The organism is Enterobacter sp. Lyrl_3 (assembly GCF_051948675.1).
GTDB lineage: Bacteria > Pseudomonadota > Gammaproteobacteria > Enterobacterales > Enterobacteriaceae > Enterobacter > Enterobacter cloacae.
In genome coordinates, this window is record NZ_JAYJLI010000011.1 from 1 (window position 1) to 56,508 (window position 56,508).

A 56,508-nucleotide genomic window follows, 5' to 3' on the forward strand; every position below is an offset into this window, starting at 1 on the left:
AGCCAGAACGGTAGTGATTGCAGCAGTCAGGGTAGTTTTACCATGGTCAACGTGGCCGATAGTACCAACGTTGACGTGCGGTTTTGTACGTTCAAATTTTTCTTTAGACACGGCTATATTCCTTACTATAGTGCTCTCCCCTCAGGAGAGAGCACGGGACTTAGGTTTTAATCCTGTGGATTACTTACCACGGGCTTCAATAACGGCCTGAGCAACGTTGTTAGGCGCATCATCATACTTCAGGAATTCCATGGTGTATGATGCACGACCTTTGGTCAGAGAACGCAGCTGAGTTGCATATCCGAACATTTCAGACAGCGGAACTTCAGCGTGGATCTTAACGCCAGTTACTTCGGATTCCTGACCGCGCAGCATACCGCGACGACGGCTCAAGTCACCGATAACGTCACCGGTGTTCTCTTCAGGAGTTTCTACTTCAACCTTCATGATTGGCTCAAGCAGAACTGGTTTTGCTTTCTTAAAGCCTTCTTTAAAGGCAATAGACGCAGCCAGTTTAAACGCCAGTTCAGAGGAGTCAACGTCGTGGTAAGAACCGAAGTGCAGACGGATACCCATGTCAACAACCGGATAGCCAGCCAGAGGGCCCGCTTTCAGCTGTTCCTGGATGCCTTTATCAACGGCAGGGATGTATTCGCCAGGAATTACACCACCTTTGATGTCGTTGATGAACTCGTAACCTTTCGGGTTAGAGCCCGGCTCCAGTGGGTACATGTCGATCACAACGTGACCGTACTGACCGCGACCACCAGACTGCTTAGCGTGTTTACCTTCGATATCGGTAACTTTCGCGCGAATCGCTTCGCGGTAAGCAACCTGAGGTTTACCCACGTTCGCTTCAACGTTGAACTCGCGCTTCATACGGTCAACGATGATGTCCAGGTGCAGTTCACCCATACCTGCGATGATGGTCTGGTTAGATTCTTCATCAGTCCATACGCGGAATGATGGGTCTTCTTTCGCCAGACGGCCCAGAGCCAGACCCATTTTTTCCTGGTCAGCTTTGGTTTTTGGTTCAACCGCGATGGAGATTACCGGCTCAGGGAATTCCATACGCTCCAGAATGATCGGGTGATCCGGGTCACACAGGGTGTCACCGGTGGTCACGTCTTTCAGACCGATAGCTGCAGCGATGTCGCCCGCACGAACTTCTTTGATCTCTTCACGTTTGTTAGCGTGCATCTGTACGATACGGCCAAAACGTTCACGCGCCGCTTTCACGGAGTTCAGGATGGTGTCACCGGAGTTAACCACACCAGAGTAAACGCGGAAGAAGGTCAGGTTACCCACGAATGGGTCGGTAGCAATTTTGAACGCCAGTGCAGAGAACGGCTCGTCGTCGCTTGCGTGACGCTCAGCCGGAGTATCTTTACCGTCGTCCAGGATGCCGTTGATCGCAGGAACGTCAACCGGGGATGGCAGGTAGTCAACTACCGCATCCAGCATCGCCTGAACACCTTTGTTCTTGAACGCAGAACCACAGGTTACCAGGATGATTTCGTTGTTCAGAACACGCTGACGCAGAGCTTTTTTGATCTCTTCTTCAGACAGTTCTTCACCACCCAGGTATTTCTCCATCAGCTCTTCAGAAGCTTCAGCAGCGGATTCGATCAGGTTCTGGTGCCATTCGTCAGCCAGGTCCTGCATCTCAGCCGGGATATCTTCGTATTCGAAGGTAACGCCCTGGTCTGCATCGTTCCAGTTGATGGCTTTCATTTTCACCAGGTCGATAACGCCGGTGAAGCCTTCTTCAGCACCAATTGCCAGCTGCAGCGGAACAGGGTTCGCGCCCAGACGGGTTTTGATCTGACCAACAACTTTCAGGAAGTTAGCACCCATACGGTCCATTTTGTTAACGAACGCGATGCGTGGAACTTTATATTTGTTCGCCTGACGCCATACGGTTTCAGACTGTGGCTGAACACCACCAACTGCGCAATAAACCATTACCGCGCCGTCAAGAACACGCATGGAACGTTCTACTTCGATGGTGAAGTCAACGTGCCCTGGGGTGTCGATGATGTTTACGCGATGCGGTTCGTACTGCTTAGCCATACCTGACCAGAATGCAGTAGTCGCTGCGGAGGTGATAGTAATACCACGCTCCTGCTCCTGTTCCATCCAGTCCATGGTGGCTGCGCCGTCATGAACTTCACCGATTTTATGGTTTACACCGGTGTAGAACAGAATACGTTCGGTAGTAGTGGTCTTACCGGCGTCGATGTGCGCACTGATACCGATGTTACGGTAGCGTGCGATGGGTGTTGTACGAGCCATTTGATTCCTCGTTTGTTTCTTTAGGCGTTCAGTTAAGTAACCCAGAGCGGGCAGCTTCTCTGAAGCGCCCGCCTGGTGACTAATACTCCGAAGGGATTACCAACGGTAGTGTGCGAACGCCTTGTTGGCTTCTGCCATACGGTGAACGTCTTCACGTTTCTTAACTGCAGTACCTTTGTTTTCTGCAGCATCAGAAAGTTCGTTCGCCAGACGCAGAGCCATGGATTTATCACCGCGTTTACGAGCAGCTTCAACGATCCAACGCATTGCCAGGGCATTACGACGAACCGGACGAACTTCAACTGGAACCTGATAAGTAGAACCACCAACGCGGCGGGACTTAACTTCTACAGTTGGGCGAACGTTGTCGAGAGCGACTTCGAAAGCTTCCAGTTCATTTTTACCAGAACGCTGAGCCAGGGTCTCCAGCGCGCTGTATACGATTGCTTCTGCAGTAGATTTTTTACCATCTACCATCAGGATATTTACAAATTTTGCCAGCAGTTCTGATCCGAATTTCGGATCTGGAAGAATTTTACGCTGACCAATGACGCGACGACGTGGCATGGGAATACTCCGTTGTTAATTCAGGATTGTCCAAAACTCTACGAGTTTAGTTTGACATTAAGATAAATCAGTTTGGCCTTACTTAACGGAGAACCATTAAGCCTTAGGACGCTTCACGCCGTACTTGGAGCGAGCCTGCTTACGGTCTTTAACACCTGAGCAGTCCAGCGCACCACGAACGGTGTGGTAACGAACACCCGGAAGGTCTTTAACACGACCGCCACGGATCAGGATCACGGAGTGCTCCTGCAGGTTGTGACCTTCACCACCGATGTAGGAAGTCACTTCGAAACCGTTAGTCAAACGCACACGGCATACTTTACGCAGTGCGGAGTTTGGTTTTTTAGGAGTGGTGGTATACACACGAGTACATACACCACGTTTCTGCGGGCATGCTTCCAGCGCAGGCACGTTGCTCTTTGCAACTTTGCGTGCACGTGGTTTGCGTACCAGCTGGTTAACTGTTGCCATTAAATAGCTCCTGGTTTTAGCTTTTGCTTCGTAAACACGTAATAAAACGACCTCATACAATATGAGGACGCGAAATTTTAGGGCTACGTCGAAAAGGTGTCAAGAAATATACAGCGATCTCAAATCACCAGTTCATTTGACTGGCGTGCGTCACAGTAAGATTGACGAAATCAGTATAGCCAACCACGTCAATTTTGGCTGAAATTTGACCAGAAAGACCCCGCGCATCCAGATCGTCCTTTAGCGCAGAGACAGTTATGGGGGCATTTGTAAGGATTTCAACGAAACGGCTGCCTTCCAGCGCAGCAAGTACGCCATCCTGAATCAGCAGCAGGTCATCACCTTCGCGCAGCATGCTCAGTAGCGTGTCGATATCACATTGCCACGGTGAGCGGCTCAGGGTATGGAGCATGGCAGCCTCAGAAAGTCAGAACAGTGTCATAGTGAGAGAGTTGTTCGCGCAGCGCAGCAGAAGACAGGCACGTGACATCCAGAACAAAAGGCGTCTTCTCATCTAATCCGCGAGCGGCCAGCGAGTCGGCACACACATAGAAGGTTTCAATGTCGTACAGCGGCAACACTTTAAAGGTGGCGATATAATCCCGCATCAAAATCGCCTGCGGTTGCTGGCCCGCCAGAAGCTGAAACACCCCGTCCCCTAAAAAGAAGACGCCGATCTCCTCGGTCAATGCAGATGTCGCGAGCAGCGCATCCAGCCCTTCTCGGCCCGATGCGCTACCGTGCGGGGCAGTGGTAAAAACAAACGCGATGCGTTTCATCAGAATTGCACCACTCGGTCACAGGTGAGCGCAGCCTGCGCCAGCGCGCCCAGACCACTTAGTGAAAATCCGGGATGCAGGTTGGAACCGGCTAAACCAAGACGCGCGGCTTCGGTTGTATCAGCCACACCGCGACGCAGGGCCGCTGCCACGCAGATATGCAATTCAACACCCTGCGTCTCATTTAACGCCTGCCAGGCGCGCACCAGATCAAACTCATCGCTGGCCGGCGACGTAAACTGGTTCGCGTTATAGATCCCTTCCCGATAGAAGAAGACGCTCACCAGTTCATGTCCGGCTTTTAGCAGCGCCTGGGCAAATTGCAGTGCGCTGCTGGCCTGCTGAGTGCCATACGCCGGGCCTGTCACCATTAACGCAAAACGCATTACTTATCTTGCCCCAGGAAATCACCGCTTTTGAACTGGCGAATATAGAGGTAGACCGTATGTTTGGAAATGTTCAGGCGGTCAGCCACCTGATTGATGGCGTCTTTGATATCAAAAATGCCTTTTTCATAGAGATTCAGCACGATCTGACGGTTCTTGGCGTTGTTCGATACGTTGCGATCGGCATTCACCTCTTCAATCGTGAACTCCAGCGTCTGCGTGACGAGATCCTCAACTGAAGAGGCAAAGTTAACAGAAGAGCCCACGTCTGGCGTTTCAGGCGGAATAAAGGTGCTCATGATTTGCGAGAATGGCACATCAAGGTTCATGTTGATGCACAGCAGTCCGATCACACGATGCTCGCGATTTCGAATAGCAATGGTTTCTGATTTCATCAGCACGCCGCTTTTGGCGCGAGTGAAATAGCATTTGGAGACGCTGCTGTCCGCGCCGGTCATGTCATGCAGCATACGCAATGCAAGGTCGGTAATTGGCGAACCAATTTTACGGCCAGTATGCTCACCATTAGCAATGCGGATGGCGGAACACTTCAGATCTTGCAGGGAGTGCAATACGATTTCGCAGTGGGACCCAATGAGCATCGCTAACCCGTCCACCACCGCTTCGTAGGATTTCAGAATATCGAAGTCGGTCTGGTCGAAAGGACGTTGATCCAGCAAATCAAGTTCACTGGTTTCGTTGGTTAAAAGCGACCTGGACATGAAAAAAACACTCCTTTTCAGGAGCCTGTCGTTAGGTTTTCAGGGCAGGCTCATTATCTACACGGACAACTAAATTAATACAGCGTACCTGGCACTTTCCAGTGTTAATTATATCTGCCCCACAATAAAAAAAACCGCCGCCTTAAAGGCGGCGGTTTTCATTACATTACTTCTTCGCGTCTGCGGCAGCTTTTTGATCTGCCTGCGCTTCTGGTTTCGCATCGGCTTTCGGTGCCGGTTTGATATCCAGCAGCTCTACGTCAAACACCAGCGTAGAGTTGGCAGGGATACCCGGAACGCCGGTTTTGCCATAGGCCAGATCCGGTGGGATAACCAGCTTGATCTTACCGCCTTTCTTGATGTTTTTCAGACCTTCGGTCCAGCCTGGGATCACACCATCCAGACGGAAGGAGAGCGGCTCACCGCGGGTGTAGGAGTTATCGAACTCTTTACCGTCGATCAACGTACCTTTGTAGTTCACCACGACAGTATCGCTGTCTTTCGGTGCATCACCGGTACCTTCTTTCTCAACTTTGTATACCAGACCGGTAGAAGAGGTTTTTACGCCCTTCTCTTTAGCAAAGGTATCGCGGTAGGCTTTGCCTTTCGCTTCGTTGTCTTTCGCGTCCGCTTCCATCTTCGTCTGAGCGGCACCTTTCACACGCGCTTCGAACGCCTGCAGAGTCTGTTCAATTTCCTGGTCAGACAGTTTGCTCTTATCAGCAAACGCATCCTGAACACCCGCGATCAGCTGAGCTTTGTCCAGTTTGATGCCCAGTTTCTCTTGTTCTTTCAGAGAATTTTCCATGTAACGACCCAGAGATGCGCCCAGTGCGTAGGCAGATTTCTGGTCGTCATTTTTGAACGCCGCTTTGCTGTCTGCAGTTGCAGCAGGCTTCGCAGCAGTATCAGCAGCGAAGGACAGCGGCGCGTTCAGCGCAACAGCCATCGTCGTCGCCAGCAGCGTTACTTTAAACAGTGATTTCATCCATATCTCCAGGGCCTGGGGACTCTCACCCCAGCATTAAACGTAAATGAGCTACGTACTATAAAACGTTGTGGAAGAAATCTACAGACAGACTCTCCCGATTCTCGCCACTTTTAAGACTATTTTTGTTTAAATAAGTTTCTTGCCAAAGGGATGGATACTGCACTAAGGAACAAACTCAGTTAAACTTCGCCGCCGCTGGCCCATTATGGCGAATCAGAAACAGACGAGGTGAATGATGAAGGACACAACGATTGAAGCGAGACTGGCTGAACTGGAAAGCCGCCTGGCTTTTCAGGACATCACCATCGAAGAGCTTAACCAGACCGTGACCGCGCATGAACTCGAAATGGCGAAACTGCGGGATCATATGCGCCTGCTGACGGAAAAGCTGAAGGCTACGCAGCCGTCAAACATCGCCTCACAGTCTGAAGAGACGCCACCACCTCACTATTGAGGCGAAAAAAAGCGGGATAATCCCGCTTTTTTATTTTCCGTTATACGGAATTAGTGGCAGCCACAGCCGCCGTTACCGCAACCACCTTTACCGTGGTCGTGACCATGGTCGTGGCCGTGGCCACCGCAGCAGCCGTCATGGCCGTGATCGTGGTCATGGTCGTGACCGTGCGCACCGTGAACGTGGCCATGAGCCAGCTCTTCTTCGGTTGCTTCACGGATAGCGACAACTTCTACGTTGAACTTCAGGTTCTGGCCAGCCAGCATGTGGTTGCCATCAACCACAACGTGGTCGTCTTCAACTTCAGTAATTTCAACCGGAACCGGGCCCTGGTCAGTTTCCGCCAGGAAGCGCATGCCAACCTGCAGTTCGTCAACGCCCATGAACACGTCTTTAGGAACGCGCTGAACCAGGTTGTCGTCATACTGGCCGTATGCGTCGTTCGCGCCTACAGCAACGTCAAATTTATCGCCAACTTCATGACCTTCCAGCGCGTTTTCCAGGCCGGAAATCAGGGAACCGTGACCATGCAGGTAGTCCAGCGGCGCACTCACCGGAGACTCATCAACCAACACACCGTCTTCTGTACGTACCTGATAGGCCAGGCTGACCACCAGGTCTTTTGCTACTTTCATGATATCTCCTGAGCGTGGGAAAATTGCTGGCGCAGATTGTAGCGGAAATCTGCACCCGTGTACCCTTTAGCTTAAAAAAACTCAGGGCATATCGCTAGTCCGGATGAAAAATGCCGATCACTTGCTCTTCTTTGCGTACATGATCGCGCGCTTCTTTGTCGGCCTCACGCATCTGGTGGCCGCACTTAACACACTCAACAACATCAATATTATTTTCACGCCACATTGCCAGAGTATCTTGCGCCTGGCAGGAGGGGCACTTTGCGCCCGCAATAAAGCGTTTACGTACAGCCATATTTGGTTACCCTTTATTCAAATTCGTCCCAGCCGTCCAGCTGGCGTCGTTCCTGCTGCATCTCGCGCTGGAAAATCTCCTCCAGCTCGCGACGCGCTTCCCGCACGCGGGAAATCTGCGCCGTATCCGTGTGTACGGGCATCAGCTCGCGCAGCATTCGCATATCCAGCCGTCGGAAGTGCATCTGGGCCCGCTGCGCCTGATGCGGGTGCATACCCAGCGAAATCAACGCTTTGCGCCCCAGCTCCAGCGCACTGGAAAACGTCTCACGCGAGAAGTGTTTCACACCCGCCTGCAACAGTTCGTGCGCTTCAACACGACCCCGCGCACGCGCCAGAATATGCAGATGCGGGAAATGCTGCTGGCAGAGTTCGACCAGCTTCATCGTATCTTCCGGATCGTTACAGGTTATGACGATCGACTCCGCCGCCTCCGCACCTGCGGATCGCAGCAGTTCGAGCTGCGTCGCATCGCCGTAGTAAACCTTATAACCATATTTGCGCATCAGGTTGACCGCGCTGATATCCCGCTCGAGCACCGTGATGCGCATTTTGTTCGCCATCAGCAGACGACCAATCACCTGCCCGAAGCGGCCAAACCCCACCACAATCACTTGCGGCTTATCGTCTTCCACCCACGGGGCTTCGTCTTCATCATCAGCCGGGTTTAAGCGGCGCGACAGCAGTTTATCCACCAGCTTCATCAGCAGCGGCGTGGTCATCATCGACAGCGTGACCGTCACCAGCAGAAGCGCCATCTGATCGTCTTTGAACAGTTTCTGGGACGATGCCGTAGAGAACAGCACAAACGCGAACTCTCCCCCCTGGCTTAGCACGCTGGCAAACTGCATACGTTCCGAACTGCGCAGCCCGGATATACGCGCCAGGACATACAGCACCAGCGTTTTCACCGCCACCAGCACAGCCACGCTCACAATAACCCACAGCAGATGGGTATAGAGCACACCGAGATTGAGCGCCATGCCCACCGAAATAAAGAACAGCCCTAACAGCAGCCCTTTAAAGGGTTCGATCGCAATTTCCAGTTCGTGGCGGTATTCGCTCTCGGCGAGCAGCACCCCGGCGATAAACGTACCCAGCGCCATCGACAGCCCCAGCGCGTCCATAAACAGCGCAGAGCCTAATACCAGCAGCAGCGTTGCAGCGGTAAACACCTCGCGCACGCCTGACGCGGCGATAAAGCGGAACACCGGCCGCAGCAGAAAACGTCCCCCAATTAGCATGCCCGCAAAAGCCAGCACCTTCATGGAGACTTTTGCCCAGTCAAAGTGATCGTCACCCGGCCCGGCCAACAGCGGCACCAGCGCTAACGCCGGGATCACCGCTAAATCCTGAAATAGCAGCACCGAAAAGCCCAGTTGCCCCGACTCACTGCGGTTCATGCCCTTATCCCGCATCAGCTGCAATGCCATCGCCGTTGAGGACATGGCAAGGCCAATACCGCCGATGGTCGCCGCCTGCCACGAAAAGTCAGTGAGCATCAGCAATCCGGCCAGAATGGCCGCGCTGAACAGCACCTGCGCCGCGCCAACGCCAAAGATAGAGCGCCGGAGTTGCCACAGCTTTGACGGATTAAGCTCCAGGCCAATGATGAACATCAGGAAGACCACACCCAGCTCGGAGAAATGGAGAATTTCATCGACATCGCTGATGAATCCCAGCCCCCAGGGGCCAATCGCGATCCCCGCCAGCAGATACCCGAGTACCGCGCCAATACCGAGCCGTGCGGCCAACGGTACAGCCACCACCGCGGCAAACAAAAACAGCACCCCGGCGAGGAGTAAATTCGATCCTTCCATTAACGCCCTCCTGCCGGAATCGGTGATGCCAGCCATTCTCCGTACGCTCTGGCGTGGCTCGCCAGCGCCTTCGGATCCTGACGCCGTGCCCAGTAGACAATAATCGGGCTCATCCAGTGCATACGGCACATCGCCGCCGTCAGTTCAAACGGTCGCAGGATATCGCTCATCGGATAACGGTTAAGGCCATCGTAGCGGTAGGCGCTCTCCGGCTCACCGGTGGTAATCACACTACGCCAGTACTTTCCCGCCAGTTGGTTGCCCCCCACCCCGCTGGAAAACCCCCGGCTCAGCACCCGATCCAGCCACTCTTTCAGCAGGGCCGGACAGCTATAGGTATAGAGCGGATGCTGGAACACAATCACATCATGCTGACGCAGCAATTCCTGCTCGTACGGAATATCGATAAAGAAATCAGGGTAGTGCGCGTAGAGATCGTGCACCGTCACGTTACTGAGCTGAGTAGCCGGCTTAAGCAGGACGCGGTTTGCCACCGAGTCCTGAGATTCCGGATGGGCATACAGCAGCAGCACTTTTGCTGTCTGAGACATCACTCCCCTCCCGGTTCTGTTTCTGTTTTTGTGTATCGTCGTTGTTTTGGGCTACCATGGCGGCCCGGTGCGGAAAATGGCCCACACCTTACATTATCATAATGACAAATTAACATAGTCGGAACATACGGCGCTTCTATGATTGTTTTCTCCTCGTTACAAATTCGCCGCGGCGTGCGCGTCCTGCTGGATAACGCCACCGCCACCATTAATCCAGGTCAAAAAGTGGGTCTGGTCGGCAAAAATGGCTGCGGTAAATCCACCCTGCTGGCGCTGCTGAAAAACGAGATTAGCGCGGATGGCGGTAACTTTACTTATCCGGGAAACTGGCAGCTCGCCTGGGTAAACCAGGAGACGCCCGCCCTGAGTGAGCCGGCGCTCGACTATGTTATTGATGGCGATCGTGAATACCGTAAGCTGGAAGCGGAACTGAACGCCGCCAACGAGCGCAACGATGGCCACGCCATCGCCACCGTCCACGGCAAGCTGGACGCCATCGACGCGTGGACCATTCGCTCCCGCGCCTCCAGCCTGCTCCACGGCCTGGGGTTCAGCAACGAACAGCTTGAACGTCCCGTCAGCGACTTCTCCGGTGGCTGGCGTATGCGTCTTAACCTGGCGCAGGCGCTGATCTGCCGCTCCGATTTGCTGTTGCTCGATGAACCGACCAACCACCTCGATCTCGATGCGGTCATTTGGCTGGAGAAGTGGCTCAAGAGCTATCAGGGCACTCTGATTCTGATCTCCCACGACCGCGACTTCCTCGATCCGGTGGTGGATAAAATCATTCATATCGAACAGCAAAATATGTTCGAGTACACCGGTAACTACAGCTCTTTCGAACGCCAGCGGGCGACGCGCCTCGCTCAACAGCAGGCGATGTACGAAAGCCAGCAGCAGCGCGTGGCGCATCTGCAGAGTTTTGTTGACCGCTTCAAGGCCAAAGCCTCGAAGGCAAAGCAGGCCCAGAGCCGCATCAAGATGCTGGAACGCATGGAGATGATTGCCCCGGCGCATGTGGATAACCCGTTCCACTTCAGCTTCCGCGAACCGGAGAGCCTGCCAAACCCGCTGCTGAAGATGGAAAAAGTGAGCGCCGGATACGGCGATCGCATCATCCTCGACTCCATCAAACTCAACCTGGTGCCGGGTTCGCGCATTGGTCTTCTGGGGCGTAACGGTGCCGGTAAGTCAACGCTCATCAAACTGCTGGCGGGCGAGCTTAACCCGGTAAGCGGCGAAATCGGTCTGGCGAAAGGCATCAAGCTTGGCTACTTCGCTCAGCATCAGCTGGAATTTTTACGCGCGGATGAGTCCCCTATCCAGCATCTGGCGCGCCTGGCGCCGCAGGAGATGGAGCAGAAGCTGCGCGACTACCTCGGCGGCTTTGGCTTCCAGGGTGATAAGGTCACTGAAAACACAGAGCGTTTCTCCGGCGGCGAAAAAGCGCGTCTGGTGCTGGCGCTGATCGTCTGGCAGCGCCCGAACCTGCTGCTGCTCGATGAACCGACCAACCACCTAGACCTTGACATGCGTCAGGCGTTGACCGAAGCGCTGATTGAGTTTGAGGGCGCGCTGGTTGTGGTCTCGCACGATCGTCACCTGATCCGCTCCACCACGGACGATCTCTATCTGGTGCACGACGGTAAAGTCGAGCCGTTTGACGGCGACCTGGAAGACTATCAGCAGTGGCTGACGGACGTGCAGAAGCAAGAGAACCAGCCGGAAGAGTCGGCGAAAGAGAACGCCAACAGCGCGCAGGCGCGTAAAGATCAGAAGCGTCGTGAAGCTGAACTGCGTACTCAGACTCAACCACTGCGTAAAGAGATTGCCCGTCTCGAAAAAGAGATGGAAAAGCTCAACGCCACGCTTGCCGCCGTTGAAGAGAAGCTGGGCGACAGCGAACTGTATGACCAGAGCCGTAAAGCGGAGCTGACCGACTGTCTGCAAACCCAGGCGAAGACCAAATCCAGCCTCGAAGAGTGCGAAATGGCATGGCTGGATGCCCAGGAACAGCTGGAAGCGATGCTGCAGGCTGACTGACACGCCGGGAGGGTTATGGGTTTCGATATCACGAGCGACATTACATTCCGTAAGCTCAGCATCTTCATGACGTTTATGGAGAAGGGCAATATCGCGCGTACTGCCGAAACGCTGGGTCTGAGCGGCGTCAGCGTGCATCGTGCACTGCATACTCTGGAAGAGAACGTCCGCTGTCCGCTCTTTACCCATAAGGGACGTAACCTGATTGCCCTTCCGTCCGCCTGGACGCTGCTGGAGTATTGTCAGGAGGTTATGCAGGTGATGGAGCGCGGGCTGGAAGAGTCCCGTAAAGTCGCCGGTATTGGTCAGGGACGGTTGCGCGTCGGCACGCTCTACTCGCTGACGCTGGAAACCGTGCCGCGCCTGATCATGGGCATGAAGCTGCGTCGCCCGGATCTGGAGATGGATCTGACGATGGGCTCTAACGATACGTTGCTGCATATGCTTGACGACGGTACGCTGGACGCGATCCTCATCTCGATTTCCGAAAGCAATATCGACCGCAACAGCCTTGAAGTCCTGCCCCTGTTTCATGATGACATTTTCCTGGCCGCGCCTGCCTCTGCCACGCTGAATACCAGCGGGCTGGCGGATTTACGCGATTACAAAGATCAGAAATTTGTCTCGCTGGCAGAAGGGTTTGCCACCTATGCGGGGTTCCAGGAAGCATTTCATATCGCCGGATTTGAACCGGAAATCGTCACCCGCGTGAATGACATTTTCTCAATGCTCAGCCTGGTTCAGGCGGGCGTCGGCTTTACGCTGATGCCGGGCAGGATGAAGAAGGTCTACGAAAATTCGGTGCAGTTACTGAAGCTGGCAGAACCGTACCAGATGCAGCAGCTTATCGCGATTGTGTTCGCCCGCAACCGCGAGCAGGACCCGAGCCTGCGGGCATTAGCCGCCGAAGGGCGGATGTATGCGCGCAGCCTGCAGGAAAGTGTGTGATACAAAACAAGGCAACCGAACCCGTAGGCCCGGTAAGGCGTAGCCGCCACCGGGCTAAAAATTCACGCACGAAGCCTTCCTGCCAGATGCACCGCCACATCCACACCGCTGCGCTCGAGTGATATGGTCTCCCCTTCCCACGCCGCCTGACGTGTCAGACAGGTCAGTACCCCGCCGGGCGGCATCTCGATCGCCAGCCGGGCTTCACGTTCATTCGCGGCAATCACCGCCTCCTGCCAGCGCACGGTGCGCGCCATGTTCATGGCAAGATCGTCCGCGATTTTCTCCGGCTGCCAGAGCACGCGTCCGGTGCTGCCGCTCAGGTACGCACAGCGTGGACGAGCCAGCGTGACGGACTCAAACGCCGCCGCCAGCTTTTGTGCCGGCTCCGCCAGCAGTTCACAATGGGATGGCACGCTGACTGCCAGCCTTTGCACTTTGCTCGCCCCCTTTTCCAGGGCGCGTTTTGCCACCTGCGCCATCCCTTCATCGGATCCGGCAATGACGATCTGCGTTTCGGCATTCAGGTTAGCAATATACGTTCCGCTACCCTCGATAAGCTGTTCCACCTGCGGCAGGGTTAAGCCCATGATGGCCGTCAGGCCGTAGCCGTGGGGCCAGGCCTGTTCCATCAGATCGCCACGCAGCGCCACCAGCTTAAGGGCGTCCGTAAATTCCAGCGCCCCTGCCACTACTGCCGCGGGATAAGCGCCAATCGATAAACCGCTGACGATGTCAGGCGACACGTCACGTCGCTCCAGCTCGCGCGCCCAGGACACGCCAGCAATCAGCAGAGAAAGCTGAACCGCACGGGTATGGGTTAACGAGGCGGCACTGTCCAGCGTATCAACTTCGGCACCCAGCACCTCACGCGCCTGAGCCAGTTCCGTTCCCGGCAGGTTTTGCAGCATACCTTCATGCTGCGTACCCTGCCCCGGAAAGGTAAACAGTATTTTCATCACTCCTCCCTGCGCCATGGGTCTGCCACCAGGCGTGGCCCACGGCGGGTTTTCAGCAGCGTTTTGCCATCGCGCAGCCACTCCGCCAGCGCGAATCCGCCCTCTGGCGTATCTACCTGGGTATCAGCCCGGCACAGCGCACCACTCAACTGCGACTGCCAGGCGGTAAACGCGTCGGGTGATATCGGCTGCGGGGCGCGGATCAGCAGATCAAGATCGCTGTCGGCATGGATCACCGGAATGCCGGTCGCCAGCGCATAGCCGGTGCTGCCGGTTATGCCCCATGTCCAAGGCCACGACTGCTGCGCAAGCTGTAACGCCACCTGAACCGGTGGCTGGGTGACAAACGGCGAACGCAGCAGATCGGCGGTGACGCACAGCTCTTCAGGTGACACCACGCGTAACACATTCCCGGGCTTCACCCATCCAGCCGCCCGCTGGTCGCGGCGCAGTCCGCGCACGCCAACGGGGATTCGGCCATCGTTATCAACATCACGCCGCACCACCACCGGCAGGCCGGTATGCCAGGCGGCATCCACCCAGGTTTCAGTAATACCTTCCAGCGCGTCGCGCGAGGTAAGCCAGATGAGGTCGTGGGGGCGTAATGTTGTGGTCATGATTACATTCCTGAAGTCAGCGAGATAAACAGCGGCAGCGACAGGATACACAGGACTGAGCTTAACAGCAGTACCGCTTCTGCATCCGGTGACTGCACGCCAAAGCGGTTACCAAACACGACCCCGAAGAAGCCCGCAGACAGTGCAATCATCAGAATGGCGGTGATCGCCACGGAGCCGTGCAGACCGAAGATTAAAACGATACCCCAGGCAATGGCTGGCTGGATCAGCAGCTTAGCGATGGTGGAAGTGATCACCATGGTGTTGATCTGCAGCTTACGGGCAGAGAGGATCACCCCGGTCAGGAACAGCGCCGCAGCGGTGGCGGACAGCCCCAACGGTTTAATTGCAGAGAGGACCAGTTCCGGCATTTTGATGCCGATGGCGGATAAAATCACACCCAGCAGAGGCCCCATCACGATCGGTTTTTTAATGGATCGCCACATCAGCACCGGCAGCATAGAGAGGGTTGAGCCGGAGGTATTGCCCTCAGCGCGCGCTTTTTCCCGCTCCAGGATCAGCAGACAGAACGGCGTCATCAGCACGGACCCGCAGGCAATAGAGACCGCCACAGACAGAGACGTGGTAGATCCTTCACCCAGCACGCTGCCCAGAATCGGCAGACCAAGCGCCGCATAGTTTGGCAGCGCGACGGTGAGCGTCAGCACGGCCGCATCCTGAGGGGATTTTTTAAAGACCTTCGTGGCAAGGAAATAGATGGCTGCGTAGGTGATCCACATCGCCAGAGTCAGTACCAGGATCAGCGGCGACTGCGCCACGATACCGGTCCACGGGGTTTGCACGGTCGCGCTGAACAGCGCGGCAGGCAGCGCAAAATCCATGACGAAGATATTGAGCAGGGAAACATTTTTGTTATCGACCATCTTTGCCTTACCGGCCCAGAATCCCAGCAGCATGATGACGAAAATCGGTGCGAGAGCATGAACAATTACGTAAGTCATAAATCACCTGTGATTAAAAAGAAGTAGCACTGGCGCGATGATTATTATTTTCAGGATGCAGTTTCCCGCACGGGCGTAACGGATACGCCCGTGAGGTTGTGCATCTGGCAGGTCTCTTTTTACTTACCAGCTGGCGCGCATACGTTCGCGTACGAGCGCCGAGCTGCGGCGATTGTCAGCACCCAGACGGCTTTTCAGCGTCGGATCCTGACGAGCGTCACTGATGGCCTGTTGCAGGGTGGTTTTCACCAGCGTCAGGTCGCTATCGGATGGGGCATCCGGGTTGCTGATATCCAGCAAGCTGGAGAGCAGCCCCAGCGTGGCGTAGTTGCTGATGTCATACGCCATAGGTGGAATAGTGGCGGCCAGTTTTTCCAGCGCCTCCACGCTGCGCAGGGTGATCCGCGCGGCAGACGCTTTCCCCATGGCATGGATGAGCACGCCTTTATCGTTAAAAGCAATCAGTCGGTTGGCCTGGTAACCATGCGCCAGAAACGCGCCGGACATGGCTTTACCCACAATCAGGCCAATCACCGCATGACCCGCCAGGCGCGCGTTGGCGTAGGCGGCCGCAGCGCCTGCCAGCGCCTGGTGGATACCAAACGCCTCTTCGCGACGGCCATAAGCCTGGCTTGGGACGTCGATCACCGCCACAATCGGGCGCTTAACGGCTTTATCAGCATCTGCCGCGACGGTTTTGCTGACCACTTTCGCCAGCGTCCAGCCTTCAAGCAGGCCGACTTCCCCTTTCGCCGCGCGCGGGAAGTGGTTGTTGGCATCCGGCATTACGGCGATAAAACGCACCGTTTCACCGTTCAGCTCGCCGTCTGCCGCCTGCACGGACGGGCACAGCCCCTCAATACGTTTGGCGTTCGGGGCGAGGGTTTCCAGCCAGCGTTCGCCACGGCTCATTGCGTTACTCATCATTTCACCTCCCGGGCAAAAAGCGCGTTAATCTGTTCGGCATCGGCCTGTTTGCGGGTGTCGAAATTGGTCAGGCGGTACAGGTAATCGTCGTAGTTATCGGTGCGATGTTTTGCCGGTACGCCTTTGGCGATGGCCTCGTTCATCGCGGCTTTCACCGCATTCACGCCATCGCCGACCAGCGCGTCCACCAGCCCGCTCTGATAGCGCACCTCGCCGCCGGTCATGCTCCAGATAAACGGACGGTCACGGGAGTCGTACTCTTCAATGCCCGCTTCCTGCTCAATAACCTGCGGGCCGTTTAACCCCAGACGTGCTTCGCGGGTCACAATCAGGTAGCTGCAAAGCGCCGCCGCGATGGACATGCCGCCGAAGCAGCCCACGGTCCCGGCCACAATCCCGATAACGGGCGTGTAGCGACGCAGGTCAACAATCGCCGCGTGGATATCAGCAATCGCCGCCAGGCCGAGGTTGGCTTCCTGCAGGCGTACGCCGCCGGTTTCGAGGCACAGCACCGCCTGAGTCGGAATGCCGTTACGGTTATCTTCCGCCGCCAGCTCCAGAGCTGCTGCCATTTTCGCGCCGGAGACCTCGCCCATGCTGCCGCCCTGGAACGCGCCTTCAATCGCCACGACGACCGCAGGCTGGCCGTTGATAGTCCCTTTCGCGACCACCATGCCATCATCGGCCTGCGGCACAATGCCCTGTGGCCCAAGCCACGGAGAGATAATGCCTGCAAACGGATCCAGCAGTTCGCGGTAGCTGCCCTCGTCGAGCAACGCCTGCGCACGCTGGCGCGCTTTTAATTCGATAAAGCTGCTGTCATCACGCATGGCTCACCCCTTCAAAAACCTGTTCGATACGAATGCGCGCCACGCCCGGCGTCGCGCCAAAGTCGTGGATGGTCAGTTTGCCTGCGGGCAGACTGCTGACGGTCTCCAGGCGGCTGAATAACGCCTCCCAGCGTCCCCGGCTGTTGTCGACGGAGGTGGTGATATCAATGGTTAAGGTCTGGCCCGGTTCGGCGGTGAACAGCACCTCCATATCCCCGGATCCAACTACCCCTGCCAGCGCCCGGCCGCTTAACGTGCGGCTGGCTGGCATGGTCAATGTGATTTTTTCCATAACATCCTCTTAATGCTTTGAATAGGGCGTTTCGACACGGTCAAGAAACAGCGTGGCGGCAAGCAGGTCGGCGGCACCGCCCGGTGAGGCATTGAGCGTCAGCATCTGGCGATCTAACCGCGCCAGCGCCTGCTGCCCCGCGAGCGTTGCGCATCCTCCGGCGTTCAATACCGCCCGGGCGCCGTTCTGCATGGCGTCCAGCCCCTCCATTCCAGCGCGCGACAGCACGCAGGTATCGGTGAGCGAGGTCATGATTGCCATCAACGCGTCGAGTCTGGCGTTTGTTTCGCTGCTGCCGTTGAGGCGGCTCAGGCGAAGCTGCGGCAGCGCGCGCTGCATGATGTGCGGAAACGCCTGCTGAGCCTCTTCACGCGCGCCCGGTACGCGGTAGCGGTGCGTGGCGCGTAACCCCTTACTGAACACCTTCGGTGCCGCGTCGTCCGGGAGTTTCGCCAGCTGTGCGGCGGTGTTAGCGACGGTTTGCGCGCGGGCATCGCCGCCCAGCATCGCCACCGCGCTCACCAGCAGTCCCAGCGCCCAGATTGCGCCACGGTGCGTATTCACGCCGTCGGTGGCGATCATCATCTGCCGTTCGCCTTCACGGCCAAGGCGGCCAACGGTTTGCCGTAGGGCAATATCCGCCGGACGCTGCCAGCTCTGCTGCGCCAGCGCCTGAAACGTGGAGGTCAGGCTGTGCGCAGAGCGCTCCATCAGCGCAAGCGATAAATCGTGGTGCGCGCCGTTCCCCCGACTGTCCACCAGACCGGGTTTCGGGCTTAAGCGTGCTTCGTCAATCAGACACTGCGTGGCGGTTCGCGCCAGCCATTCGGCACCGCCTTCAACCTGAATCTGGGGCAGAAGTGTCATTACCAGCTCCGGAATTTCGCAGGTGGGTTGTAGAGACCGCCGGACCACTCAACGAGGTCAGCCACGCTGCCCGCCGCCAGCAGAGAGCGGGTGGCATCGGTACGGCGAATCCCCATGTCTTCCGGGTACACGACCTTGCCGCTCTGGCGCAGTTCCGCCACGCGTCTTGCATCCACGCCCAGACCGATATCGGTGATACCGGCCACGGCCGCGACCATGGCGCGACGCTCTTCCAGATCTTTTGCCCGGTAGAGGTAGGCAATCCCCTCTTCCGTCAGCACGTGGGTGACGTCATCGCCGTAAATCATCACCGGTGCCAGCGGCATGCCGGAGGCTTTCGCCACGTCAACGGCGTCCAGTTTTTCCACGAAGGTGGGCTTCACGCCCGCCTGGAAGGTTTCCACCATCTGCACGACCAGTTTTTTACCGCGTTGCATCGGGTCGGGTTCGGTGATCATGTTCAGCCAGGCCGGAGTGGCGTGGCGACGGCCGTGTGGATCATGGCCCATGTTCGGCGCGCCGCCGAAGCCGGAGAGACGCCCGCGGGTCACCGTTGAGGAGTTGGCGTAACCATCCACCTGCAGGGTTGAGCCGATAAACATATCCACCGCGTACTGGCCCGCCAGCTGGCAGAAGGCGCGGTTGGAGCGCATGGAGCCGTCAGCACCGGTGAAGAACACGTCCGGACGGGCGCGGATGTACTCTTCCATCCCCAGTTCGCCGCCGAAGCAGTGCACGCTCTCCACCCAGCCGCTTTCAATTGCCGGGATCAGCGTCGGATGCGGGTTCAGCGTCCAGTGTTTACAGATTTTGCCCTTCAGGCCGAGCTGTTCACCGTAAGTGGGCAGCAGCAGCTCAATTGCCGCGGTGTTAAAACCGATCCCGTGGTTCAGAGACTGCACCTGATGTTCAGCGTAGATGCCTTTGATGGCCATCATCGCCATCAGGATATGTTCCTGTTTGATCAGGCGCGGGTCGCGGGTAAACAGCGGTTCGATAAAGAATGGCTTGTCGGCCACCACTACGTAGTCAATCCAGGAGCCTGGGATATCAACGCGCGGCAGGTCGCATTCGTCGTCCACCAGCTCGTTAACCTGTGCGATGACGATGCCATCGTGGAACGCGGCGGCCTCCACCAGCGCCGGGGTATCTTCGGTACTTGCCCCGGTGTAGAGATTGCCTTTGCGGTCTGCTTTAAACCCGGCGATCAGCGCCACGTTTGGTGAAAGGTCGACGTAAAGACGCGAATACAGTTCGATATAGGTATGAATAGCACCGATTTCGAGTTGACCATCCTCCAGCAGCTGGGAGATGCGCAGGCTCTGTGTGCCGGAGAAGGAGAAGTCCAGCTTACGGGCAATGCCCTTCTCAAAGATATCCAGATGTTCACTGCGGCCAACGCTTGGCATGATCATGTGCAGGTCATGCACAATTTGCGGGTTTACTTCGGCCAGCGAGCGGGAAAGAAAATCCGCCTGCTTCTGGTTGTTGCCTTCCAGAACGACCTTATCGCCTGGCGCGATCAGCTTTTCCAGCATGGCGACAAGGTCGCCGGTTGGCAGAACCTTGCCCTGCACCGGTACGGAGGCCAGACGACGCGCTTTTTCGCTGCGTCGGGTGTTCCATTGCCGGGTGGGTATTTGCCCAGATAACATTATTAACCTCCTGATTCAGCACATCATTTTGATTTGCTTAACGCTGAGTAAAGTCTGCACCCTGGCGGAAAAGGCATCAATTAAGCGTAGAGTGGAATCATTAGCCTGAGAGTAATAATCAAGGTAAATATTTGTGATCGGGATCAGTTCATGCTTCGGAAAACCAGGCTAAACGGGGTACAATTCGGAAGGTATAGTAAATTTCTGACAAGAATCAGCATCGCCCTTATGACCCAAATCATTCCCTCAGACTTCGACCTCACCGCCGAAGACAGCACTGATTTCGTGCCCATGCGCGGCGTGGCCAACTGCCACCTGCAGACCATGCTGCCGCGCCTGATCCGGCGCAAGGTGCAGTTCACTCCGCACTGGCAGCGGCTGGATTTGCCGGACGGTGATTTTCTGGATCTCGCCTGGAGCGAAGATCCCGAACAGGCGCGCCATAAACCCCGCCTGGTGGTGTTTCACGGTCTGGAAGGCAGCCTGCACAGCCCGTATGCCCATGGGTTAATCCAGGCGGCAAAAGCGCGCGGCTGGCTGGGCGTGGTGATGCATTTTCGGGGATGCAGCGGCGAGCCGAATCGTCAGAAACGCATCTATCACTCCGGCGAAACCGAAGATGGCACCTGGTTTTTGCACTGGCTGCGGAATAATTTCGGCACCGTGCCGACGGCGGCGGTGGGCTATTCGCTCGGCGGAAATATGCTGGCCTGTCTGCTGGCCAAAGAGGGAGACGCGGTACCGCTGAATGCCGCGGTGATTGTCTCTGCCCCCTTCATGCTGGAACAGTGCAGTTACCACATGGAGAAAGGCTTTTCCCGGGTCTATCAGCGCTATCTGCTCAACCTGCTAAAAGCCAATGCAGCGCGCAAGCTGAAGGCCTATCCGGATACCCTGCCAGTAAGCCTGCGACAGTTGAAAAAGGTCCGCCGCATTCGTGAGTTCGACGACCTGATCACCGCCAAAATTCATGGGTTCGCCGATGCCATTGACTACTATCGTCAGTGCAGCGCCATGCCGCTGCTCAGCAAGATCACTCAGCCGACGCTGATCATTCACGCGAAAGATGACCCGTTTATGGATCATCACTCCATCCCTGCACAGGAATTTCTGCCCGACAACGTCCACTATCAGCTGACCGAGCACGGCGGTCATGTGGGGTTTGTCGGCGGAACGCTGCGTCGCCCGAAAATGTGGCTGGAGACGCGCATTCCTGACTGGTTAACCCCTTACCTGGACGGTGCAACATGATTATCCCCTGGCAGGATCTGGCGCCCGAAACGCTCGATAATCTGATTGAAAGCTTTGTCTTGCGTGAAGGCACCGATTATGGTGAACATGAACGCTCGCTTGAGCAAAAGGTCAACGATGTTAAACGCCAGCTTAAAAGCGGCGACGTGGTGCTGGTGTGGTCTGAACTGCATGAGACGGTCAATATCATGCCCCGCAACGCGTTTCACGGCTGATCTTTCAACCTTTCCAGTCAGGGAGTTGCTATGTCTGCCAGACATCCGGTTATTGCCGTTACGGGGTCGAGTGGTGCGGGAACCACCACCACCAGCCTCGCGTTTCGCAAGATTTTCGCCCAGTTGAATCTCCGCGCGGCGGAGGTCGAAGGCGACAGCTTTCACCGCTATACGCGCCCGGAGATGGACATGGCCATCCGCAAAGCGCGTGATTTGGGCAAACACATCAGCTACTTCGGCCCGGAGGCCAATGACTTCGGCCTGCTGGAGCAAACGTTTCAGGAGTACGGCCTAAGCGGCAAAGGGCAGTCCCGCAAATATTTGCATACCTACGACGAAGCCGTTCCCTGGAATCAGGTCCCGGGCACCTTTACCCCCTGGCAGCCGCTGCCGGAACCTACCGACGTGCTGTTTTACGAAGGATTGCACGGCGGCGTGGTGACGCCGCATCACGACGTGGCGCGACATGTGGATCTGCTGGTCGGCGTGGTGCCAATCGTTAACCTGGAGTGGATCCAGAAGCTGACGCGAGACATCAGCGAGCGCGGCCATTCACGCGAGGCGGTGATGGATTCGGTCGTGCGCTCAATGGAAGATTACATCAATTATCTGACACCACAGTTTTCCCGCACCCACATCAACTTCCAGCGTGTGCCGACGGTGGACACCTCCAACCCGTTCGCGGCCAAAAGTATCCCGTCGCTGGATGAGAGCTTTGTGGTGATCCATTTCCGCAATCTCGACGGCATCGATTACCCCTGGCTGCTGGCGATGCTGCAGGGCTCGTTTATTTCTCACATGAATACGTTAGTGGTGCCCGGCGGAAAAATGGGGCTTGCGATGGAGCTGATCATGACGCCGCTGGTGCAGCGGTTGATGGAAGGGAAACAGATCGCATAATCATATTCCCTCTCCCGGTGGGAGAGGGTTAGGGTGAGGGCATCAACACGCGCGATGCCCCATCAATCACGCCTCGATCACTTCATACGAATGGGTAATTTTTACCGCTTTCTCCAGCATTAATGCCACAGAGCAGTATTTTTCCGCAGACAGATCCACCGCGCGTGAGACGGCAGCATCTTTCAGCGCTTTCCCGGTGACAACAAAATGCAGGTTAATGTGCGTGAACAGGCGTGGCGCCTCTTCGCGACGTTCTGATGTGAGCTTGACTTCACAGTCGGTCACATCATGACGGCCCTTTTGCAGAATCGACACCACGTCAATCGCGCTGCATCCCCCTGCCGCCATCAGCACCATTTCCATTGGGCTGGGTGCTTTATCGCCGGAGTTACCGTCCATCAAAATCTGGTGTCCCGACGAGGACTCGCCCAGGAACGTTAAACCTTCTACCCATTTCACGCGCGCTTGCATATTCATTAGCTCCAACGTTGCATTTTTGGTGACAGATTACGCGTGCGTTACATTTCTCGCAATGGAAGGCGACCTGCGTCATGCTGAAGCGAGACACCAGGAGACACGCGGCGAAAGCTATGCTAAAACACTCTGGATGCTACAGTAATACATTGACGTTACACATGTATGCAGAGGACATCAAACTTTACTGGCTGCGAAACGTTACGACAGCCGACTTCCCAGGTATGGGTAAGAATTCGATTGCAACCCCAGAGTCCGGATGCATCTTATGACTCTGGTGACAGCTTATAACAGAGGATAACAGCGCATGGTGCTTGGCAAACCGCAAACAGACCCGACTCTCGAATGGTTCTTGTCTCATTGCCACATTCATAAGTACCCATCGAAGAGCACGCTGATTCACCAGGGTGAAAAAGCGGAAACGTTGTATTACATAGTCAAAGGCTCGGTGGCAGTGCTGATCAAAGATGAAGAAGGGAAAGAGATGATCCTTTCTTATCTGAACCAGGGCGATTTTATCGGTGAACTGGGCCTGTTTGAAGAAGGCCAGGAACGTAGCGCCTGGGTTCGTGCAAAGACAGCATGTGAAGTGGCTGAAATTTCCTACAAGAAATTCCGTCAGTTGATTCAGGTTAACCCTGACATCCTGATGCGTCTTTCTTCGCAGATGGCTCGCCGTCTGCAGGTGACATCAGAGAAAGTGGGTAACCTCGCCTTCCTGGACGTGACCGGCCGTATCGCGCAGACCCTGCTGAACCTGGCGAAACAGCCAGACGCTATGACCCACCCTGACGGCATGCAAATTAAAATTACCCGCCAGGAAATTGGTCAGATCGTCGGTTGCTCCCGTGAAACAGTGGGCCGTATCCTGAAAATGCTGGAAGATCAGAACCTGATCTCCGCCCACGGTAAAACCATCGTGGTTTACGGAACCCGTTAATCCCGATAAAACGGCGTGCCATCGCAAGGTGTCACGCCGTTTTTGTCTCTACTCCCCATGTGGCGCAGGCTGATTTATCACCCGGAAGTTAACTACGCACTGCGACAAACGCTGGTGTTGTGCCTTCCTGTGGCCGTGGGCCTGATCCTTGGGCATCTTCAGCAGGGGCTGCTGTTTTCACTGGTTCCCGCCTGCTGCAACATTGCCGGTCTCGACACCCCGCATAAGCGTTTTTTCAAACGTCTGATTATCGGCGGTTCGCTGTTTGCCGGGTGTAGCCTGGCCGTGCAGCTTTTGCTGGCCCGCGATATTCCGCTGCCGCTGATCCTGAGCGTGCTGGCGATGACGCTGGGGGTGACCGCCGAAATCAGTTCGCTGCACGCGCGGTTACTGCCCGCCTCACTCATCGCGGCCATCTTTACCCTGAGTCTCGCAGGTAATATGCCAGTGTGGGAGCCGCTGCTGATCTACGCCCTCGGTACGCTATGGTATGGCCTGTTTAACTGGTTCTGGTTCTGGCTGTGGCGGGAACAGCCGCTGCGTGAATCCCTGAGCCTGCTCTATGTCCAGCTTGCGGAGTACTGCGAAGCCAAATACACACTGCTGACCCAGCATACCGACCCGGAAAAATCGCTGCCGCCGCTGCTGACGCGCCAGCAGAAGGTGGTGGATCTGATAAGCCAGTGCTACCAGCAGCTGCATATGCTGGCCGCCAACAAGAACCACGAATATAAACGGCTGCTGCGCACCTTTCAGGTGGGGCTGGATCTGCAGGAGCATATCTCCGTGAGCCTGCACCACCCGAAGGAGGTGCAAAAGCTGGTGGAGCGCAGCCATGCCGAAGCGGTGATCCGCTGGAACGCGCAGACCGTGTCCGCACGCCTGCGGGTACTGGCCGACGACATTCTTTATCACCGCTACCCCACCCGCTTTAATATGGACAAGCAGCTCGGCGCACTGGAGAAAATCGCCCGCCAGCACGAGGATAACCCGGTAGGCCAGTTTGCCGCCTGGCACTTCAGCCGTATTGCCCGCGTCCTGCGTACCCAGCGCCCGCTCTATCCCCGCGATCTGATGGCGGATAAGCAAAAGCGCCTGCCGCTGCTGCCTGCGCTTAAAAGCTATCTCTCGTTTAAATCTTCCGCCCTGCGCAACGCCGCCCGGATTAGCGTGATGCTGAGCATCGCCAGCCTGATGGGCATGGCGCTGCATCTGCCCAAACCCTACTGGATATTAATGACGGTACTGTTTGTTACCCAGAACGGCTACGGCGCCACGCGAGTGCGTATTCTGCACCGGGCGGGCGGAACCATGGCGGGGTTGATTATCGCGGGCGTAACGCTGCACTTCCACGTGCCGGAAGGCTATACGCTGGCAGGCATGCTATTGATTACCCTGGTGAGCTACCTGATCATCCGCAAAAACTACGGCTGGGCGATGGTGGGCTTTACGGTCACGGCGGTATACACCCTGCAATTGCTTACGCTCAATGGCGAACAGTTTATTGTCGCCAGGCTTATCGATACCCTGATTGGCTGTCTGATTGCCTTTGGTGGTATGGTCTGGCTGTGGCCACAATGGCAAAGCGGCCTGCTCAGGCAGAACGCCCACGACGCGCTGGAGGCCGACCAGCAGGCTATCCGCCTGATCCTGAGCGACGATCCGCAGCCCTCCCCGCTGGCGTATCAGCGGATGAAGGTCAACCAGGCGCATAACGCTCTGTTCAACTCGCTGAATCAGGCGATGCAGGAGCCCGGCTTTAACTCGCACTATCTGGCGGATATGAAGCTCTGGGTAACGCACAGCCAGTTCATCGTCGAACATATCAACGCGATGACCACGCTGGCGCGTGAACATACCATGCTGACGCCGGACCTGGCGCAGCGCTATTTGCAGTCGTGTGAGATTGCCCTGCAACGGTGTCAGCAGCGTCTGGAGTATGACGCGCCGGGTGAATCGGGGGATTCGAACATTCTGGAAGCGCCGGAAACGCTCACCCACGGGCCAATGAGCACCCTGGAGCAGCATCTACAGCGCATTCTGGGGCATCTGAACATCATGCACACCATTTCGTCGGTGGCATGGCGTCAGCGTCCGCATCACGGCATCTGGTTAACGCGGCGGTTAAAACGAACCGAGTATTAGCCTTTAACGATCTTCGCGACCGCCGCGGCAAAGCGGGTCAATCCATCTTCAATATCGTTCTCTTCGACCACCAGCGACGGCGCAAAGCGCATCACGTCCGGGCCGGCGTTGAGCACCATCACCCCTTCGTGAGCAGCGGCGTGCAGGAAATCGCGTGCGCGGCCTTTGTACTGCGGCTTCAGCTCTGCGCCAATCAGCAGTCCCATGCCACGGATCTCGCTGAAGACGTCGTACGTTTCGTCGATCTGCTGCAGATGTTTCACGAACAGCTCGCGCTTCGCCTGAACGCCGCTTAATACCTCCGGCGTATTGATGATATCAAACGCCGCACCGGCGATGGCGCAGGCCAGCGGGTTTCCGCCGTAGGTGGAGCCGTGAGAGCCAACGTGAAACGCGGAGGCGATCTCCTGGGTGGTGAGCATCGCGCTGACCGGGAAGCCGCCGCCGAGCGCTTTGGCGCTGGTCAGAATATCCGGCGTCACGCCGTAGTGCATATAGGCGAACAGGGAGCCGGTACGCCCCATCCCGCTCTGGACTTCATCAAACACCAGCAGCGCCTGATGCTGATCGCACAGCGCGCGCAGCCCTTTGAGGAATTCCGGCGTTGCCGCCGTCACGCCGCCTTCACCCTGAATCGGCTCAACCACGACCGCGCAGGTATGGTCATCCATCACCGCTTTCACCGCATGCAGATCGTTAAACGGCACATGAATGATATCGGCGGGTTTCGGACCAAAGCCGTCGGAATACTTCGGCTGGCCGCCAACGGAAACGGTAAACAGTGAACGACCGTGGAAAGCGTTATGGAAAGCGATGATTTTGGTTTTGTACGGGCTGTGGCGTGTGGAAGCATAGTAGCGCGCCAGCTTGAAGGCGGTTTCGTTGGCTTCGGTCCCGGAGTTCATAAACAGCACGCGCTCGGCGAAAGTCGCGTCAATGATCTTGCGCCCCAGGCGCAACGCCGGTTCGTTGGTAAAGACGTTGCTGGTGTGCCACAGGGTTTCGCCCTGGGTTTTCAGTGCCTCGACCAGTGCAGGATGGCAATGCCCCAGCGCCGTCACCGCAATCCCCCCGGCGAAATCCACGTACTCTTTCCCCTGCTGATCCCAGACGCGGCTGCCTTTTCCCTTTACCGGGATAAACTCGGCCGGTGCATAAATCGGCAGAATGACTTCATCGAATGTCGCGCGGGTAATTGCAGATTGTTCAGTTGCCATGTCATGACCATCCATTTTATGTCACATTGATTGTGAAAATATAATCACAAAATATGCATAAAAAATCACAGCAAGGCAACAGATATTCAGCGATTGAGGAAATTAGCCAGCAGCTGGTGCCCCTGTTCGCTGAGAATACTCTCCGGGTGGAACTGCACCCCTTCGAGATCCCATTCACGATGGCGAATGCCCATGATCTCCTGCGTCTCGCTCCAGGCGGTCACCTCAAAGCAGTCGGGCAGCGTCGGCGGGTCAATCACCAGAGAATGGTAGCGCGTGACGGTTAACGGGTTATTTAACCCACTAAACACGCCCGTGCCGGTGTGGGTAACCGGTGAGGTTTTACCGTGCATCACCCTGGCAGCGCGGACGATGGTGGCGCCAAACACCTGCCCGATGGCCTGATGGCCAAGGCAGACGCCAAGAATCGGCAGCCTGCCAGCGTAGTGGCGGATCACATCCAGAGAGATTCCCGATTCCGATGGGGTACACGGCCCCGGCGAGATAACGATTTTCTTTGGGGCCAGCGCGTCAATCTCGGTCAGGCTGATGTCGTCGTTACGGCGGACAACCACCTCTGCACCCAGTTCACAAAAATACTGGTAAAGGTTCCAGGTGAAGGAATCGTAGTTATCAATCAGCAGAATCATGGCGGCTCCCGAAAAAAATGCCGCCCTATTCTACTCAGATTCCCGCGCTTCGCTCACTACTTTGGCAAAGATAGCGTTCAGGGCGGACAAATCTCCCGTTGCGCCGCTCTGGTTAGCCGCGACCCACTGCTCAGGATCGATATCGCGCCAGTCCAGCAGGTAACCCGCATGGATCGCCAGCTGTTCAAAGAAAACACGCTGCGCAATGCCATTACCGCTCGCAAAAGGATGCAGCATATTGATTTCACAATAGTAATGGCTTATCCGCTCGATAAACTCCTCTTTCTGAAGACCCACCAGGTACCGGTCGCTTTCCAGTGCCGACATCAATTCATTGCCCATCTTCTCAATGTATTCGAAATGGCAAAAAGGAATGTCCCCTTTGAAAATATCGTCCGTACGGTATTCACCTGCCCGTTTCATCTCTCTGCGATACAGATGGCGGTGAATAAGGCACAGATGGGGCAACCCAGGCGCTGAAGGCCCAAGTTCCAGCGTCTCAATCTGGGGATCTGAAGGACCATGACCCTTTTCAAGGAGACAACTGGCCTGAAAATTGACGTTACGCTGCTGCTCCCAGAGACGGGATTTTTGCTTATCGGTGAGTTTTTTCACTTAACGCCTCCCTGAATATGTCCGTTTGCCAAAGTATAAGCAGCAAAACGCGCTTTCGCAGGGAGGGCTAACAACACGGGCGAGACGCGCCCGTGTCAAAGAGGATTACGGCAGTACTTTTGCAGAGAGGATCACGACCGGTTTGGATGGTACATTCTGGTATGGCCCAACGTCGTGGGTCTGTACCTGAGAAATCTTGTCCGCCACGTCCATCCCTTTTACCACTTTACCAAACACCGCATAGCCGAAGTCACGCTGGCCGTGGTCGAGGAAGGCGTTATCCGCCACGTTGATAAAGAACTGGCTGGTAGCGCTGTCCTTATCCGCCGTACGCGCCATGGCGATGGTGCCACGGGTGTTCAGCAGGCCGTTGTCCGCTTCGTTTTTGATCGGTGGATTCGGCTGTTTCTGCTGCATCTGCTCGTTGAAACCGCCGCCCTGCACCATAAAGCCTGGGATCACGCGGTGGAAGGTGGTGTTGTTGTAAAAGCCGCTGTTTACGTAGTCGAGGAAGTTTTTCACAGAAACCGGGGCTTTCTGGCTATTCAGTTCCAGCTCAATATTCCCTGCGGAGGTGGTCAGCAGAACATGAGGGTCCCCTTTTGCTGCCAGCGCAGCCGGGGAAACGGCAGAAAGAGCAAACACAGCTGCGACAGCCGCCAGTGTTGATTTGAGCATGAGAATTCCTTAACAAAGCGCAGTATAAAAAGCGAATGGCTTGATTCTAAAGAGCAGTATGAACGGAGACCAGCCTTTTACCTAATTTTACGAAATTGAAACAGTTGTTACCGCGCAAACGATTGGTTATGACGCAATTTTATGTGATCGCGATCACATAAAAACCTGCAATGAAGCTCATATTTTCTTTAAAAGATATGAATGGATCACTTTCACGACTAAAATCTGCCCGCTCTCAGCGCCTATCCGGCGCTTTTCTTTTCCTGAACAGGCCAGACATGACTAACAGCAATCGTATCAAGCTCACATGGATCAGCTTCTTCTCCTACGCCCTGACCGGCGCGTTGGTGATCGTCACCGGGATGGTGATGGGAAATATCGCAGACTACTTCCAGCTGCCCGTTTCCAGCATGAGTAACACCTTCACCTTCCTCAACGCGGGGATCCTGATCTCCATTTTCCTGAATGCCTGGCTGATGGAAATTGTTCCGCTGAAAACGCAGCTGCGTTTTGGTTTTGTGCTGATGGTCGCCGCCGTGGCGGGTCTGATGCTGAGCCACAGCATCGCCCTGTTCTCCGCCGCCATGTTCGTGCTCGGTCTGGTCAGCGGGATCACCATGTCGATTGGTACCTTCCTGATTACCCATATGTATGAAGGCCGTCAGCGCGGCGCGCGCCTGCTGTTTACCGACTCCTTCTTCAGCATGGCCGGGATGATTTTCCCGATGGTCGCGGCCGTTCTGCTGGCGCGCAGCATTGAGTGGTACTGGGTCTACGCCTGTATCGGCCTGGTTTACGTGGCCATCTTCATCCTGACCTTCGGCTGCGAATTCCCGGTTCTGGGTAAAAAAGCACAGACCACGGCAGAGCCTGTGGCGAAAGAGAAATGGGGTATCGGCGTACTGTTCCTCTCCATTGCCGCACTGTGCTACATCCTGGGTCAACTGGGCTTTATCTCCTGGGTGCCGGAATACGCCAAAGGTCTGGGCATGAGCCTGAACGACGCGGGTAAACTGGTGAGCGATTTCTGGATGTCTTACATGTTTGGCATGTGGGCGTTTAGCTTCATCCTGCGCTTCTTCGATCTGCAGCGCATCCTGACCGTGCTGGCAGGCCTGGCTACCGTGCTGATGTATCTGTTCATCAACGGTTCCCCGGACCACATGCCGTGGTTCATTCTGACCCTGGGCTTCTTCTCCAGCGCCATTTATACGTCGATCATCACCCTGGGCTCCCTGCAGACCAAAGTGGCCTCGCCGAAGCTGGTGAACTTCGTCCTGACCTGCGGCACCATCGGCACCATGCTGACCTTTGTGGTGACGGGCCCGATCGTCGCCCACAGCGGTCCGCTGGCGGCGCTGCACACCGCTAACGGCCTGTACGCCGTGGTGTTCATCATGTGCTTCATCCTGGGCTTTGTAACTCGCCACCGCCAGCATAACGCTGCAGCGGCGTCGCACTAATCCCTGCGCCCCTCTGCGCTACGCAGAGGGGCTGTTTCTGGCAAAACTTATCTCTTCTCCCCCGCTATCCATCTGGATCCAGGTCTGCGCCAGCTGCGTGGTGGCAATAATCCGCCCCTGCCGAATGGACCAGCGCACCGGCACCTGACAGCGTACCGCCTCAAACCCACTCTCTGCAGGCAAAATCACCAGGTTCGCCGGGTTACCCGTCTCAATACCGTAATCGCTCAGGCCAAAGGTGCGGGCGCTGTTATGGGTGATCAGGTTCAGGCCGCTGTCAATTTGCGGGTAGCCCATCATCTGACAAACATGTAGCCCCATATGCAGCACCTGCAGCATATTGCCGGTACCGAGCGGATACCATGGATCAAACACATCATCATGACCAAAGCAGACGTTAATGCCCGCCGCCTGTAGCTCCTTCACGCGGGTAATGCCCCGACGCTTCGGATAGTCGTCAAAGCGCCCCTGCAGGTGGATATTCACCAGCGGATTCGCCACGAAGTTAATACCCGACATCTTCAGCAGGCGGAACAGCCGCGAGGTGTACGCGCCGTTGTAAGAGTGCATGGCGGTGGTGTGGCTGGCCGTGACCCGCGCGCCAATGCCAGCTTCATAGGCCAGCGTGGCGACCGTCTCCACAAAGCGGGACTGCTCATCGTCGATTTCATCGCAATGAATATCCAGCGGACGGTCGTATTTCTTCGCCAGGTCAAAGGCGATATGCAAGGACTGCACGCCGTATTCCCGGGTGAATTCGAAGTGCGGGATGGCACCCACCACATCCGCGCCCAGCGTTAATGCCTCTTCCAGCAGCGCCGCGCCGTTCGGGTAAGAGAGAATGCCTTCCTGCGGGAATGCCACGATTTGCAGCGTCACCCACGGGGCGACCTCCTGTTTAACCTCCAGCATCGCCTTCAGGGCGGTAAGCGTCGGGTCGGAGACATCCACGTGGGTGCGGACAAACTGGATCCCGTTGGCAATTTGCCACTTCAGCGTTTTCCATGCGCGCGCTTTGACATCTTCATGGCTGAGCAGCGCCTTACGCTCCGCCCAGCGTTCAATCCCTTCAAACAGCGTGCCGGACTGGTTCCAGTGTGGCTCGCCCGCCGTCTGCGTGGTATCCAGGTGAATATGCGGCTCAATAAACGGTGGAATGGCAAGTCCGCCGCGGGCATTCAAGACCTCATAGCTTTCGCTGTGAGTCTCGTCCATGGGCGTGATAGCACCAAACCGACCGTTCTCGATGGCGATCTGCCACAGCCCTTCGCGATCCGGTAAACGAACATTCTGCACAAGCCAAAGCGGTGTTGTAGACATACCTTTCCCCTGAAAAACGCGGCTGAAATTAAGGAGTACCTGTTTTTCCCAAAATAGCCACTCTTTTTGTACATAAAATCGACGACAACGAAAAGCCAGCGATTTCCATAACTTAGAAAAATCCTGACAATTCATACATCTACCACCTAGGGAGTAGGCGAAGGCGTATTTGATTTGCATCAATAAGTGCCCCTGCTGAATCGTTAAGGTAGGCAGTAATAGAAAAGAAATCGAGGCAAAAATGAGCAAAGTCAGACTCGCTATCATCGGTAACGGCATGGTCGGCCACCGCTTTATTGAGGATCTTCTCGATAAAGCCAGCGCTGAGCAGTTCGATATTACCGTGTTCTGTGAAGAACCCCGCAAGGCGTACGACCGTGTGCACTTGTCTTCCTACTTCTCCCATCATACCGCCGAAGAGCTCTCTCTGGTGCGTGAAGGTTTCTATGAGAAGCATGGCGTAAAAGTGCTGGTGGGCGAACGCGCTATCACCATCAACCGTCAGGAGAAAGTGATCCACTCCAGCGCTGGCCGTACGGTTTTTTACGACAAGCTGATCATGGCGACTGGCTCATATCCGTGGATCCCGCCTATCAAAGGTTCGGAAACACAGGATTGCTTCGTTTACCGTACCATTGAAGATCTCAACGCCATCGAATCCTGCGCACGTCGCAGTAAACGCGGCGCAGTGGTCGGGGGCGGCCTGCTGGGTCTGGAAGCAGCCGGAGCGTTGAAAAACCTCGGCGTTGAAACGCACGTCATCGAATTTGCCCCGATGCTGATGGCCGAACAGCTGGACCACATGGGTGGCGATCAGCTGCGCCGTAAGATTGAAAGCATGGGCGTGAAAGTCCACACCAGCAAAAACACCAAAGAGATTGTGCAGGAAGGCACCGAAGCGCGTAAAACCATGCGCTTTGCCGACGGCAGCGAGCTCGAAGTTGACTTTATCGTCTTCTCCACCGGTATTCGCCCACGCGACAAGCTGGCCACCCAGTGCGGTCTGGCGGTTGCCCAGCGCGGCGGGATCATGGTGAACGATACCTGCCAGACCTCCGACCCGGATATCTATGCTATCGGCGAATGTGCCAGCTGGAATAACCGCGTGTACGGTCTTGTGGCGCCGGGCTACAAAATGGCGCAGGTCGCCGTTGACCATATCCTCGGAAACGAAAACGCCTTCGAAGGCGCGGACTTGAGCGCCAAGCTGAAGCTGCTGGGCGTGGACGTGGGCGGCATCGGCGATGCGCATGGCCGCACGCCGGGCGCGCGCAGCTACGTTTATCTCGACGAGAGCAAAGAGATCTATAAACGCCTGATCGTCAGCCAGGACAACAAAACCCTGCTCGGTGCGGTGCTGGTGGGCGACACCAGCGACTACGGCAACCTGCTGCAACTGGTGCTGAACGCCATCGAACTGCCGGAGAATCCGGACGCGCTGATCCTCCCGGCGCACGCTTCCAGCGGCAAGCCGTCTATCGGCGTCGATAAACTGCCGGACAGCGCGCAGATCTGCTCCTGCTTCGACGTCACCAAAGGCATGTTGATCTCCGCCATCAACAAAGGCTGTCACACCGTTGCGGCGCTGAAAGCGGAAACCAAAGCCGGAACCGGCTGCGGCGGCTGTATTCCTCTGGTCACACAGGTGCTTAACGCCGAACTGGCGAAACAGGGCATCGAAGTGAACAACAACCTGTGCGAGCACTTCGCGTACTCTCGCCAGGAGCTGTATCACCTGATCCGCGTGGAAGGCATTAAATCCTTCGACGAACTGCTGGCCAAGCACGGCCAGGGCTATGGCTGCGAAGTGTGTAAACCGACCGTCGGCTCCCTGCTGGCCTCTTGCTGGAATGAGTACATCCTCAAACCAGAATATACGCCGCTGCAGGACACCAACGACAACTTCCTGGCAAATATCCAGAAAGACGGGACTTACTCCGTTATCCCACGCTCTGCGGGCGGTGAAATCACCCCGGAAGGGCTGGTGGCCGTGGGCCGTATCGCGCGTGAATTTAACCTCTACACCAAAATCACCGGTTCCCAGCGTATCGGCCTGTTTGGTGCACAGAAAGATGACCTGCCGGAGATCTGGCGTCAGCTGATTGAGGCGGGCTTCGAAACCGGTCACGCGTATGCCAAAGCGCTGCGCATGGCGAAAACCTGCGTGGGCAGCACCTGGTGCCGCTACGGCGTGGGCGACAGCGTGGGCTTCGGCGTCGAGCTGGAAAACCGCTACAAAGGCATTCGTACCCCGCACAAAATGAAGTTCGGCGTCTCCGGCTGTACCCGTGAATGTGCCGAAGCGCAGGGGAAAGACGTGGGGATCATCGCCACCGAGAAAGGCTGGAACCTGTACGTCTGCGGTAACGGCGGGATGAAACCACGCCACGCTGACCTGCTGGCGGCCGATCTTGATCACGACACGCTGATTCAGTATCTCGACCGCTTCATGATGTTCTACATCCGTACCGCCGACAAACTGACCCGTACCGCTTCCTGGCTGGATAATCTGGAGGGTGGCATCGACTACCTGAAGTCGGTCATCATCGACGATAAGCTGGGCCTGAACGAACATCTGGAAGCGGAGATGGCGCGCCTGCGCGCGGCGGTGATTTGCGAGTGGACGGAAACCGTCAACACGCCAGCGGCACAGACACGCTTCAAACACTTCATCAACAGCACCCAGCGCGACCCGAACGTGCAGGTAGTAGCAGAGCGCGAACAGCATCGTCCGGCGACACCTTATGAACGTATTCCGGTGACGCTGGTGGAGGAAAACGCATGAGCCAGTGGGTAAACATCTGCAACATTAACGACATTCTGCCGGCAACCGGCGTCTGTGCGCTGCTGGGAAACGAGCAGGTCGCGATTTTCCGCCCTCGCCACGACGAACAGGTTTTTGCCATCAGCAATATCGACCCGTTTTTTGAGGCCAGCGTCCTCTCCCGCGGGCTGATTGCCGAGCATCAGGGTGAACTGTGGGTCGCCAGTCCGCTGAAAAAACAGCGTTTCCGTTTAAGCGACGGACTGTGCATGGAAGATGAAAGCTACTCGGTGAAGCACTACGACGTTCGCGTGAAGGACGGCCAGGTGCAGTTAAAATCCTAACCCCCCGCCTTTCCTATAGGAAAGGCTTATGACCCCTTATGGGTAACGGCAGGAAAAACCGTATGTTTCCGGCGATTCCTGCTGTTATTCTGACGTCAATTCTTACCCCCTCCATGAATGCTGTGAGGTAATGTCGTGGACCACCTGCCGATTTTCTGTCAATTACGCCATCGCGACTGCCTGCTTGTGGGTGGCGGCGATGTGGCTGAACGCAAAGCCCGCTTGCTGTTAGAGGCAGGTGCCCATCTTACGGTTAACGCCCTCGCCTTCGCACCACAGTTTGAAGCCTGGGCGAAGGAAGGGATGCTCACGCTGAATCAGGGGGAGTTTAACGAGTCCCTGCTGGATACCTGCTGGCTGACTATTGCCGCGACGGATGACGATGAAGTGAATCAGCGCGTCAGCGATGCCTGCGAAGCGCGCCGTATCTTCTGCAACGTGGTGGATGCGCCGAAAGAAGCCAGCTTTATCATGCCGTCGATAATCGACCGTTCACCGCTGATGATTGCGGTGTCGTCAGGTGGCCGCTCGCCGGTTCTCGCCCGCCTGCTGCGGGAAAAACTGGAAGCACTGCTGCCGCAACATCTTGGACAAATTGCCCACTATGCAGGGCAACTGCGTTCCCGGGTGAAGCAAACCTTCGCGACCGTGGGCGAGCGCCGTCGCTTCTGGGAAAAATTCTTCGTCAATGACCGACTGGCCCAGTCGCTGGCCAATCAGGACGTGAAGGCGGTTGAAGAGACGACCGAGCAGTTACTCTCTGAACCGCTGGATCATCGTGGCGAGGTGGTGCTGGTAGGCGCAGGCCCCGGCGATGCGGGATTACTGACGCTGAAAGGACTCCAGCAGATCCAGCAGGCCGATACCGTTGTGTATGACCGTCTGGTCTCCGATGAGATCATGAATCTGGTACGTCGCGATGCGGACCGGGTGTTTGTGGGTAAACGTGCGGGTTATCACTGCGTGCCGCAGGAAGAGATTAATCAGATCCTGCTGCGGGAAGCGCAAAAAGGAAAACGTGTGGTGCGCCTGAAGGGCGGGGATCCGTTTATCTTTGGTCGCGGCGGCGAGGAACTGGAAACCCTGTGCAACGCAGGCATTCCGTTCTCTGTGGTGCCTGGCATTACGGCGGCATCCGGCTGTTCGGCGTACTCCGGTATTCCATTGACCCATCGTGATTACGCGCAGAGCGTGCGTCTGGTAACGGGGCACCTGAAAACCGGCAGCGAACTGGACTGGCACAACCTGGCCGCCGAAAAGCAGACGCTGGTCTTCTATATGGGGCTGAATCAGGCCGCTACGATCCAGGCGAAATTACTGGAACACGGCATGGAAGCGGATATGCCCGTCGCGCTGGTGGAAAACGGCACCTCCATTAAGCAGCGCGTGGTAAATGGCGTGCTGACACAGCTGGGTGAGCTGGCGCAGCAGGTTGAAAGCCCGGCGCTGATTATTGTCGGCCGCGTGGTCGAGCTGCGCGATAAACTCAACTGGTTCTCAAATCACTAGCGCATATTCTCCCCTCTTCGAGTAGTCCTTAACCGGACTACTCCCCTGTTACTGCTGTCGATAACATACCTCCCGCGAAATGGAACTTTTCCATTTATTCCCTCGTGTTACATCCAATTTAGTTTTTTTAAGACAAGGAATGCGTATGTTCAAACTGGCTAAAGCTGCCGTTCTGGTAGGCCTGTTATCGACTCTGACGGCCTGCACTGGCCACGTGCAAAACACCAAAAACAACTGCAGCTACGATTACCTGCTGCACCCGGCGATCTCCATTTCGAAGATCATCGGGGGTTGTGGCCCGGCGGCACAGCAGTAAGCTGTTTTACAGGTGTAAAAAAACCGGGGATTCCCCGGTTTTTTTGTTTAGAAAAGTGCGGCGTGATGCCCTCACCCTGGCCCTATCCCACAGGGAGAGGGTACAAACCCTAAAACGGTAACGCCGTTACCGTTTTGCTTTTACCTACGGCTTACCCACAAACCCAATCGCTTCGTACACCGCTTTCAGGGTTTCTGACGCGCGCGCGCTGGCTTTTTCAGCGCCCTCTTTCATCACCTTCTGCAGGAAGGCTTCATCGTTACGGTAGCGGTGATAACGCTCCTGCAGCTCGGTCAGCATACCGGAAACGGCATCCGCCACTTCGCCTTTCAGGTGGCCGTACATCTTGCCTTCAAAGTGCTGCTCCAGCTCAGGAATGCTCTGGCCGGTCACACCGGAGAGGATATCCAGCAGGTTGGAAACCCCCGCTTTGTTCTGTACATCGTAGCGCACAACAGGCGGCTCGTCGGAGTCGGTCACGGCACGCTTGAGCTTTTTAACCACCGATTTCGGATCTTCCAGCAGGCCAATAACGTTGTTGCGGTTATCGTCAGACTTGGACATCTTTTTGGTCGGCTCCAGCAGCGACATCACGCGTGCACCAGATTTTGGAATAAATGGCTCTGGCACTTTGAACACTTCGCCATACAGGGCGTTAAAACGCTGGGCGATATCACGGCTCAGCTCCAGGTGTTGCTTCTGGTCTTCACCCACCGGCACCTGGTTAGTCTGATACAGCAGAATGTCAGCCGCCATCAGCACCGGATAGTCAAACAGACCGGCGTTAATGTTCTCGGAATAGCGCGCGGATTTATCCTTAAACTGCGTCATACGGCTCAGTTCACCAAAGTAGGTGTAGCAGTTCAGCGCCCAGCCAAGCTGTGCATGTTCCGGCACGTGAGACTGAACGAAGATGGTGCTCTTTTCAGGATCGATCCCGCAGGCCAGATAGAGCGCCAGGGTGTCCAGCGTGGCTTTACGCAGCTTCTCAGGATCCTGACGGGCGGTAATAGCATGCAGATCCACAATGCAGTAAATGCAATGGTAGTCATCCTGCATGCTAACCCACTGACGTAACGCACCCATGTAGTTACCAATGGTCAATTCACCTGACGGCTGGGCGCCACTAAAAACGATGGGCTTAGTCATTTTTCAATTCCTGATGTTCACTGTATGAAAGCCCGAGTGCGGGCAACAAATCTTTGAAGCGATCGAACACGACGTCCGGCTCACTCAGGGTAATGGCCTCACCGTAGTTGTAGCCATAGGTTAACCCCACGGAGGGACAACCCGCCGCTCTGGCAGCCAGAATATCATTGCGTGAATCACCGACAAAGAGCAGCTCAGCAGGTGTTAAGGATAATTTTCCTGCCACCAGCAACAGCGGTTCCGGGTGCGGCTTTTTATTCTGTACGTCATCACCGCCCACAATCACGGTGAAGTATTTCGCGATATCCAGCGCGTCCAGCAATGGCGCAACAAACGGCGTCGGCTTGTTGGTAACCAGCCCCAGCGGAATGCCTTTCGCATGCAGCGCGCTCAGCGTTTCCTTCACGTCCGGGAACAGGAAGCTGCCTTCTTCAACGGTTTCTGCGTAGAAACGGTCAAACAGTTTGCGCAGAATACGCAGCTGTTCTTCCTGCGGGATATCCGCGTGATCAACGCTCGGTTTACCCTGTGCGGAACGTTGTGACGCACGCTCCTGGCGAGCCCACGTCAGGGCGCGCTCCATCAGGACATCTGCGCCATTACCAATCCACGTCACAACGCGATCTTCGCCCGCGACGGGCAGTTCAAGGGCATACAGCGCCTGGTCGACGGCGCTCGTTAAGCCCGGCGCGCTGTCAACCAGCGTGCCATCGAGGTCAAATGCAATACCCCGGGTTGCCTGCAATTTATCCATGACTTACCTTCGCCAGCTCGCGGCGCATTTCATCTATAACTTTTTTGTAATCCGGTTGGTCGAAAATTGCCGAACCGGCAACGAACATATCCGCGCCCGCAGCCGCAATTTCACCAATGTTATTCACCTTCACGCCACCATCCACTTCCAGACGGATGTCATAACCTGACTCATCAATACGACGGCGCACTTCACGCAGTTTATCAAGCGTGTGAGGAATGAATGACTGCCCGCCAAAGCCCGGGTTAACGGACATCAGCAAGATAACGTCCAGCTTATCCATCACATAGTCGAGATAGCTCAGCGGCGTTGCCGGGTTAAAGACCAGGCCCGCTTTACAGCCGTTTTCTTTAATCAGCTGCAGCGTGCGGTCAACGTGTTCAGACGCTTCCGGGTGGAAGGTAATGATACTGGCGCCCGCCGCGGCAAAATCAGGCACGATGCGGTCAACCGGTTTCACCATCAGATGGACGTCAATGGGCGCGGTAATACCGTAGTTACGCAGCGCCTTGAGCACCATGGGGCCAATGGTCAGATTAGGAACGTAGTGGTTATCCATAACGTCGAAATGGACGACATCCGCACCCGCGGCGAGCGCGTTAGCAGTGTCCTCACCCAGGCGGGCAAAATCGGCCGACAGAATTGAGGGAGCAATCAAAAACTGTTTCATCCGCATCTCCTTGAAATGTGTTTACCGGCGGGCAAAACGGCTCAGGGGCGATAAAGAGCCAGGAGTTCGTCCACCTTTTTACGTGTGCCGCCGTTGCTGCTAATGCTACGCCGCACTTTGACCTGAAAATGCTTCGCGGCTTTGTACCATTCGCGCGTATCAGGGGTATCGTGATTCGAAATTAACACCGGAATTCTTTTGCTGACCAGCTTTTCCGCCATCTCCGCCAGACGGGCCTGCTCGGCCGGACTGAAGCTGTTGGTATGATAGGCGGTAAAATTCGCCGTCGCAGAAAGCGGGGCGTACGGCGGATCGCAGTAAACCACCGAGTCTACGCCCGCCAGTTCCATACACTCTTCATATGAGAGGCAGTGGAATTCTGCATTCTGCGCTTTTTCAGCAAAGTGATACAGCTCGTCCTGCGGGAAGTAAGGGCGCTTATAGCGGCCAAACGGCACGTTGAATTCCCCACGCAGATTATACCGGCACAGGCCGTTGTAACCATGGCGGTTGAGATAGAGGAACAACAGTGCCCGACGGAACGGATCCTGGCTCTGGTTAAACTCAGTGCGCAGCTGGTAGTAAACTTCCGGATGATTGTTCTCGGGCGTAAACAGCTTGCGCGCCTCTTCCACATACTCATCGGTACGCAGTTTGACGATGTTATAGAGGCTGATGAGATCGCTGTTGATATCCGCCAGGATATAACGAGAAAAATCGGTGTTCAGGAACACCGATCCTGCGCCCACAAAGGGCTCAATAAGACACTCGCCTTTAGGCAGGTGCTTTTTAATATCATCAAGCAGGGGGTATTTCCCCCCTGCCCATTTCAGAAAAGCGCGATTTTTTTTCATGCTGACTAACTGATTACACCTTCTCCGGCTGTGGAGAAAGCTCCGACAGCATCCTGCGCTTTAAACATTACTTAAGATCGGCCTGAACCTGATGAATGGGCTTCGCCCACGGGTTTTTCGCCTGAACGTCTGCTGGCAGTGTCGCCACGGCACGTTTCGCTTCATCTTTAGAAGCATACACACCGCTCACCAGCACATACCACGGCTGCCCGTTACGGGTCGTCTGATAAACCACGTAGTTTTTCAGATTCGATTTCTTCGCCCAACCGTTGAGGTTGTCATAGTTGGACGAACTGCTCAGCTGCAGCGTGTAGTTACTGGATGGCGCAGATTTCAGTGAACCGACGTTACCCGTCGTTTTACCGGTTGTGCCAGCCGATGCAGTGGCGGTTGCAGCTGGAGCCGTTGTCGCCGCAGGCGCCGTGGTGGTGGCCGTGGCTTTCGGTGTAGTCTGCGTCACTGGCGCTTTTGCGGGCTCGCTTGCCGCAGCGGTTTCAGTCCGTTTCGTCTGCGCCGGGGTTGCTTTGACTTCTGGTGCTTTTACCACAGCCTGAGGTTTTGTTTCACGCTTAGGTTCAATGACCGCCTGCTTACGTTCCTGACGTGGTGCAGTCTGAGTCTGACGCGGCTTGCTTTCGGTTGCTGCGGTTTGTGGCTGAGCGTTGCCACCGCGAACAGGCGCAACGGTTGCAGGTTCAGTTGGCAGCGTAGAGTTCACCACGACGTTATCCACCTGCTGCTGGTTTTGCGGCTGCATCAGCGCGTTGTTCAGATCGCCCTGAACTTCTACACGCTGCTGGCCTTCTGGCGTGGCAGGTGCCTGATTCTGAGCGGGGGTAGAAGAGACTGGCGGCAGGGAAACATCCTGCGCCGTCGTTGTGTTACTGGCGGTCTGCTCTGCGGAGGTGGTCCCCGGCGCTGGCTGTGCACCATTTGCCTGATCTGCCGCATCGTTACCGGAGAGGTTGATGCTCTTCTCAGTGGAAGCCGTTTGCTCGCCAGAATTCGTGGAAGGCGCTTTCAGCGCGGAGCCAATGCCGACAATCAGCAGCACAAGCACCAGAACGCCCAGTCCCATCATGATGTACTGGCGGGAGGCCGGTTTCTGCGCGGCCGCTTTTTTACGTTTACGCGGGCGACGCTCTACTGGCTCTTCGTCCATTGAATCTTCTTCGGACTCATAATCCTCTTCTTCTCGCTCATCACGCGCATTGCGGCTACGTGAAGGGCGACGATCGTCTGCATCCAGATCAACATCGTCAAAGTTGATCTGCGGCTCGTTATCACGTTCTGAAGATTGACGAGAACGACCAGTACGACGATCGCTGGGATCGGGTTTCAGCTCGTCTTCTGGTTTGAATTCATCCATTTAACACCCCACTCAAAGGCTTATGCCTACGACTTTGCATTTCGCCTGAAGCTAAACGACCACCGGTAACAGTGGCCTGACCTTTCTAGTTGTTACGCCTGCTGACAATCAGCGATAGCGCCAAGAACGACATCGTGCGGCACTCCGCCGCGCACTTCACTCTTCCCTATTGCAAGCGGGAGTACAAGACGCATCTCACCTGCCAATACTTTTTTATCGCGCATCATGTGGGGTAAATACGCTTGCGCCGACATCTCCTGCGGCCCGGTTACCGGCAAGCCAGCACGTTCCAGCAGTGCGATGATACGTGCCGTCTCTTCCGGTTTGAACTGACCCAGACGTTCGGAGGTACGGGCAGCCATCACCATGCCAGCAGCGACAGCTTCACCGTGGAGCCAGTTTCCGTAACCCATTTCGGCTTCAATCGCGTGGCCAAACGTATGCCCAAGATTCAGTAAAGCACGTAAGCCCGTTTCACGCTCGTCTGCTGCAACAACTTCTGCTTTCAGCTCACAACAACGGCGAATGCAGTATGCCAGTTTAGCCTCATCCAGGCGCAGCAGCGCATCCATATTCTCTTCCAGCCAGTTAAAGAACTCGCCGTCGAGAATAATGCCGTATTTGATCACTTCAGCCAGGCCAGAGGCCAGTTCGCGTGCTGGCAGGGTTTTCAGACAGTCGAGATCCACCACCACCGAAGCAGGCTGGTAGAACGCGCCAATCATGTTTTTGCCGAGCGGATGGTTGACCGCGGTTTTGCCGCCAACGGAAGAGTCGACCTGAGACAGTAAGGTGGTCGGAATCTGAATAAAACGGACACCACGTTGATAGCTTGCTGCCGCAAAGCCCGTCAGATCGCCCACAACACCGCCGCCAAGAGCAAGCAGTGTCGTATCGCGACCATGGGGTTTTTGCAGCAATGCGGTAAAGACGGTATCCAGTACCGTCAGGCTTTTATACTGCTCGCCATCGGGCAGAATTACACTGTCGACCTTCACGCCTGCCTGCTCAAGCAGGTGGCGAACGCGGTCAAGATAAAGCGGAGCCAGCGTCTCATTGGTGACCAGCATCGCCTGATCACCCGCTTTCAGTGGTAAAAAGGAAGCTGGGTCGTTAAACAAACCAGCCGCGATGGTGATAGGGTAACTACGTTCCCCGAGAGTAACTGTAATCCTCTCCATGACGCGACATCCACCTTTAATGCTTTTACCCGCAGGCGAGTGTATATAAAGCCAGAATCAGTTGCTTTCCAGCATATGAATAATCTGGTTTGCAACCACTTTAGCGCTCTGATCATCAGTACGAATGGTCACATCAGCAATCTCTTCGTACAGAGGATTGCGTTCATCGGCCAACGCTTCCAGAACTTCGCGTGGTGGCGTTTCAACCTGCAGCAGCGGGCGCTTTTTATCGCGCTGCGTACGTGCCAGCTGTTTTTCAATGGTCGTCTCAAGATAGACCACTACGCCACGGGCGGAGAGACGGTTGCGGGTTTCGCGAGATTTTACAGAACCGCCGCCGGTCGCCAGCACGATGCCCTGTTTTTCCGTGAGTTCGTTGATCACTTTTTCTTCTCGGTCACGGAAACCTTCTTCGCCTTCTACATCGAAGACCCAGCCCACATCAGCTCCGGTTCGTTTCTCAATCTCTTGATCAGAATCGTAAAATTCCATATTGAGTTGTTGAGCTAACTGACGCCCAATAGTGCTTTTGCCGGCACCCATAGGCCCAACCAGAAAGATATTGCGTTTCTCTGCCATTTTTTCGGTACTACTAAGACTATTCGTTAATGGTAATCCCCGCTTCGCAGACACCCGGCGTAGCAGGACATGAACTGAAACCTCATATGCAATAGAGCGAGAGTCAGACTAAAAATTATCTCAATACTCCGGCTTGTTTGGCAACTGATTAAATCACCGCACCAGACGCATAAGACAACAAGACGTCAGTCCAACTCAAATCGGTACACCTTGTATGCTAATTCATGCCCCACGTCAAACATCTGCAACAAACTGAATGCAAAATCATTGCGGGGATCGTTACCCGTCAGTGAATAGCCACCAGACGTGGTGTTATAAACACCACTAATTCACGCCGTTCGTTGTCTTTACCGTCATGACGAAAAAGCTGCCCAAGCCAGGGGATTTTACCGAGCCCGGGTACGCTATCACTCCCGGTTTTATTCTTTTGCGAGAAAATACCGCCCAGCGCCAGCGTTTCTCCACTTTTTACCTCCACCTGAGTCTCTATTTCTTGTTTGTCGATAGCCAGCGTTTCGCCATCAGCCTGTTGCAACACCTGCCCCGGCATATTTTCACTGATATGTAATTTCAGGCGCACGCGCCCGCCCGGTAGCACCACTGGGGTGACCTCCATGCCTAATACCGCCTCTTTGAACTCCACAGAGGTGGCCCCACTCTCCCCGCTGGAGACCTGGTATGGGATCTCACTGCCCTGTTTGATACTGGCTGGCTGCATGTGTGAGGCCAGCAGTCGTGGGCTGGCAATGATATCGACCTGCTGTTTTTGCTCCAGTGCTGACAGCTCCAGATCCAGCAGCCTGCCGTTAATACGCCCGATGTTAAACCCCACATGGCTGGTGGCGCTGGCCACGGACAAATCACTGCCAAGGGTTGTCATTTGCCCAATCTTGCCCGCTTCGCTGGCCTCGGCAAGATTCCATTTCACCCCCAGCTCCCGCAGACTTTTTTCGTTGATGGTGACGATATGCGCCGCCAGTTCGACCTGCTCGACGGGAATATCCATCTGTGTTGCCCAGCGCTGTAGCGTCTCCAGTACGGCTTTATTATCCCTGACCAGCAGCCGGTTGGTGCGTTTATCAAGAGACAGACTGCCCTTAGGACTGAGCAGTTTTTCCGCTGCGTTTTGCAGCTCCCCGGCATCTGCGTATGAAAACGAAATGCTTTGCGAGAGCAGCGGAGCCTCAAGCTGCCTGCGGGCCCGGTCCTGTGCGTTACGCTCCTGCTGTTCGCGCTGCCAGGCCGCCGTATTGACATAGAAAATGCCGCCCTCCTCGCGCATAACCAGCCCTGCGCTGGCGATCACCGTCTGTAATGCCTGTCGCCACGGAACATGCGTCAGACTGAGCGATAATGTGCCGCTTACGTCGGGTGACACCACCAGATTACGATTCTCCTGCGCCACCAGCGCCTGCAGGACCTGAACCACAGGAACGTCATCCACCACCAGCGTGACCGGCTTCGGTGCGGCGGCCAGCGGAGTGACGATCGTCAGTAACAGCAGCGTTATCCTTAAATTCATATTTTTTCGTTCCTTCTCGTTGCCATGTCCATTGCGCTGGCTCACAGGTTTCACCCACGTTTATGACGAGTTGCGTCTCATTCATTGCGCTGACCCGCCAGCCCGCCGGTAAACGTTCCTCTAAGTGCAGGCGATACCAGCGCTGTTTCCCGTCCTGCAACAGGCCAACCCCGCCGACCATGCCGCGATAGTGCCACTGCGTCAGCTCGCCAACGGCACAGGGATCGTCGGGCGGATGAAACGGATCGCGCATCCCGGTGAGTAACAGCACTGAGCAAACCAGCAGGTAGCGCAGGCTATTTCGCATGGTCTAGCTCCAGTTGCACTCGCAGACGTAACGCCGCGCCCTGGGGCGCAAGCGTAAAGGCGGCAATCCGGACATCTTGCTGTGCCAGCCGGGCGAAAGCCGTCAGGATTGCTGGCCACTCGGCATCCAGCGCCAGCTCTCCACCGCCCGGAAAGGGTTTCCAGTGAACCAGCGTTGCGCCATCAGCCTGAAAATCCAGAGGGGAAAAGCGCACCACCGGGCGTGCGTCAGGCTCAGGTGTCCGGCGCGGCGCGTTGCTGGCGACAGGCCAGTGCGTCGCATGGCGCTGTATGGCGTCGGCCATTTGCTTCTGAAGCGCAGCAAGCTGTGAATTAAGCGGCCTCAGGAACAGGCCCCATGCGGTTCCCCACATCAAGGCAACGCCCAACCCACCGCACAGGAGCCGGTACCGGCGACGGCTCTCACACCAGCGTTCAAATATTCTGTTCACACGTTACCCCTGGCCTGTGAGCTGAAAAGTGAACATCCAGCGCCCGTGATTATCCTGCCGTATCTCCCCTGCTGACCCTGGGGTAAAACCGGCTATTTGTCGCAGAGCATCACCCATTACCGACAGGGCGGGCAGTGCTGAGGCATAGCCGTTAATCATCAAAGAGGGCGGTTGGTAACGAAGCTCAGTGAACCAGGCCTGCGCCGGAATGGCATCGGAGAGTGACGCCAGTACCGGGTGCCACGCCATACGCTGTGGCTGGCGCGTGGGAGCGGGTGTGGCAAGAGGTAGACGAGAAGACAGCGCGCGCTGCACGGTCTGCATGCCCGCCAGTTCAGCCTGCAGGGCGTGCAGTTTCAGGTGGGCGTGCATGCTCAGACTGAAGACCGTTGCCAGCGTCAGAATACAGGTGGCCGCAGACAGCCCTCCCCAGAATCGCACGCGGCGCGCGCGTCGTTGCTGTCGCCACGGAAGAAGATTGGTCATGCTCATTCAGGCACCTCGCTCATGGCCAGCGCCAGCGCGACGGCATAATCGGCACCGCACTCCGGCAGCGGGGGCTGACAGCGAGAGACGATCTCCCACGGGTCGCGCTGGCTATCAAACAGCGCGATATCGTCCGGCGCGAGAGCCAGCAGTGCCGCCAGTTCAGCCACGCTTTTGGCCTCGGTAGCGAAGCGGCGCCCCCACTGGTGGCGCATTGCCCACAACCACTGATGTTCGTCTCGCCACGCGACACACCGCGCTGGTGCCACCGCAGGAAGAAAATTTGCCAGCGCGCTGGCATCCGGGGTAATCGTCACCAGCCGTAAATGCAGCGTTTTCGCGAGCGTCAGGAGTGTTTCAACCTCTTTGTTTTGCGCAGCGGTGACATGAAATGTGTTGCTGAACGTGTCCTGTGCGTAATCGAAGCACAGCGCATCAGGGGACATCTCCAGCTCACGCGAGAGCGCAGCCCCTAGCCAGGAGAGCTGTTCGCTGTCGCGCAGGGCGATAGCCGGGCGGGGCAACGATCTTTGCAGGGTACGCGCCGCCGGAAATGAGAGAAACACCCGGTGCTGATGCGGCAACGTACGCCGCCAGCCGCGTAATGCGTCAAGCAATTGTTCTGGCTGACAAATTTTCCCGTCGAGGATGATGCCTTCCGTCAGCGGTATCGCCCACCAGCGGCGCAGACACCAGCTGAGACGCTCACGAACCAGCGCGACAATCAGCACCCTATCTTGTTGAATATGAACGCCCGTTTGCCATGTTTTGAAAGCCATGCTTCACGATCTCCTTATCGCCCGTCGCCGTGACGGCTATATCAATGAATCAGGCTTGCCTTTATACTACCGCGCGATTGTTTAGAAACTGCCCAAGTGAAACCAGATGGGAAATCTCCGGTGAAGTTCGTAAAGTATTTATTAATCCTTGCAGTGTGTTGCATTCTGCTGGGAGCAGGCTCGATTTATGGTTTGTACAAATATATTGAGCCGCAGCTACCTGATGTCGCTACGCTTCGTGATGTGCGGCTCCAGATCCCAATGCAGGTCTACAGCGCCGACGGCGAGCTGATGGCGCAGTACGGTGAAAAACGCCGTATCCCGCTGACCTTAAACCAAATTCCCCCTGTGATGGTGAAGGCCTTCATCGCCACAGAGGACAGCCGTTTTTACGAGCACCACGGCGTTGACCCGGTGGGGATTTTCCGTGCCGCAAGCGTTGCGCTGTTCTCCGGGCATGCCTCTCAGGGGGCAAGTACCATTACGCAGCAGCTGGCGCGTAACTTTTTCCTCAGCCCTGAAAAGACGCTGATCCGTAAGATAAAAGAGGTGTTCCTCGCGATCCGCATTGAGCAGTTGCTGAGTAAAGACGAAATCCTTGAGCTTTACCTCAACAAGATCTATCTCGGTTATCGCGCCTATGGCGTGGGTGCTGCGGCACAGGTGTACTTCGGCAAGCCCGTGGAGCAACTGACCTTAAGCGAAATGGCGACCATTGCCGGCCTGCCTAAAGCCCCGTCCACGTTTAACCCGCTCTACTCGCTCGATCGCGCCACCGCACGTCGCAATGTCGTTCTGTCACGTATGCTGAGCGAAGGCTACATCAGCCAGAGTGAATATGAGCAGGCACGCAACGATGTCATCGACGCTAACTACCATGCGCCGGAAATCGCCTTCTCTGCCCCGTATCTGACCGAAATGGTTCGCCAGGAAATGGTCAGCCGTTATGGGGATAAGGCCTATGAAGATGGTTATCGCGTATACACCACGGTTACCCGTAAAGGGCAGCAGGCAGCACAGGATGCGGTGAGAAATAACGTGATGGACTACGATATGCGTCACGGCTATCGCGGCCCGTCCAACGTGCTGTGGAAGGTGGGCGAAAGCGCCTGGGACAGTAAAAAAATCACCAGTACGCTGAAAGCGCTGCCTACCTACGGCCCGCTGCTGCCTGCGGTGGTGACGCAGGCCACGCCTCAGGAAGCCGTTGCAACGCTTGCGGATGGCACCTCAGTCTCCTTGCGCATGGACGGGATCCGCTGGGCGCGTCCGTACCGCTCTGACACCTTACAGGGACCAACGCCACGCAAAGTGACCGATGTCGTACAAACCGGACAACAAATCTGGGTGCGTCAGGTGGGCGATGCCTGGTGGCTGGCGCAGGTGCCAGACGTCAACTCCGCGCTGGTCTCCATTAACCCGCAAAACGGTGCCGTGCTGGCGCTGGTGGGTGGGTTTGATTTCAACCAGAGCAAATTCAACCGCGCGACGCAGGCGCTGCGTCAGGTCGGTTCGAATATCAAACCGTTCCTCTACACGGCGGCGATGGATAAAGGCTTAACGCTTGCCAGTATCCTCAATGACGTGCCGATCTCTCGCTGGGATGCCGGTGCCGGTTCCGACTGGCAGCCGAAGAACTCGCCGGCGGAATACGCAGGTCCTATTCGCCTTCGTCAGGGGCTGGGTCAGTCGAAAAACGTGGTGATGGTGCGTGCAATGCGTGCAATGGGCGTCGATTACGCGGCAGAATATCTGCAACGTTTTGGCTTCCCGGCACAGAACATCGTGCGCACCGAATCGCTGGCGTTAGGCTCGGCATCGTTCACGCCGCTGCAGGTGGCGCGGGGGTATTCGGTCATGGCCAACGGCGGCTTCCTGATCGACCCGTACTTCATCAGTAAAATCGAAAACGACCAGGGTGGTGTGCTGTTCGAAGCGAAACCGAAAATTGCCTGTGCGGAGTGCGATATTCCGGTGATTTACGGCAATACGCCGAAGTCTGACGTGCTTGAAAACAAGGACATGGAAGATGTCGCCGTGTCGCAGGAGCAGCCGAACGGCGTGGTGCCGCAGCCACAGCTGGAACAGGCAAACCAGGCGCTGGTGGCGCAGAGCGGTGCGCAGGAGTATGCCCCGCATGTGATCAACACCCCGCTGTCATTCCTGATCAAGAGCGCGTTGAATACCAACATCTTCGGTGAACCGGGCTGGCAGGGTACCGGCTGGCGTGCCGGGCGTGATTTACAGCGCCACGATATCGGCGGTAAAACCGGGACCACCAACAGCTCGAAAGATGCCTGGTTCTCCGGCTACGGTCCGGGCGTGGTGACTTCGGTCTGGATCGGCTTTGACGATCACCGCCGCGATTTAGGCCGCACCACGGCGTCTGGCGCGATCAAAGATCAGATTTCCGGCTACGAAGGTGGGGCCAAAAGTGCGCAACCGGCCTGGGATGCCTATATGAAATCCGTTCTTGAGGGCGTGCCGGAGCAGCCGCTGACGCCACCGCCGGGCGTGGTCACGGTCAATATCGACCGCAGCACCGGGCAGTTAGCCAACGGTGGCAATAGCCGTGAGGAGTATTTCATCGAAGGTACGCAGCCAACCACGCAGGCGGTACATGAGGTGGGTACAGAGATTATTGATAACGGCGAGACGCACGAGCTGTTCTGACACCAAAGCAAAACGGCAACCTCGGGTTGCCGTTTTTGTGTTTGCTCCCTCTCCCGTGGAAGAGGGTTGGGGCATTAGGCCACTACAGCCGCCCCTGCCCCTTCAGCCATTCCCGCACCAGGAACAGCGCGCTCACGTTACGCGCCTCATTGAAGTCAGGATCTTCCAGCAAATCCATCAGGTGCGCCAGTGGCCAGCGAACCTGGGGCAGCGGCTCCGGCTCGTCACCTTCCAGCGATTCAGGGTAAAGATCTTCAGCCACCACAATATTCATTTTGCTGGAAAAATAGGAGGGAGCCATGCTCAGCTTTTTCAGGAACGATAGCTCTTTCGCGCCAAACCCAACCTCTTCTTTCAGCTCGCGGTTTGCTGCTTCAAAGACCGTTTCACCCGGATCAATAAGCCCTTTCGAGAAACCCAGTTCATAAGATTCCGTGCCCACTGCATACTCGCGGATCAAAATCAGATGGTCATCAACAATGGGGATGATCATCACCGCTTCACGCGATGAGGGGCGCATACGTTCATAAACGCGACGCACGCCGTTGCTGAACTCCAGGTCCACACTTTCGACATTAAACAGCCGGGATTTCGCGACAGTTTCAACACTCAGAATGGTGGGTTTTTGTAGTGGTTTGCTCATCTTGACGGGTCTTTGAAGTGTGAACTGACTTTATTGTGCGATACGCCGCACGGTTTCGGCAATGTCAATTGTTCTTTATTTACATTTGTGCAACCTGACAGGAATCAATCCTCAAATCAAAACAAATGTCAAGAGGTTGAAATGTTTCCAGGAATTTGCTGATATCGCGCCATGACAGGCTTTGCTATCATCATCGGTCACTGGGATGCGCTGCAGAATGCTCAAGTTCGACTCCATGCTTGCCGATAGCCAACCACAGACTCTCATTCATTGTTAAAGGTGCACTGACTACACCTGTAAGAAGATAAAGTAAGATGGGGAAAGCATGAGCACCATTTTGATCGTTCTCGCTGCTATGCTGGCCGGCGCTTTAGTTGCAGGGTGGGTATACAGGCGTCGCGTACAGCGTCGTTTCAGGCTGCCCTTTTTAACGGCCTTTGCCGGTGCCACAACGCGTAAACTCACGCAAGAAGAGCGCGATGCTGTTGAGAACTATCTCGAAACCCTCAACCGTTCCCAGTTAACGCCCGGGCCAACGGGGGCTACGGCTGCGCCGGTCACCCTCAATCTGAACGCACAAAGCGACACCGTGCTCTGCGTGACGCGCTCCATCACCCGTTATGGCATCACGACTGACGATCCCAATAAATGGCGTTACTACCTCGACTCCGTTGAAGTGCATCTGCCTCCCTCCTGGGAGCAGTACATTAATGACGAAAACAGCGTTGAGCTTATCCATACCGATTCGCTGCCGCTGGTCATCTCCCTGAACGGCCATACGCTGAATGAATATATTCATGAAGCACCGCGCTTTGCGCTGGAACGCGCGAGTTCAAAGCAGGCCTCCATTCGCGGTGAAGAGACCGAGCAAATTGAACTGCTGAACATTCGTCAGGAGACTCATGAAGAGCATGCCCTGAGTCGTCCGGATGGCATTCGCGAGGCGGTCCTGATTGTGGCCGCCTTCCTGCTCTTTTTCTTCTGTCTGCTGACGCCGGATGTGTTTGTCCCGTGGCTCGCGGGCGGTGCGCTGCTGCTGTTGGCCGCCGGGCTGTGGGGGCTGTTTGCGCCTCCAGCCAAAACCTCTTTGCGTGAAATTCACTGCCTGCGCGGCACCCCTAAGCGCTGGGGCCTGTTCGGTGAGAACGATCAGGAACATATCAACAATATCTCCCTCGGGATTATTGACCTTATCTATCCGCGCCACTGGCAGCCATGGATTGCACAGGATTTGGGGCATAAAACCGATATTGATATCTACCTTGACCGCCATGTTGTGCGTCAGGGGCGCTTCCTCTCCCTGCACGATGAAGTGAAAAACTTCCCGCTTCAGCACTGGCTACGCAGTACGGTTATCGCCGGGGGCGCGGCGCTGGTCTTTGCTCTGTTGCTGCTGTTCGTGCCGCTGGATATGCCCATCAAATTCACCCTGTCGTGGATCAAAGGGGCACAAACCGTAGAGGCCACCAGCGTTAAGCAGCTGGATGACGCTGGCGTGCGGGTGGGTGATACGCTCCGTCTGAAGGGTACCGGGATGTGTAACATCCACACCCCAGGGGCCTGGAATACCCGTCAGAACTCGCCGTTCATGCCGTTCGACTGCTCGCAAATCGTCTGGAACGATGCGCCGCCGTTGCCGCTGCCGGAATCGGATGTCGTCAATAAAGCCACTGCGCTCACCCAGACGCTCAACCGCCAGCTGCACCCGAAAACCGATGATGATTCACGCGTCAGCCCTGCCCTGCGTTCTGCCATTCAGAAATCCGGAATGGTACTGCTGGATGACTTTGGCGAAATCGTATTGAAAACGCAGGATTTATGTTCCGCACAGGATGAGTGCGTTCGCCTTAAAAATGCGCTCGTGAACCTGGGTAACAGCAAAGACTGGGACTCGCTGGTGAAGCGCGCCGAAGCGGGTCGTCTGGACGGGGTGAACGTGCTGCTGCGCCCGGTGAGTGCCGAATCGCTGGATAACCTGGTGGCGACCTCTACCGCGCCGTTTGTGATGCGTGAAACCACCCGTGCGGCCCAGGCGCTGAATAGCCCGGCGCCTGGCGGCTTTGTGATTGTCAGCGATGAAGGCAGCGACCTGGTCGATCAGCCTTATCCGCAGATTGCCCTGTACGACTACCCGGCTCAGGAACAATGGGGGCAGTTCCAGCGTCTGGCGCAGATGCTGATGCAAACGCCATTCAGTGCCGAAGGGATTGTGACCAGTATCTTTACCGATGCCAACGGTACGCGCCATATCGGCCTGCACCGGATGCCTGACAGCGCGGGTTTATGGCGTTATATCGGTACATCACTGCTGATGATCGCCATGCTGGTGTCTATTTTCTGGAACGGCATTATGGCCCTGCGCCGTTACCAGCGTTCGCGCACCCGGCTTGCTGAGATCCAGCAATACTACGAAAATTGCCTTAACCCTAAGCTGGTCCCCTCCTCTGAGAGCCTGATCGGATAACATCGCTGCGCGACAAGTTGTGCTACCCTGTCGCGCACGTTTCTTCTGGCTGGAGTTCCCCTATGCATCTTGATATCGCCTGGCAGGAGGTTGATACCGTCCTGCTGGATATGGACGGCACGCTGCTCGATCTCGCCTTCGATAATTACTTCTGGCAAAAGCTGGTCCCGGAGACCTATGGCGAACAGCAGGGTATCTCCCCGGCAGAAGCGCAGGAATTCATTCGTTCGCAATATAGCGCGGTGCAACATACGCTAAACTGGTACTGTCTGGACTACTGGAGCGAACGACTCGGTTTGGATATTTGTGCCATGACCACCGCCCAGGGCCCGCGCGCCGTACTGCGTGAGGACACTGTGCCCTTCCTGGATGCGCTGAAAGCAAGCGGCAAGCGCCGTATTTTGCTGACCAACGCCCATCCGCATAATCTGGCCGTGAAGCTGGAACATACGGGTCTTGCGTCACACCTTGATTTATTACTTTCCACCCACACATTTGGTTATCCGAAAGAGGATCAGCGGTTGTGGCATGCGGTGAAAGAAGAGACCGGTTTACAGCCGGAACGCACGCTGTTCATTGATGACAGCGAGCCCATTCTGGATTCCGCCGCGGCGTTTGGCATTCGCTACTGCCTGGGCGTGACCAATCCTGACTCCGGTCTGGCGGACAAAAGCTATCTGCGGCATCCGGGGCTGGGTGACTATCGTCAGATGATCCCCTCACTGACCGTGAAGGAGACGCCATGAAAGAAAAACCCTCAGATGGGGTAAGACTGGATAAATGGCTGTGGGCAGCCCGTTTTTATAAAACGCGCGCCCTTGCCCGCGAGATGATTGACGGCGGAAAGGTGCATTACAACGGCCAGCGTAGCAAGCCGAGTAAGCTGGTTGAACTGAATGCCACCTTAACGCTGCGTCAGGGCAACGATGAACGAATGGTGGTGATTAAAGCCATTACCGAACAACGACGGCCCGCATCTGAAGCCGTACAGCTTTATGAAGAGACGGCTGAGAGCATTGAAAAGCGCGAGAAGACCGCGCTGGCGCGAAAAATGAATGCGCTGACCATGCCCCACCCGGACCGGCGACCGGATAAAAAAGAGCGCCGCGATCTGATGAAATTTAAACACGGTGAGACCGAGTAACCCTCACCTGCACGAGAGACTATTATGGCCCAACACGACCAATTACACCGCTATCTGTTTGAACAATTCGCCGTGCGTGGCGAGCTGGTCACCGTATCCGAAACCTGGAAACAGATTCTGGAAAACCACAACTACCCGCTGCCGGTGAAAACCCTGTTGGGCGAACTGCTGGTTGCCACCAGCCTGCTGACCGCCACGCTGAAGTTTGCCGGTGATATCACCGTGCAGCTGCAGGGTGATGGCCCGATGTCGCTGGCCGTGATCAACGGTAACAATCAGCAGCAGATGCGCGGCGTCGCGCGCGTTCAGGGCGACGTTCCTGAAAATGCCGACCTGAAAACGCTGGTGGGCAATGGCTACCTGGTGATCACCATCTCCCCGGAAGAAGGTGAACGCTATCAGGGCGTGGTCGGTCTGGAAGGCGATACCCTGGCCGCCTGCCTGGAAGATTACTTCATGCGTTCAGAACAGCTGCCAACTCGCCTGTTCATCCGTACCGGTGAAGTAGACGGGCAACCCGCTGCAGGCGGTATGCTGCTGCAGGTTCTGCCCGCACAGGATGCGCAGACCAATGATTTTGAGCACCTGGCGACGCTGACCGAAACCATCAAGGCGGAAGAGCTGTTCAACCTGTCGGCGACCGATGTGCTGTGGCGTCTGTATCATGAAGAAGAGGTGACGGTTTACGATCCACAAGCCGTGGAGTTTAAGTGCACCTGTTCACGTGAACGCTGCGCTGGCGCACTGAAAACCCTGCCGGATGAAGAGATCGACAGCATTATGGCTGAAGACGGTGAAATCGATATGCACTGTGACTACTGCGGTACGCACTATGTGTTCAACTCGATGGATATCGCTGAGATCCGCAACAACGCCTCTCCGGCGGATCCGCAGGTTCACTGATCATAAAGCAACGGCTCCACAAGGAGCCGTTTTGTTAACGCACCAGTGCATTATCGTAGTTTATCTCTACGCGTTCACCGAAGATCTCAATATCTGCCCACGGCTTCACAACGGGTTTCACCTTCCCCTGCTGCACTGCGCGTTCCAGCTCTTCCCGTGATAAACCATCAGGCATTTTCCAGGTATCGCCTGCCAGCTTCCAGCCGGTACCGGTTTGCGTGTACACCACAATCGTGCGGTCGCTAAACTGATAAATCACCGCTTCAGGCTTGCCGTCGCCGTTCAGATCCAGTGACATCAGTAAACAGGTTTTCCGCTCGCGGCTGCAGGAATCAAATCGGTACTGGTTATTCAGCATCGCCTGCCATAACCCCTTGTCGGGGCGAGACGTACCCGGTGCGAGTGTGAACTGCTTCTCAAGCATCCCGGCTGTCATCTTCCCTGCTCCGTCCCGGTTTCCGCTGAGAAGGCCGTACAGCTCACGCTGGCGCTTTGGCTCAGCCATAAACTGCCGATCGTATTGCAGCGTCTGCATGGCTTCGCGTCCCTTACGCCCGCTGTTGCTGAGCATATACAGGCTGACCTGATCCGCGTTGATGCGTCCGTCGTGGTAGCGCGCCATATGGCTTTCAACGCTGATACGCCACGGATCAAGCACCGGCGTATGAATCAGGATCAGGAGAATAAGCGCAAGTAACCCCGTTAGCGGAATAACAGACGCCTGCAGCTTTTGTGCCTGGCGGCGACAGAAGACAACGCTTATGCAAAATCCTACCGCCCAGACCAGCGCTACCAGCGTAATGAGCACGCCATACAGACGCTCCGGCGACCAGCCATATTGCGAAATGCGCAGCCATAACGCCCACCCTGCTAACACCGGATAGGCGGGAACGATAGCGATGGCGAGACGAACCATCCCGTTGAGAAGCGCATAGTAAGGTAGCGTCTGACGCTGCGGATGCCAGACAATCGTCACCAGAAAAAGGAGCAGTAGCGCTAAGGCGGTCAGCAGGCCCGCCGCGGATATCCGTGCGGAAATGGCCTCAAAGCCCATCACGGGCAATGCACCAATAAACAGCAGGGCTAAGGCCGCCATCAGAGGCAACAGGCCGGTGGCGATCAGGGTAAGCAGGTTCTGTAATGCGCGCATCAAGCGCACCTGCATACGCGCCAGCACGGCGACACTGGCAGAAACCACGCCAATCGCCACTGAAATAAACCAGTCAGACTGGAAGAAAAGGCGATCAAAAAACTGAATGCCAATGAGTTTGAAGAGTTCAGCCCAGAGGAAAAGCACCAGCCAGAAGAGGCCGTTGGAGATAAAAATAGTGAGTATAGTCAGCGCGTTGTGCCAGTGCTTATCGTAAAAATCACTGTAGAACGAGGCCGTCGTCGCAGGCGACAGACGCCTTTGCAGCCATGGCAACATCAATAGCATCATCAACAGAAGATGAAAGCCCCAGACGAGCACGGCCTCTTTAATTTGCCAGTGTTCAAGCCCGGACACGCTCCACTTAAGCCAGGCCCCCATACCGGCGACAACAACGCCAACGATCACGAGCGCCAGCCAGAGTAACGGTTTTCTGAATGACGTCACGGAAAGCGCGACAGTGGCGGTCATCGCCACCGTTGCAGGCATCACGCACAAAGACCACACCGTATCGGATGGCAATTTCGCATACGCGATGTACTCGCTGATCCCGTAGCAAATCAG

General features: G+C 56.1%; 59 protein-coding genes (1 of these 59 only partly in view). 18 read left to right on the forward strand and 41 right to left on the reverse strand.

Annotated elements, in window-relative coordinates; all coding sequences use genetic code 11:
* From VF709_RS17765 to fkpA, 9 genes are all read right to left on the reverse strand, one after another.
* The coding region (locus VF709_RS17765) for a GTP-binding protein (protein WP_001336758.1) at positions 1–111 on the reverse strand (111 nt) is incomplete at its 3' end.
* Between the two features lie 69 nt (positions 112–180).
* Complete coding sequence (gene fusA, locus VF709_RS17770; protein ID WP_029882142.1) at positions 181–2,295, reverse strand: elongation factor G; 2,115 nt, start codon at positions 2,293–2,295, stop codon at positions 181–183.
* 96 nt (positions 2,296–2,391) lie between these two features.
* Positions 2,392–2,862 (reverse strand): 30S ribosomal protein S7, encoded by a 471-nt coding sequence (gene rpsG, locus VF709_RS17775; protein WP_003861706.1) that lies wholly within the window; start codon positions 2,860–2,862, stop codon positions 2,392–2,394.
* 96 nt (positions 2,863–2,958) lie between these two features.
* On the reverse strand, positions 2,959–3,333 hold the full coding sequence (gene rpsL / locus VF709_RS17780) for a 30S ribosomal protein S12 (protein WP_000246815.1): 375 nt from the start codon (positions 3,331–3,333) through the stop codon (positions 2,959–2,961).
* A gap of 124 nt (positions 3,334–3,457) precedes the next feature.
* Entirely contained in the window at positions 3,458–3,745 is a 288-nt protein-coding gene (gene tusB, locus VF709_RS17785) for a sulfurtransferase complex subunit TusB (protein WP_013099033.1), read from the reverse strand.
* A gap of 7 nt (positions 3,746–3,752) precedes the next feature.
* Positions 3,753–4,112, reverse strand: a complete 360-nt coding sequence (gene tusC, locus VF709_RS17790; RefSeq protein WP_013099034.1) for a sulfurtransferase complex subunit TusC — start codon at positions 4,110–4,112, stop codon at positions 3,753–3,755.
* Positions 4,112–4,498: a sulfurtransferase complex subunit TusD gene (gene tusD, locus VF709_RS17795; protein WP_038420730.1), complete on the reverse strand. Its 387-nt coding sequence runs from the start codon at positions 4,496–4,498 to the stop codon at positions 4,112–4,114. Before tusD ends, tusC begins: the two co-directional genes overlap by 1 nt.
* Positions 4,498–5,220: a helix-turn-helix transcriptional regulator gene (locus VF709_RS17800; RefSeq protein ID WP_003861697.1), complete on the reverse strand. Its 723-nt coding sequence runs from the start codon at positions 5,218–5,220 to the stop codon at positions 4,498–4,500. The genes tusD and VF709_RS17800 overlap by 1 nt, the downstream gene beginning before the upstream one ends.
* Before the next feature lie 166 nt (positions 5,221–5,386).
* Positions 5,387–6,208, reverse strand: coding sequence for an FKBP-type peptidyl-prolyl cis-trans isomerase (gene fkpA / locus VF709_RS17805; protein WP_013099036.1), 822 nt, complete (start codon positions 6,206–6,208; stop codon positions 5,387–5,389).
* Between the two features lie 238 nt (positions 6,209–6,446).
* Here fkpA and VF709_RS17810 point away from each other — a divergent pair, with 238 nt between their 5' ends.
* Entirely contained in the window at positions 6,447–6,665 is a 219-nt protein-coding gene (locus tag VF709_RS17810; protein WP_003861693.1) for a protein SlyX, read from the forward strand.
* Between the two features lie 50 nt (positions 6,666–6,715).
* On the opposite strand, the gene slyD is transcribed toward VF709_RS17810, so the two are convergent.
* The 4 genes from slyD to kefG all read right to left on the reverse strand — a co-directional run bounded on the left by slyD (position 6,716) and on the right by kefG (position 9,965).
* Positions 6,716–7,300 carry a peptidylprolyl isomerase gene (slyD, locus tag VF709_RS17815; protein ID WP_013099037.1) on the reverse strand — a complete coding sequence of 195 codons (585 nt, stop codon included), beginning with the start codon at positions 7,298–7,300 and terminating at the stop codon, positions 6,716–6,718.
* A gap of 94 nt (positions 7,301–7,394) precedes the next feature.
* Positions 7,395–7,595: a YheV family putative zinc ribbon protein gene (locus tag VF709_RS17820; RefSeq protein ID WP_013099038.1), complete on the reverse strand. Its 201-nt coding sequence runs from the start codon at positions 7,593–7,595 to the stop codon at positions 7,395–7,397.
* Positions 7,596–7,608: 13 nt separating this feature from the next.
* Positions 7,609–9,414, reverse strand: a complete 1,806-nt coding sequence (kefB, locus tag VF709_RS17825) for a glutathione-regulated potassium-efflux system protein KefB (RefSeq protein WP_020690480.1) — start codon at positions 9,412–9,414, stop codon at positions 7,609–7,611.
* Complete coding sequence (gene kefG / locus VF709_RS17830) at positions 9,414–9,965, reverse strand: glutathione-regulated potassium-efflux system ancillary protein KefG (RefSeq protein ID WP_029882146.1); 552 nt, start codon at positions 9,963–9,965, stop codon at positions 9,414–9,416. Before kefG ends, kefB begins: the two co-directional genes overlap by 1 nt.
* Positions 9,966–10,103: 138 nt before the next feature.
* Here kefG and VF709_RS17835 point away from each other — a divergent pair, with 138 nt between their 5' ends.
* Complete coding sequence (locus VF709_RS17835; protein WP_013099041.1) at positions 10,104–12,008, forward strand: ABC transporter ATP-binding protein; 1,905 nt, start codon at positions 10,104–10,106, stop codon at positions 12,006–12,008.
* A gap of 15 nt (positions 12,009–12,023) precedes the next feature.
* Complete coding sequence (locus tag VF709_RS17840; RefSeq protein ID WP_013099042.1) at positions 12,024–12,956, forward strand: LysR family transcriptional regulator; 933 nt, start codon at positions 12,024–12,026, stop codon at positions 12,954–12,956.
* Positions 12,957–13,018: 62 nt separating this feature from the next.
* Here VF709_RS17840 and mdcH read toward each other — a convergent pair whose 3' ends face one another.
* From mdcH to mdcA, 8 genes are all read right to left on the reverse strand, one after another.
* Positions 13,019–13,915 carry a malonate decarboxylase subunit epsilon gene (gene mdcH / locus VF709_RS17845; RefSeq protein WP_149896865.1) on the reverse strand — a complete coding sequence of 299 codons (897 nt, stop codon included), beginning with the start codon at positions 13,913–13,915 and terminating at the stop codon, positions 13,019–13,021.
* Positions 13,915–14,532, reverse strand: a complete 618-nt coding sequence (locus tag VF709_RS17850) for a malonate decarboxylase holo-ACP synthase (protein WP_045902121.1) — start codon at positions 14,530–14,532, stop codon at positions 13,915–13,917. Before VF709_RS17850 ends, mdcH begins: the two co-directional genes overlap by 1 nt.
* Before the next feature lie 2 nt (positions 14,533–14,534).
* Positions 14,535–15,494, reverse strand: a complete 960-nt coding sequence (locus VF709_RS17855) for an AEC family transporter (RefSeq protein ID WP_029882149.1) — start codon at positions 15,492–15,494, stop codon at positions 14,535–14,537.
* A gap of 123 nt (positions 15,495–15,617) precedes the next feature.
* Positions 15,618–16,418: a biotin-independent malonate decarboxylase subunit gamma gene (gene mdcE / locus VF709_RS17860; protein WP_149896867.1), complete on the reverse strand. Its 801-nt coding sequence runs from the start codon at positions 16,416–16,418 to the stop codon at positions 15,618–15,620.
* Positions 16,418–17,251 (reverse strand): biotin-independent malonate decarboxylase subunit beta, encoded by an 834-nt coding sequence (locus VF709_RS17865; protein WP_149896864.1) that lies wholly within the window; start codon positions 17,249–17,251, stop codon positions 16,418–16,420. The genes mdcE and VF709_RS17865 overlap by 1 nt, the downstream gene beginning before the upstream one ends.
* Positions 17,244–17,543 (reverse strand): malonate decarboxylase acyl carrier protein, encoded by a 300-nt coding sequence (gene mdcC / locus VF709_RS17870; protein ID WP_029882152.1) that lies wholly within the window; start codon positions 17,541–17,543, stop codon positions 17,244–17,246. The genes VF709_RS17865 and mdcC overlap by 8 nt, the downstream gene beginning before the upstream one ends.
* Positions 17,544–17,552: 9 nt before the next feature.
* Entirely contained in the window at positions 17,553–18,410 is an 858-nt protein-coding gene (locus VF709_RS17875) for a triphosphoribosyl-dephospho-CoA synthase (RefSeq protein ID WP_013099049.1), read from the reverse strand.
* Positions 18,410–20,065: a malonate decarboxylase subunit alpha gene (mdcA, locus tag VF709_RS17880; RefSeq protein WP_013099050.1), complete on the reverse strand. Its 1,656-nt coding sequence runs from the start codon at positions 20,063–20,065 to the stop codon at positions 18,410–18,412. The genes VF709_RS17875 and mdcA overlap by 1 nt, the downstream gene beginning before the upstream one ends.
* Before the next feature lie 228 nt (positions 20,066–20,293).
* Here mdcA and VF709_RS17885 point away from each other — a divergent pair, with 228 nt between their 5' ends.
* From VF709_RS17885 to VF709_RS17895, 3 genes are read left to right on the forward strand one after another with little or no spacing between them, the layout of a single operon-like run.
* Positions 20,294–21,316 carry a hydrolase gene (locus VF709_RS17885; protein WP_045295038.1) on the forward strand — a complete coding sequence of 341 codons (1,023 nt, stop codon included), beginning with the start codon at positions 20,294–20,296 and terminating at the stop codon, positions 21,314–21,316.
* Positions 21,313–21,531: a YheU family protein gene (locus tag VF709_RS17890; protein ID WP_013099053.1), complete on the forward strand. Its 219-nt coding sequence runs from the start codon at positions 21,313–21,315 to the stop codon at positions 21,529–21,531. The genes VF709_RS17885 and VF709_RS17890 overlap by 4 nt, the downstream gene beginning before the upstream one ends.
* Positions 21,532–21,561: 30 nt before the next feature.
* The gene (locus VF709_RS17895) at positions 21,562–22,431 is read left to right on the forward strand and encodes a phosphoribulokinase (RefSeq protein WP_013099054.1); all 870 of its coding nucleotides are present in this window, start codon (positions 21,562–21,564) and stop codon (positions 22,429–22,431) included.
* A 66-nt stretch (positions 22,432–22,497) separates the two neighbouring features.
* On the opposite strand, the gene VF709_RS17900 is transcribed toward VF709_RS17895, so the two are convergent.
* Positions 22,498–22,902 (reverse strand): OsmC family protein, encoded by a 405-nt coding sequence (locus VF709_RS17900; RefSeq protein ID WP_028027906.1) that lies wholly within the window; start codon positions 22,900–22,902, stop codon positions 22,498–22,500.
* A gap of 310 nt (positions 22,903–23,212) precedes the next feature.
* Between VF709_RS17900 and crp the strand changes: the two genes are divergently transcribed.
* Together crp and VF709_RS17910 are read left to right on the forward strand one after the other, a co-directional pair.
* Positions 23,213–23,845, forward strand: a complete 633-nt coding sequence (gene crp, locus VF709_RS17905) for a cAMP-activated global transcriptional regulator CRP (protein ID WP_000242758.1) — start codon at positions 23,213–23,215, stop codon at positions 23,843–23,845.
* Between the two features lie 57 nt (positions 23,846–23,902).
* Entirely contained in the window at positions 23,903–25,990 is a 2,088-nt protein-coding gene (locus tag VF709_RS17910) for a YccS/YhfK family putative transporter (protein WP_440232147.1), read from the forward strand.
* Here VF709_RS17910 and argD read toward each other — a convergent pair.
* The 4 genes from argD to ppiA form a co-directional block, all read right to left on the reverse strand.
* Entirely contained in the window at positions 25,987–27,207 is a 1,221-nt protein-coding gene (gene argD, locus VF709_RS17915; protein WP_187170876.1) for a bifunctional acetylornithine/succinyldiaminopimelate transaminase, read from the reverse strand. The two genes, VF709_RS17910 and argD, sit on opposite strands and share 4 nt — an antisense overlap.
* Positions 27,208–27,293: 86 nt before the next feature.
* The gene (gene pabA / locus VF709_RS17920; protein ID WP_013099059.1) at positions 27,294–27,857 is read right to left on the reverse strand and encodes an aminodeoxychorismate synthase component 2; all 564 of its coding nucleotides are present in this window, start codon (positions 27,855–27,857) and stop codon (positions 27,294–27,296) included.
* A gap of 30 nt (positions 27,858–27,887) precedes the next feature.
* Positions 27,888–28,472, reverse strand: coding sequence for a putative adenosine monophosphate-protein transferase Fic (locus tag VF709_RS17925; RefSeq protein ID WP_013099060.1), 585 nt, complete (start codon positions 28,470–28,472; stop codon positions 27,888–27,890).
* A gap of 105 nt (positions 28,473–28,577) precedes the next feature.
* Positions 28,578–29,150 carry a peptidylprolyl isomerase A gene (gene ppiA, locus VF709_RS17930; RefSeq protein ID WP_013099061.1) on the reverse strand — a complete coding sequence of 191 codons (573 nt, stop codon included), beginning with the start codon at positions 29,148–29,150 and terminating at the stop codon, positions 28,578–28,580.
* 278 nt (positions 29,151–29,428) lie between these two features.
* Between ppiA and tsgA the strand changes: the two genes are divergently transcribed.
* Positions 29,429–30,613, forward strand: coding sequence for an MFS transporter TsgA (gene tsgA, locus VF709_RS17935; protein WP_013099062.1), 1,185 nt, complete (start codon positions 29,429–29,431; stop codon positions 30,611–30,613).
* 18 nt (positions 30,614–30,631) lie between these two features.
* On the opposite strand, the gene VF709_RS17940 is transcribed toward tsgA, so the two are convergent.
* Complete coding sequence (locus VF709_RS17940; protein WP_029882157.1) at positions 30,632–31,933, reverse strand: cytosine deaminase; 1,302 nt, start codon at positions 31,931–31,933, stop codon at positions 30,632–30,634.
* 241 nt (positions 31,934–32,174) lie between these two features.
* On the opposite strand from VF709_RS17940, the gene nirB reads away from it, so the two are divergent.
* From nirB to VF709_RS17960, 4 genes are all read left to right on the forward strand, one after another.
* Positions 32,175–34,718 carry a nitrite reductase large subunit NirB gene (gene nirB / locus VF709_RS17945; protein ID WP_440232105.1) on the forward strand — a complete coding sequence of 848 codons (2,544 nt, stop codon included), beginning with the start codon at positions 32,175–32,177 and terminating at the stop codon, positions 34,716–34,718.
* The gene (gene nirD, locus VF709_RS17950) at positions 34,715–35,041 is read left to right on the forward strand and encodes a nitrite reductase small subunit NirD (protein ID WP_148790466.1); all 327 of its coding nucleotides are present in this window, start codon (positions 34,715–34,717) and stop codon (positions 35,039–35,041) included. Before nirB ends, nirD begins: the two co-directional genes overlap by 4 nt.
* 135 nt (positions 35,042–35,176) lie before the next feature.
* Positions 35,177–36,550, forward strand: coding sequence for a siroheme synthase CysG (gene cysG / locus VF709_RS17955; RefSeq protein ID WP_149896862.1), 1,374 nt, complete (start codon positions 35,177–35,179; stop codon positions 36,548–36,550).
* A gap of 145 nt (positions 36,551–36,695) precedes the next feature.
* On the forward strand, positions 36,696–36,866 hold the full coding sequence (locus VF709_RS17960; protein WP_008503029.1) for a YhfL family protein: 171 nt from the start codon (positions 36,696–36,698) through the stop codon (positions 36,864–36,866).
* A 144-nt stretch (positions 36,867–37,010) separates the two neighbouring features.
* Here VF709_RS17960 and trpS read toward each other — a convergent pair whose 3' ends face one another.
* The 12 genes from trpS to VF709_RS18020 form a co-directional block, all read right to left on the reverse strand.
* Complete coding sequence (gene trpS / locus VF709_RS17965) at positions 37,011–38,015, reverse strand: tryptophan--tRNA ligase (protein WP_013099067.1); 1,005 nt, start codon at positions 38,013–38,015, stop codon at positions 37,011–37,013.
* Positions 38,008–38,769 carry a phosphoglycolate phosphatase gene (gph, locus tag VF709_RS17970; RefSeq protein ID WP_029882160.1) on the reverse strand — a complete coding sequence of 254 codons (762 nt, stop codon included), beginning with the start codon at positions 38,767–38,769 and terminating at the stop codon, positions 38,008–38,010. The genes trpS and gph overlap by 8 nt, the downstream gene beginning before the upstream one ends.
* Complete coding sequence (rpe, locus tag VF709_RS17975) at positions 38,762–39,439, reverse strand: ribulose-phosphate 3-epimerase (protein ID WP_008503032.1); 678 nt, start codon at positions 39,437–39,439, stop codon at positions 38,762–38,764. Before rpe ends, gph begins: the two co-directional genes overlap by 8 nt.
* 41 nt (positions 39,440–39,480) lie before the next feature.
* Positions 39,481–40,293 carry an adenine-specific DNA-methyltransferase gene (dam, locus tag VF709_RS17980; protein WP_149896861.1) on the reverse strand — a complete coding sequence of 271 codons (813 nt, stop codon included), beginning with the start codon at positions 40,291–40,293 and terminating at the stop codon, positions 39,481–39,483.
* A 67-nt stretch (positions 40,294–40,360) separates the two neighbouring features.
* Entirely contained in the window at positions 40,361–41,662 is a 1,302-nt protein-coding gene (gene damX, locus VF709_RS17985) for a cell division protein DamX (protein ID WP_149896860.1), read from the reverse strand.
* Positions 41,663–41,754: 92 nt separating this feature from the next.
* A complete protein-coding gene (gene aroB, locus VF709_RS17990) occupies positions 41,755–42,843 on the reverse strand; it encodes a 3-dehydroquinate synthase (RefSeq protein WP_029882162.1) in 1,089 nt (362 codons plus the stop codon).
* Between the two features lie 57 nt (positions 42,844–42,900).
* On the reverse strand, positions 42,901–43,422 hold the full coding sequence (aroK, locus tag VF709_RS17995; protein WP_003861630.1) for a shikimate kinase AroK: 522 nt from the start codon (positions 43,420–43,422) through the stop codon (positions 42,901–42,903).
* Between the two features lie 286 nt (positions 43,423–43,708).
* Entirely contained in the window at positions 43,709–44,944 is a 1,236-nt protein-coding gene (gene hofQ / locus VF709_RS18000) for a DNA uptake porin HofQ (protein WP_114519299.1), read from the reverse strand.
* On the reverse strand, positions 44,859–45,251 hold the full coding sequence (locus tag VF709_RS18005) for a HofP DNA utilization family protein (RefSeq protein WP_038420742.1): 393 nt from the start codon (positions 45,249–45,251) through the stop codon (positions 44,859–44,861). Before VF709_RS18005 ends, hofQ begins: the two co-directional genes overlap by 86 nt.
* Positions 45,241–45,702, reverse strand: a complete 462-nt coding sequence (locus tag VF709_RS18010; protein ID WP_149896859.1) for a HofO family protein — start codon at positions 45,700–45,702, stop codon at positions 45,241–45,243. Before VF709_RS18010 ends, VF709_RS18005 begins: the two co-directional genes overlap by 11 nt.
* Positions 45,703–45,705: 3 nt before the next feature.
* Positions 45,706–46,194 (reverse strand): PilN domain-containing protein, encoded by a 489-nt coding sequence (locus VF709_RS18015; protein WP_048972496.1) that lies wholly within the window; start codon positions 46,192–46,194, stop codon positions 45,706–45,708.
* Positions 46,191–46,967 (reverse strand): hypothetical protein, encoded by a 777-nt coding sequence (locus tag VF709_RS18020; RefSeq protein ID WP_045902153.1) that lies wholly within the window; start codon positions 46,965–46,967, stop codon positions 46,191–46,193. The genes VF709_RS18015 and VF709_RS18020 overlap by 4 nt, the downstream gene beginning before the upstream one ends.
* Positions 46,968–47,087: 120 nt before the next feature.
* Between VF709_RS18020 and mrcA the strand changes: the two genes are divergently transcribed.
* Positions 47,088–49,640, forward strand: coding sequence for a peptidoglycan glycosyltransferase/peptidoglycan DD-transpeptidase MrcA (gene mrcA, locus VF709_RS18025; protein ID WP_013099079.1), 2,553 nt, complete (start codon positions 47,088–47,090; stop codon positions 49,638–49,640).
* A gap of 82 nt (positions 49,641–49,722) precedes the next feature.
* On the opposite strand, the gene nudE is transcribed toward mrcA, so the two are convergent.
* A complete protein-coding gene (nudE, locus tag VF709_RS18030; protein WP_029882167.1) occupies positions 49,723–50,283 on the reverse strand; it encodes an ADP compounds hydrolase NudE in 561 nt (186 codons plus the stop codon).
* A gap of 325 nt (positions 50,284–50,608) precedes the next feature.
* On the opposite strand from nudE, the gene VF709_RS18035 reads away from it, so the two are divergent.
* From VF709_RS18035 to hslO, 4 genes are all read left to right on the forward strand, one after another.
* Positions 50,609–52,747: an intracellular growth attenuator family protein gene (locus tag VF709_RS18035; protein WP_013099081.1), complete on the forward strand. Its 2,139-nt coding sequence runs from the start codon at positions 50,609–50,611 to the stop codon at positions 52,745–52,747.
* A 62-nt stretch (positions 52,748–52,809) separates the two neighbouring features.
* Positions 52,810–53,493, forward strand: coding sequence for a GMP/IMP nucleotidase (yrfG, locus tag VF709_RS18040; protein ID WP_013099082.1), 684 nt, complete (start codon positions 52,810–52,812; stop codon positions 53,491–53,493).
* The gene (hslR, locus tag VF709_RS18045) at positions 53,490–53,891 is read left to right on the forward strand and encodes a ribosome-associated heat shock protein Hsp15 (protein WP_149896858.1); all 402 of its coding nucleotides are present in this window, start codon (positions 53,490–53,492) and stop codon (positions 53,889–53,891) included. The genes yrfG and hslR overlap by 4 nt, the downstream gene beginning before the upstream one ends.
* 24 nt (positions 53,892–53,915) lie before the next feature.
* A complete protein-coding gene (hslO, locus tag VF709_RS18050; protein ID WP_013099084.1) occupies positions 53,916–54,794 on the forward strand; it encodes an Hsp33 family molecular chaperone HslO in 879 nt (292 codons plus the stop codon).
* Between the two features lie 34 nt (positions 54,795–54,828).
* On the opposite strand, the gene VF709_RS18055 is transcribed toward hslO, so the two are convergent.
* On the reverse strand, positions 54,829–56,508 hold the 3' portion of the coding sequence (locus VF709_RS18055) for a DUF4153 domain-containing protein (protein ID WP_149896857.1). It continues 69 nt past the right edge of the window; only the last 1,680 of its 1,749 coding nucleotides appear in the window; the start codon falls outside the window, past its right edge; it ends in the stop codon at positions 54,829–54,831.

Bases quoted from the DNA above. Each gene is read 5' to 3' on its own strand.
- VF709_RS17840 (WP_013099042.1), top strand. From the start codon at position 12,024: ATGGGTTTCGATATCACGAGCGACATTACATTCCGTAAGCTCAGCATC.
- VF709_RS17820 (WP_013099038.1), bottom strand. From the start codon at position 7,595: ATGGCTGTACGTAAACGCTTTATTGCGGGCGCAAAGTGCCCCTCCTGC.
- VF709_RS18020 (WP_045902153.1), bottom strand. From the start codon at position 46,967: ATGGCTTTCAAAACATGGCAAACGGGCGTTCATATTCAACAAGATAGG.
- tusC (WP_013099034.1), bottom strand. From the start codon at position 4,112: ATGAAACGCATCGCGTTTGTTTTTACCACTGCCCCGCACGGTAGCGCA.
- aroK (WP_003861630.1), bottom strand. From the start codon at position 43,422: ATGGCAGAGAAACGCAATATCTTTCTGGTTGGGCCTATGGGTGCCGGC.
- VF709_RS17865 (WP_149896864.1), bottom strand. From the start codon at position 17,251: ATGCGTGATGACAGCAGCTTTATCGAATTAAAAGCGCGCCAGCGTGCG.
- nirD (WP_148790466.1), top strand. From the start codon at position 34,715: ATGAGCCAGTGGGTAAACATCTGCAACATTAACGACATTCTGCCGGCA.
- fusA (WP_029882142.1), bottom strand. From the start codon at position 2,295: ATGGCTCGTACAACACCCATCGCACGCTACCGTAACATCGGTATCAGT.
- VF709_RS17895 (WP_013099054.1), top strand. From the start codon at position 21,562: ATGTCTGCCAGACATCCGGTTATTGCCGTTACGGGGTCGAGTGGTGCG.
- hslR (WP_149896858.1), top strand. From the start codon at position 53,490: ATGAAAGAAAAACCCTCAGATGGGGTAAGACTGGATAAATGGCTGTGG.
- kefB (WP_020690480.1), bottom strand. From the start codon at position 9,414: ATGGAAGGATCGAATTTACTCCTCGCCGGGGTGCTGTTTTTGTTTGCC.
- VF709_RS17855 (WP_029882149.1), bottom strand. From the start codon at position 15,494: ATGACTTACGTAATTGTTCATGCTCTCGCACCGATTTTCGTCATCATG.
- ppiA (WP_013099061.1), bottom strand. From the start codon at position 29,150: ATGCTCAAATCAACACTGGCGGCTGTCGCAGCTGTGTTTGCTCTTTCT.
- pabA (WP_013099059.1), bottom strand. From the start codon at position 27,857: ATGATTCTGCTGATTGATAACTACGATTCCTTCACCTGGAACCTTTAC.
- yrfG (WP_013099082.1), top strand. From the start codon at position 52,810: ATGCATCTTGATATCGCCTGGCAGGAGGTTGATACCGTCCTGCTGGAT.
- argD (WP_187170876.1), bottom strand. From the start codon at position 27,207: ATGGCAACTGAACAATCTGCAATTACCCGCGCGACATTCGATGAAGTC.
- VF709_RS17940 (WP_029882157.1), bottom strand. From the start codon at position 31,933: ATGTCTACAACACCGCTTTGGCTTGTGCAGAATGTTCGTTTACCGGAT.
- tusD (WP_038420730.1), bottom strand. From the start codon at position 4,498: ATGCGTTTTGCGTTAATGGTGACAGGCCCGGCGTATGGCACTCAGCAG.
- hofQ (WP_114519299.1), bottom strand. From the start codon at position 44,944: ATGAATTTAAGGATAACGCTGCTGTTACTGACGATCGTCACTCCGCTG.
- VF709_RS18015 (WP_048972496.1), bottom strand. From the start codon at position 46,194: ATGAGCATGACCAATCTTCTTCCGTGGCGACAGCAACGACGCGCGCGC.
- VF709_RS18005 (WP_038420742.1), bottom strand. From the start codon at position 45,251: ATGCGAAATAGCCTGCGCTACCTGCTGGTTTGCTCAGTGCTGTTACTC.
- VF709_RS17885 (WP_045295038.1), top strand. From the start codon at position 20,294: ATGACCCAAATCATTCCCTCAGACTTCGACCTCACCGCCGAAGACAGC.
- VF709_RS17900 (WP_028027906.1), bottom strand. From the start codon at position 22,902: ATGCAAGCGCGCGTGAAATGGGTAGAAGGTTTAACGTTCCTGGGCGAG.
- VF709_RS17890 (WP_013099053.1), top strand. From the start codon at position 21,313: ATGATTATCCCCTGGCAGGATCTGGCGCCCGAAACGCTCGATAATCTG.
- nudE (WP_029882167.1), bottom strand. From the start codon at position 50,283: ATGAGCAAACCACTACAAAAACCCACCATTCTGAGTGTTGAAACTGTC.
- gph (WP_029882160.1), bottom strand. From the start codon at position 38,769: ATGGATAAATTGCAGGCAACCCGGGGTATTGCATTTGACCTCGATGGC.
- rpsG (WP_003861706.1), bottom strand. From the start codon at position 2,862: ATGCCACGTCGTCGCGTCATTGGTCAGCGTAAAATTCTTCCAGATCCG.
- tsgA (WP_013099062.1), top strand. From the start codon at position 29,429: ATGACTAACAGCAATCGTATCAAGCTCACATGGATCAGCTTCTTCTCC.
- VF709_RS17875 (WP_013099049.1), bottom strand. From the start codon at position 18,410: ATGACACTTCTGCCCCAGATTCAGGTTGAAGGCGGTGCCGAATGGCTG.
- nirB (WP_440232105.1), top strand. From the start codon at position 32,175: ATGAGCAAAGTCAGACTCGCTATCATCGGTAACGGCATGGTCGGCCAC.
- crp (WP_000242758.1), top strand. From the start codon at position 23,213: ATGGTGCTTGGCAAACCGCAAACAGACCCGACTCTCGAATGGTTCTTG.
- kefG (WP_029882146.1), bottom strand. From the start codon at position 9,965: ATGTCTCAGACAGCAAAAGTGCTGCTGCTGTATGCCCATCCGGAATCT.
- mdcA (WP_013099050.1), bottom strand. From the start codon at position 20,065: ATGTTATCTGGGCAAATACCCACCCGGCAATGGAACACCCGACGCAGC.
- mdcH (WP_149896865.1), bottom strand. From the start codon at position 13,915: ATGAAAATACTGTTTACCTTTCCGGGGCAGGGTACGCAGCATGAAGGT.
- tusB (WP_013099033.1), bottom strand. From the start codon at position 3,745: ATGCTCCATACCCTGAGCCGCTCACCGTGGCAATGTGATATCGACACG.
- VF709_RS18035 (WP_013099081.1), top strand. From the start codon at position 50,609: ATGAGCACCATTTTGATCGTTCTCGCTGCTATGCTGGCCGGCGCTTTA.
- hslO (WP_013099084.1), top strand. From the start codon at position 53,916: ATGGCCCAACACGACCAATTACACCGCTATCTGTTTGAACAATTCGCC.
- slyD (WP_013099037.1), bottom strand. From the start codon at position 7,300: ATGAAAGTAGCAAAAGACCTGGTGGTCAGCCTGGCCTATCAGGTACGT.
- VF709_RS17800 (WP_003861697.1), bottom strand. From the start codon at position 5,220: ATGTCCAGGTCGCTTTTAACCAACGAAACCAGTGAACTTGATTTGCTG.
- dam (WP_149896861.1), bottom strand. From the start codon at position 40,293: ATGAAAAAAAATCGCGCTTTTCTGAAATGGGCAGGGGGGAAATACCCC.
- rpe (WP_008503032.1), bottom strand. From the start codon at position 39,439: ATGAAACAGTTTTTGATTGCTCCCTCAATTCTGTCGGCCGATTTTGCC.
- rpsL (WP_000246815.1), bottom strand. From the start codon at position 3,333: ATGGCAACAGTTAACCAGCTGGTACGCAAACCACGTGCACGCAAAGTT.
- mdcC (WP_029882152.1), bottom strand. From the start codon at position 17,543: ATGGAAAAAATCACATTGACCATGCCAGCCAGCCGCACGTTAAGCGGC.
- VF709_RS17810 (WP_003861693.1), top strand. From the start codon at position 6,447: ATGAAGGACACAACGATTGAAGCGAGACTGGCTGAACTGGAAAGCCGC.
- aroB (WP_029882162.1), bottom strand. From the start codon at position 42,843: ATGGAGAGGATTACAGTTACTCTCGGGGAACGTAGTTACCCTATCACC.
- VF709_RS17850 (WP_045902121.1), bottom strand. From the start codon at position 14,532: ATGACCACAACATTACGCCCCCACGACCTCATCTGGCTTACCTCGCGC.
- VF709_RS17835 (WP_013099041.1), top strand. From the start codon at position 10,104: ATGATTGTTTTCTCCTCGTTACAAATTCGCCGCGGCGTGCGCGTCCTG.
- trpS (WP_013099067.1), bottom strand. From the start codon at position 38,015: ATGACTAAGCCCATCGTTTTTAGTGGCGCCCAGCCGTCAGGTGAATTG.
- VF709_RS17910 (WP_440232147.1), top strand. From the start codon at position 23,903: ATGTGGCGCAGGCTGATTTATCACCCGGAAGTTAACTACGCACTGCGA.
- VF709_RS17960 (WP_008503029.1), top strand. From the start codon at position 36,696: ATGTTCAAACTGGCTAAAGCTGCCGTTCTGGTAGGCCTGTTATCGACT.
- damX (WP_149896860.1), bottom strand. From the start codon at position 41,662: ATGGATGAATTCAAACCAGAAGACGAGCTGAAACCCGATCCCAGCGAT.
- mdcE (WP_149896867.1), bottom strand. From the start codon at position 16,418: ATGAGTAACGCAATGAGCCGTGGCGAACGCTGGCTGGAAACCCTCGCC.
- fkpA (WP_013099036.1), bottom strand. From the start codon at position 6,208: ATGAAATCACTGTTTAAAGTAACGCTGCTGGCGACGACGATGGCTGTT.